The organism is Gilliamella sp. Choc5-1 (assembly GCF_001690595.1).
Classification (GTDB): domain Bacteria; phylum Pseudomonadota; class Gammaproteobacteria; order Enterobacterales; family Orbaceae; genus Gilliamella; species Gilliamella apicola_M.
In genome coordinates, this window is record NZ_LZHH01000118.1 from 1 (window position 1) to 57,671 (window position 57,671).

Below are 57,671 nucleotides of genomic sequence, written 5' to 3' on the forward strand. Positions count from 1 at the left end.
ATTTAATTAGAACAAAAGGGAATACCTTTGGTTTGTTGTTATGATTTAAATGGTTAATATTATTGCTTTTAGTTATTAAATATAGCTATCGAATGTAGTTATCTAATATAGTTATCTAATATCGCTTAGCTACCAAATATCGTTATTTGATTGATAATCTAAATAAGTTAAACAGCACCAATCATAGCGCATTTTAGGGCAAAATTTAACTCATTTTTAACGATAGTGTTGTTTAATATTAATAATTCAAGTTAGTTTAGTCGCGTTGTTTTGGCGGTGAAATGGTGGTTAGAAAAGCAATAATAATAACGTTACCTTTGTTTATTTATGCATGATTTTTTAGGATTTTTTACATAAACGTAGTGCACTCCTGAAAGTTTTTGACAAAAATGGCACTGTCTTTATTTTTTTAGTTAAAATATTTGTTTAGATAAGCTGTGTAATAACCGGCATATCAAGAAATATTTACCAAACCACCTGCCACAAACGAATAGGAAAGCCAAAATAGTGATGCGTACATTAATAGAAAGTTGCATAATCAGCAAATAGTTAGTGACGCAAAAAATGACAACTAAAGCCTAAGCAGTTTATTAGCTTTTATAATACCGTTAAACCGCATAAAGCGATTTCAGGGAAAACGCCTTATGGTTTAGCTCAAAAATAGGTAAATACACCGATTTGTTTACAAGATCTTAAATTGATATAGTCGAATAGCAAATAGTATTGGCAGTAATCGCAACATTAATTTTTTACTGCTGCCACAATTTTAATTTCGATTAAATATTCCTTTTTCATTAATCCCGCTTGCACAGTGCAGCGTACAGGAGCGCTTCCTTTAACTACCCATTCGTCCCATGCTTTATTCATTGCGGCAAAGTCATTTTTATTAACTAAAAATAGTGTTACATCCAATATATGTGCTTTATCGCTGTTAGCTCTAGCTAATATTTTATCAATTTCGGCTAAAGCGCTTTTAGTTTGAATATAAGCATCATTTTCAAGATTAGCAGGAACACTTGTGTAATAAATAACGTTATTATAAATTACGGCTTCAGACCAGCGTTCTTCTGGATCAATTCGTGTTATTGTCATCATATTTTCCTTGTTAGATGGTTAATTAAGACACTTTAATAAAATCAGCACGCAATTTTTTTATTTCATCGCGTAGTATACCAGCTTTTTCAAATTCAAGATTCTGAGCTGCTGCATACATCATTGCTTCAAGTTCTTTTACTTTTGCCTGAACCTCTTTAACCGAAACATACTGATAAGGTTTGCCTGGTTCAAATGCTTGTACTTTGGCTGTTGATTTTTTGGTACTTAAACCTGCCTCTAATACGTCTTTAATTTCTTTACGTACTGATTTTGGTGTAATACCATGTGCAGTATTAAAATCTTCCTGTTTTTGACGACGGCGAGCTGTTTCATCAATCGTTTTTTGCATAGCCGGCGTAATTTTGTCGGCATATAATATCGCTTTACCATGCACATTTCGAGCTGCACGGCCGACGGTTTGAATAAGTGCACTTTCTGAACGCAAAAAACCTTCACGATCAGCATCTAATATAGCAACTAACGACACTTCAGGTATATCAAGGCCTTCTCGCAATAAGTTAATCCCTACTAGTACATCAACTTTACCTAAACGTAAATCTCGAATAATTTCCATTCGTTCAACCGTATTAATATCTGAATGCAAATATTTGATATTGACATTATGTTCAGACAAATAATCTGTTAAGTTTTCTGCCATACGTTTAGTTAATGTAGTTACTAAAACACGCTCATCATTATTAATGCGAATTTTGATTTCAGATAACAAATCATCAACCTGAGTTGCAACGGGTCGTACTTCAATAATGGGATCTAATAGCCCTGTTGGCCTAACCACTTGATCTATAATTTCACCACCTGATTTTTCAATTTCGTATTTGGCTGGTGTTGCTGACACATAAATAGTTTGTGGCATAATGTTTTCAAATTCAGCAAATTTTAACGGTCGATTGTCTAGTGCTGATGGTAAACGAAAGCCATATTCAACAAGATTAAGTTTGCGTGAACGATCACCGTTATACATTGCGCCAAGTTGCGGGATTGCCACATGCGACTCGTCAATAAATAATAATCCATCAGCCGGTAAATAATCAAATAAGGTCGCTGGCGGATCGCCTGGATTTCGCTGCGCTAAAAAGCGTGAATAGTTTTCAATTCCTGAGCAGTAACCTAGCTCTGTCATCATTTCGATATCAAATAGTGTTCGTTGAGTTAAGCGCTGTTCTTCTAACAAACGATTGTTGTCTAACAATACTTTTTGACGCTCTTTAAGTTCCTGCTTTATTTGGGCAATAGCGTTTTCCATTATATTTCTTGGAGTGACGTAGTGTGTTTTTGGATAAATAGTTATCCGTGATACTTCATTTATGCTATTACCGGTGAGCGGATCAAACATAACGATTCGGTCCACTTCATCATCAAATAACTCTACACGCACTGCAATCTCATCTGAATCAGCTGGGAAGATATCAATCACATCACCTCTAACGCGAAATGTGCCACGACTAAAACCTATTTCATTACGAGTGTATTGCAATTCAGCTAATCGAGTTAAGATTGAACGCTGATCGGTTATGGTGCCTTTCGTTAAGTGTAATATCATCGACATATAGGTTTCTGGCGCACCTAAACCATAAATTGCCGATACCGAAGCTACGATCACAACATCACGTCGTTCTAATAGCGATTTAGTGGCAGAAAGGCGCATCTGCTCTATATGTTCATTGATTGATGCATCTTTTTCAATAAATGTATCGGTTGAAGGGACATAAGATTCGGGTTGATAGTAATCGTAATAAGATACGAAGTATTCAACCGCATTTTCAGGGAAAAAGGCTTTCATTTCACCATATAACTGAGCGGCCAATGTTTTGTTGGGCGCTAAAATAATTGTTGGGCGATTATGCGTAGCAATAACATTGGCCATGGTAAAGGTTTTACCAGATCCTGTTACACCCAATAATGTTTGGTGTGCAATCCCGTCTTGAAGATTTTGATTAATTTTTCTTATTGCTTCAGGCTGATCACCTGCAGGTTTGAATTCGGAACACAATTTAAATTTTTTCATTACATCGCAACCTAATATTTTACCTATTAATAAAAATTATCCCCAAAAGGACTTGACCTTTTAAAATTTACTATTTTTTGTTCAAATTGTTTTTTTATTTATAAAAAAAACAATTTATCTATGGCTTGATTTACAATAACATATTGATAATAAACAAAAATTCATTTAACGGCTAACTTGCAATCAAATCAAGAAAAAGCCTGATAGTTACTGAGGTTAGCGTTTTTTTCAATAAACTATTAACAGAGTTATCCACAGGCAACGGGGATAACTTCATAAGTATAGCCTTTATAGGCTTTTTTCTATTATCAAGACAATTTTTGCCCAAAAAAAACTTTTATTTTGGATGGTTTTTCCTATTTTTAAACTTCTTTTAATAGGTTTAATTAATTTATTTGTTTAGCTGTTCAAATTGGTATTGATAGCTTTCATCAAAGCCACGAACGAAAGTTAATCGATGAGTGATGCATTTTGGTGCATCTTCTGCATGATGAGACACAAAGAGTAACTGAGTATGTCCTTCACTAATTAAACGATCTATCCAGCGTTTGACTAATTCTCGATTAAGATGATCGAGCCCTTGCAATGGTTCATCTAAAATAAGCAATGTTGGATGTTTAACCAAAGCCCTAGCTATCAATACTAAACGTTGTTGTCCCCAAGAAAGTGATTGAAAAGTTTTATCTGCTTGTGCTTGTAAACCTAACAACTTTAACCATTCATCAGCCAATTTAGTTTGTTTATCGCTGGTGGCTTGATATACACCAATCGAATCAAAATAACCAGACAATAACACGGTTTTAACGCTCGCATTAACGCGATAATCTAAATGTAAACTACTACTAACATAACCAATATGGCGTTTAATATCCCAAATTGTTTCACCTGATCCTCGTTTACGACCGAATAAAATAAGATCATTGCAATACCCTTGCGGATGATCACCTGTTATTAAACTTAATAACGTCGATTTACCTGCACCATTAGGCCCAACAATTTGCCAATTTTGCTTGGCTTTGACTTGCCAAGTTAATCTATTAATAATGGGTTTATCATCGTAATGAACATAACCATTATTTAATATGATACGATCTAATTCATCAGTTAATTGAATTGGTGGTTCGTCGGCTTCAGGTAATGGTGTATTGGGTATATTTTCCAAATTGACCAATTGCTTGACTGTTACATCATTCAATATTGTGTCTTTTGTATCAATTTTCAATAGTTGGCAATCCGCTAATATACCAATATTTTTGATAAAGCAAGGAATTTCATTAAAACGATTTAAAACAAGAATAACTGTGATATCTTGCTTAGCAAGATCAGCAAGAACTTCGGCTAAATTTTCACGCGATGCAACATCTAAGCCATCAAAGGGTTCATCTAATATTAGCAAATCGGGTTGTTGCATCAAAACTCGGCAGATTAATGTTTTGCGTGTTTCGCCTGTTGAAAGGTATTTAAATCGCCTAGTTAATAAATGGCCGATACCAAATTGGTTTGCTAATTGTTGACAAAATGCTTGGTTAAAATTATTTTCTTGAATGATTTGCTCAGTGGTTAATCCTATATCATTTTCGCTTTCACTTAGCATATCAGTATTATTCCGCTTCCACTCATCATCAATCAGTTTCTGTAACTGCTCAAATGAAATATAAGCGGTTGATTTAAATTGATTGTCTACCCTACCTGACAATAGTGTGAGCTCGCCAGATAATGCTTTAACTAACATAGATTTACCACTACCATTGCGACCAATGCACGCTAAATTGCCACCTCGATAGACTTCTAGTTTTTCAATACTAAAAACCTTATAATCACTGATTTTATAAACCGCATTTTCTATTTGTAACATGAATACCTCGTCTTAATAAAATACTAAACTAAAGTAGCGATAATAATATTTTGCGGATCAATGGAAAGTGTAATTTGCTTACCTTCGGTTAATGTGTATTGTTCAATTTCACGCGTTTCTCTGCTGGCATAAATCATAATTCCAGAAGGTAATGAAAAGGTAATGTCACTCCAATCACCATCAGTTGTTATATTTTCAACTTTCATCAATAAACGATTTTCATAGGTATCATTTAATTCAATCAATGGCGCTTTAATTAATAAAATAACCGTTTTATCTGGGCTTAATTTTAATCGTTGCACACTTGGTTGAGTAATATAGACCTTTAATTGCGTTTGATTATCATCTAGTTGAACCGTTACAAAGCCTGCAACACCATTGGTTTCTATTTGTTTTACACTACCATATAATTGATTACGAGCACTAGTTTGCAATGATAATTTAGCTGTTGCTTTTAATATATCGTCTAATGGTACTTTATCATCCCTAAGAATATTAAAAGCATGTTGCTGTAACTGAGTTAATAACTCATAAAGTTGTATAAATCTAATGGCGTAATGACTTAACTTAGTCCCTCCTCCTTTTTTACCGCCAATTTCAGTAATTAAAAAAGGTTTCGGTGCTAGTTGGTTAATTTCATTAGTAGCATCCCATGCCGTTTTATAGCTAATACCCACTTGCTTAGCAGCCTGAGTTAATGAGCCTGTTTGCTCAATTGCTTTTAACAATGCAATGCGCCTTGGATCAGTAAATAACTGCTGATGTATATTTAACGTTAATAAAATTTCAGGAGAAAACATAATTTAACACCACAAATAACTGCTAGCCAATTAGAACAAACACAATTAATCATTGTAGACGCTTTTTAGTATTCTTCAAAACTTGTTAAAAATCTTATTGATCATTTTATCTCATCTGTTTAATTGTACTTTGTGAATAAATTTTGCTAACATCGATATGTATTATATTATATAACGGTAATTAAGCGATCGGCTGAAAAATAAAAATATACGTTTAAAAACAAATAAATATCATTGACGACTTAAATTAATAACGACTTTTGTTTGTGAGGGAAAAAATGAAAAAAATTATTGGAATTATCATCTCTATCGTCATAATGGCGATGACATATTCAACATCAGCAGTTGAAAAAGTGGCAGTTGAAAAAATCACAGTATTTGCCGCCGCATCATTAACAAATGCGATGCAAGATATCGCAACAAGTTATAAAACGGAACATAAAAATGCCGATATTGTGTTTTCATTTGCGTCCTCATCAGTATTAGCTAAACAAATTGAACAAGGTGCTCCCGCAGATATTTTTATGTCAGCCGATCAAAAATGGATGACTTACTTAATTGAACATAATTTTGTTAAAAACAAACAAGATTTATTGAAAAATGCATTGGTTCTTATTGCGCCAAAAAAGTCACAAGTAGATAGCGTCTTAATTAATCGCAATACCAATTGGCAAGCAATTTTACCTAAAGGTGAAAAAATTGCTATTGGCGATCCTGATCATGTTCCTGTTGGACTTTATGCAAAAGAATCACTCACCAACTTGGGCGTATTTGCCAAATTATCACCTCAATTTGCCGCTGCTAGTAATGTGCGTGATGCCTTGATGTTAGTAGAACGTAACGAAGCAGCACTTGGTATTGTCTACAGTACCGATGCCAAAGTAAGTGATAAAGTCAAAATTGTTGGAACGTTTCCTGCAAATACATTCAAATCGATTGAATACCCAATCACGTTATTAAACGTAAAAGCGAACGGTTTTTATCAATATTTAAATTCACCACAAGCAAAAGCTATTTTTGAAAAATATGGTTTTATAATTAAGTAGTTTACGCGGGTGAAATAATACAATACAACTATGTTATTAAAACGGCTATGTTATTAAAACAATTATGTTATTAAACGAATTTGAATGGCAAACCTTGCTACTTAGTTTAAAAATCGCCTTTGCTGCAATTGGTTTTAGTTTACCCATTGGTATTTTAACGGCTTGGGTATTAGCACGCTGTCAATTTTGGGGAAAATCACTATTTGATAGTATTGTGCATCTTCCTCTTGTTTTACCGCCAGTAGTTTTGGGCTATTTATTATTAATCACCATGGGAAAACATGGTGTAATTGGTGGGTGGTTAAATAACCACTTTAATATTAGTTTCAGTTTTAATTGGCAAGGTGCTGCTTTAGCTTCGGCTGTGGTTGCCTTTCCACTTATGGTACGCTCAATTCGTTTAGCTATTGAGTCAATTGATATACGCCTTGAAAATGTGGCTAAAACCCTTGGTGCTTGTCGATGGCGAGTATTTATGACAATCACGTTACCCTTAGCCTTTCCGGGTATTTTAATGGGAATGGTGCTAGGTTTTGCTCGTTGTTTAGGGGAATTTGGCGCCACAATTACGTTTGTATCAAATATTCAAGGCGAAACCCGTACTTTGCCGCTTGCCATGTACACAATGTTACAAATTCCCGATGGCGAACAAGGTGCATTACGGCTTTGTATTATTTCGATTATGCTGTCGCTAATTGCACTATTTTTATCTGAATTATTAAATCGTTGGCATAAAAATAAACTGGTTGGACAATAAATTATGTTAAAGATAGAGGTCAGCAAACAGCTTGCTTCGTTTTTGTTCCAATTCAATCATAATATTGATTGCCAAGGTATTACCGCTATTTTAGGTGTTTCGGGATCGGGTAAATCAACACTAATCAACCTTATTAATGGATTAATTAAACCAGACCAAGGTTATATTGAACTAAATAACATAACACTAGTTGATTGTGATAAGCGCCTTTTTGTTGCGCCTGAAAACCGCAAAATTGGTACCGTTTTTCAAGATGCATTACTCTTTCCCCATTATACAGTGATTAAAAATTTGACTTACGGTGCTAAAAAGGTTGAAACCTCAAGATTTGACGAAATCGTAAATGTGCTTAATATTCGCCCATTATTAAATCGTTATCCAGCTATGCTATCAGGTGGTGAAAAACATCGCGTAGCAATTGGTCGAGCACTATTAACAGATCCTTTACTACTATTGATGGACGAACCGCTTTCTGCGCTTGATATGCCAAGAAAGAAAGAACTATTAACCTATATTAATAAATTAGCTAACGAATTAAATATACCTATTATTTATGTTACGCATAATATTAATGAAGTTAAACAAATCGCCAATAATGTTGTCATTTTAGAGCAAGGAAAGCTTATTGAATTTGGTAAAACCGACCAAGTTTTGCAAAGTGATTATTTAAAAGAGTGGTTGTAAAGCTCAAAAATAGCGCTGTTTTGTGCTTGTTTAACATATGTCACCCCATCATGCCATGCGCCAAGAACTAAGCGAGTTACTGGGCGGCCATTTATTTGGAAGTGGTAAGTTGCTGGTTTGTGTGTATGGCCATGAATCATAATATCGGCATTATGCGCCATCAACATATCAACTACCGCTTGTTGATTTACATCCATAATAGATTCAGATTTAATTTGATTATGCTGACTACTTTTTTTCCTTAACTTAGTGGCAATTTTAAGACGAATAAACAACGGTAAAAATAAAAATAGTTTTTGTAACCATTTATTATGCATCACTTTTCGGAATTTTTGATATTGAAGATCATCAGTGCACAGTAAATCGCCATGTAAAAAAACAATATTTGTTTCTTGATTAGGTAAACAATTAACCTCTGGCAATAAGGTCATATCACACTGTTGAGCATACTTTTTACTTAATAAAAAATCACGGTTACCATGAACAAAATATTTTTTAATATTACGTTTTGATAAAGATTGTAGCGCTTGTGCAACTTGGTAATGTAAGCCTGTTTTTATATCATCACCAACCCAATAATCAAATAGATCGCCTAAAATATAAAGCTCACAATTATCAGGTAATGTATTTAGAAAAGACAAAAAGCCTGTGGTTATATCGCTATAACCAGAAGCAGGCTCATTATCCGCTAGATGAATATCTGCGATAAAATAACGAACAGGATTATTCAACCGTGACACTCGTAATAATAACATCTTCAACAGGAACATCAGAATGCATACCACTGCGCCCTGTTTTAACAGCTTTTATCTTATCAACCACATCAAGCCCATCAATAACTTGTGCAAAAACACAATAGCCATAACCATTAATGTCCGCAGAGCGAAAGTTGAGATAATCATTATCAACCACGTTGATAAAAAATTGCGCAGTTGCCGAATGAGGATCTGATGTACGTGCCATGGCTAAAGTACCGCGATCATTCTTTAAACCGTTATCAGCTTCATTTTTAATAGGCGATTTGGTTTTTTTCTGCTTCATACCGGGTTCAAAACCACCGCCTTGAATCATAAAATTATTAATAACACGATGAAAGATCGTATTGTTATAAAAACCGTCTTTGCAATATTCAATAAAATTTTTAACTGTTTCTGGCGCTTTGTCATCAAAAGTTTCGATTTTAATATCACCTAAATTAGTGTGAAATATAATCATAAAAAGTTCCTTACTCTCTTCTTTAATTTACAACGTAAATGGATGAATTCCAAACGATAAGACTATATTTATTTTAACTACATTAATTTTAGTTACTTGCTAAACTTTTCACAGGCTTCAAGCGTGTTACTCATCAACATAGCAACTGTCATAGGACCAACGCCACCAGGAACTGGAGTTATCCAACCCGCTCGATTAACTGCAACATCAAACTCGACATCACCAACAAGTTTACCGTCAGGTAAGCGGTTAATACCAACATCAATAACAATTGCTCCGGGTTTAATCCATTCCCCTTTAACATAGTTAGCAATACCGACTCCTGCAACAACAATATCAGCATTACTCACATGTTTGGCCAAATCAATGGTGCGACTATGAGTAATAGTGGTTGTGCAACCTAATAATAATAGCTCTAACGCCATAGGGCGACCAACAATACTAGATGCTCCAACCACTGTAGCATTTAAACCTGATAGATTAACACCTGTTGACTCAAGCATTTTAACTACACCATATGGTGTACATGGTCGCAATATAGGGTCACGTTGTAATAAGTGCCCAATATTGTAAGGATGAAAACCATCAACATCTTTACTTGGATCAATACGTTCAAGAACCTTGGTTTTGTCAATATTATCAGGCAAAGGAAGTTGCACTAAAATACCATGCACATCAGGACGTTGATTGAGTTCATCAATTAATGCTAACAACTCATCGGTAGTAGCCGTTGGGAAATCATAAGCAAAAGAAACAAAACCAACATCGTCGCACGCTTTTTGCTTATTTTTGACATAGATTTTTGATGCAGGGTCTGAACCTACTTGTATAACAGCAAGTCCTGGAACAGATAAGCCACTTTCAATACGCTTGTTGACTTTGCTGGCAATTTCATTACGAATTTGTTGCGATAATGCCTTACCATCAATTATTTGTGCACTCATAAGCATAAGCTTCCGTTTAGCTATCATAGTAAAGGCATCATTTTCGCAAAAGTTTTTATTAATGTCTATTTAGTTATTAATTGATTGATTAAGTTGAGTCAATATTTGTTTATATTGAACATCAATATCTGTAATAACTGAACAGACATGAGCTTCAAAAGCTTTTAATTTAGATTTTTGAGCCTTCCATTCATTTTTAGCAATTTGTTTGACTGCTCCTAAATTTTTAAAAAATTCAAAATGCAAAATACTTCCGCCCACAACATTATAAAGAATGTGTTGACCAATATCTTCTCCCTCTTTTTTAATATTATTAAAATGCTGGTAAGAGAATTGCGTATTACCATTTTCAGTAATAATCGATGCATGTAACAACTTGACTAAACGTTTATATAATTTATTTAATTCACTTTTTAGTTCACTATCATTGCTAATATGATTTTTTATTGCCTGCTCAAAAGTCATTTTAACTTCTAACAATAAATTTAACGACTGTTGCTCTAACAGTGGTAATTGTTGGCGTAAATCTTGCTGAAAATAAACCAGTTTTTTTTGTAATGACGGATTGGGTAAGATAGATCTGTTATTTAAAACCACATTACCATTTGGCATGATAGTTAAATCATCTTTTTTATTAAAAATATGCACGCTTTCTTTATTGATAGTAATATCATAGCTAGGTTTAACCCCACACTCTTTTTTTGCAGCAAATGCAGTGATAGGTAGTAATAAAGTAATCAATAATAATCTTTTTAACACATTCATATCCAACTATTTATTTAATTAATGATATGTAGGAAAACACCGAGTTGTTTACACTTCATGGTTAAAATAATACTCTAAAAACTCATAAGGCGTTTTTCCAAAAATCGCTTTATGTGGTTTAACGGTATTATAAAAATTAATAAAGCGTTTAAGTTTTTGTTTTCTATCTTTTGAATCGCTAAATATATGCTGATTATGCCACATCTCCATTAAAGTTCGTATCACTCTTTCGGCTTTCCCATTCATTTGTGGGCAGGTAATTTTTACTTGATATACCGGTTATCACACAGTTTATTTAAATAAATCAATACAGTAGTGTTTTTGTTAAAAAGTTTCAGGAGTGTACTACGTTTATGTATAAAAACAATAAAAATCAAATATATATAAGCAGGTAAATATTCTTTGGTTTGTTGCTTGGTTTGATTTTTAAGTAACGGCAAACTTTAGGTATCCGCCTGTCGCATTTCGCTTAGATAAGTTTTGTTATCGCCTTTAGCTTGTCGCCTTAATTTATTTTCAATGGACTTTTCAAGTTTAAACAGATATTAATACTCAGCTAATCGTTTTATAACGTTTATTCTTACTGCTTAAAGGGAAAAACTCCAATCGGGTTTTGTTTAGAATGTTTTAAATAGTCGGACAACCATAAAGCGTTTAGCCAAATTGGTGACAGTTATTTTTCTTTTTGATATCAGAGCTCTATCACTTGTCTGTGATAAGGCGTTAGTTTTGTTTTTTATGAAAATATCAATAAAATCAATATTTTTATGAAATTTTTATACCAATAAATTCTCTTTTATTGTGGTAAAAAAGGATCGATAAGTTGCCTTTTATGGTGTGTGATGTTTTGAATGGTCAATCTAAATTGTGAAAAAATAAGCAACCAATTGCAAGTTTTTATATATAAAGACTGATTAGCTTTTAAAGTGTATCATCAATAGATATAATCTATTTAATTAACTATATTTAACAACTTTTTTTTAATTAAAAGTAACGTATAGTAATGACATATTAAAAACAACTTATTCGAGGTGACAAATGTATACTGTAATTTTTGGACGTCAAGGTTGTCCTTATTGTGTTCGTGCTAAAGAGTTAGCCGAAAAACTATCTCAAGAGCGTGATGATTTTTCTTATCGTTATGTGGATATAAATGCTGAAGGTATTACTAAAGAAGATCTTTCTAAAAGCGTTGGCAAACCTGTTGAAACAGTGCCTCAAATCTTTATTGATGAAAAACCAATCGGCGGTTGTACAGATTTTGAAGCTTATGCAAAAGAACATTTAGGTTTATTTAAAGAATAATGTAAACGAGTGTATTAAGTTCAAGCCACTATTTGGTGGCTTTTTAATGTTTACTTATTATTAACGACCTGGTAACTTTTTCCAAGTCACTTCGTTACGTAAATAAGTTGGCTCAACATATTCAACATTCACAATTTCATTCTTTTGCCATTTATTTTTAGCAAGAACAATAAGATCTTGGGCATGGGGTAATAAGATGTCGCTTTGCTTTACTCCATTAATCATATCAGGATAAGTTTGCCAACCCGTACCAGCACAATAATCATTTTGACTAATATGCTTTACCGTTTCTATTACTTTTTCAGGCCCAATAACACACTCAGCAATAACCGTTTGCCATTGTTCGTTAACATAATGGTATTGACCTAAATAGACTTCATTCATTCTAGCATCAATTGCGGCAATAACATTTGTTGCTTGTGTTGTTCGGTAAACACCTTGTGCCAAAGTCATTAATGTTGATACACCTATCATGGGTTTATCAATACCTAATGCTAAACCTTGAGCCACGCCAATACCAATTCTAACCCCAGTAAAACTACCTGGACCTTGTCCAAAAGCAATTGCATCCACTTGCGTAAGTGAACAGTCTGATTGTTTAAGAAGTCTGTCTACCATCGGTAATATTTGTTTCGTATGATCACGAGTCGATACAATAAAATCGTGAGTGATTTCGTTACAGTAGAGTAAAGCTGCCGAACAAGCTTCTGTCGAGGTATCAATGGCTAAAATAGTACTCATGTTTTTTCCAAAATATTTTATCTATTGTCATTTAGCTTTTCGTTGTTAAAAAGTTTATAACTTTTTTTATATCCCGTGTTCTTGGTGAAGGCGGTAAGCTATTAATAAATGTTGCACCATAAGGTCGCATTACTAAACGATTATCGCAAATAATAACTGCACCACGATCATTGTGATGACGAATTAATCGCCCTACACCTTGTTTTAAGGTGATAACAGCTTCCGGCAATTGTATATCATTAAATGCATCCCCGCCCTGCATTTGACAATCTTCCATACGAGCTTTAATTAACGGATCATCAGGCGAGGTAAACGGCAATTTATCTATAATAACACATGAGAGTGTATCTCCTCTAACATCAATCCCTTCCCAAAAGCTGCTGGTAGCAATAAGTAACGCATTGCCAGTATGAATAAACTGTTCAAGCAATTTAACTTTACTGGTTTCGCCTTGTACGAGTACCGGTAATTGGGTTAATTCTCGAAACTGTTTAGCCAGTGCATTCATCATTGCGTATGAGGTACACAAAAAGAAACAACGTCCATTATTAGCTTCAATAACGGGCAATAAAATATTGGCTAATTTTTCAGCGTTACCTTGTTCGTTTGGTGATGGAATATAACGTGGAACACACAAAATCGTCTGATTAATATAATCAAATGGGCTTTCTAATATTAGCGAATCTGCATTAGTTAGCCCTAAACGTTTAGTAAAATAATCTAATTGATTATCAACCGATAACGTTGCAGACGTAAAAATCCAACTGCCTTTACGTTCAGTAAGTAATTCTGTAAATTTATCAGCCACAGACAGCGGTGTCAAAGCAAAGATAAAGGAGTTGTAGCTACTTTCATACCAGTAACTAAAACCTGTTATATTGGTTTGCTGTAATCGCTTTAAAAGCATAGTATATTGCTTAATGCGTTCAAGACAGTTATCTAACGTTGTCGAACGTCCAACGGCTAATAACAAAACTTCTTGACAAAAATCTAATGCATCGACAAGATAAGAAATCTCTTTTTTAACCGCTTCTTGGTTAAATAAAAACCGCAAGTTACCTTTTGGTGGCTGTTGACTAATAACAATTCGCAAGTCTTGCGTGCATTTTTGTAGTTTGTCCACACATTGCTGTAGCTGAGGCATATCTTTGACTTCGGTACGATAAGCTAAATTAATTTCTTTTGCTAGATCAAAAAGTTGACGGCTAGTTAGCTGTTCTCCAAAATAGTGGCAAGCAAGATCGGGTAATTGATGAGCCTCATCAAAGATCATAACATCTGCTTTAGGAATAAGTTCACCAAAACCGGTATCTTTTACTACAACATCAGCTAAAAACAAATGATGGTTAACCACAACAATATCTGCATTTAAAGCTCGTTTGCGCGCTTTGACAACATAACAATCACTATAGTGTTCACAATCACTTCCTAAACAATTATCATTTGTGCTTGTTAATATTGGCCAAATAGAATTATCTTCTGTGACAGTTGTGCATTTGCTAATATCCCCGTCTTTGGTTCTAATTGACCAATTTTTAACACGCGCTAAATCAGCGCGTAACTCCTTATCAAGGTCACCTGCTGCTGCATATTGATGATACATTCTTTCTAAACAAAGATAATTAGCTCGACCTTTAAGTAGGGCTATTTTGCCTGTATAATTTAATGCTTTTTTTATTATTGGTAAGTCTTTGCTGAATAACTGTTCCTGTAAATTTTTAGAGCCAGTTGAAAGTATTACTTTTTTATCACTACGCAGTGCGGGTACTAAATAAGCAAAAGTTTTGCCAGTCCCTGTTCCTGCTTCAACCACAAGAGCATGCTGTTTTTTTATTGATTCAGAGACTTTACTTGCCATATTGCGTTGTGGCTCTCTTGCCACAAATCCATCTATAACCTTAGCAAGTAAACCATCCTCTGCAAAATCATCAATCACTTAAATATACCCAATAAAAAGCTAAGTTCAACACACCAATAAAATTAAAAAAATATATTCTAAGAAAAATAAAACGTTATGAAAATATAATGACTCATTTCAAAAATGAGATGAATTTATTATTGCTGAATTGAATAATTAAAAAAACTTAATATACTATATCAATTAATATTTTCAAAATATAGGTATCTACAAAGCATAGTATATTAACTACTTGAAACTGCCAGATATAGCATAAAAATTAAAATTTTAGTTTTTATTTATTACCAATTTTATTAACAGTTAATTAAAAATAAATTATTGCATCATCCTCTTTTACAATTATGATCATCACAATATTACTATTTTGTATATTAATTAAGTGAATTTATCCTAAATAAGGTGATATACATCTGCTAAATTCATCATTGTCTACTTTTGCTAAAAAAGTTTTATAAAATACAATTTGTTTCGCATTCGGATTATTAGGAGACCAAATTTGATCATAACAATATGGTATTTCTACTAATAGATTATTTTTTTTCAAATAGGAACTATCTACCAAATTATTACACGTTTGTCGGTAATAGTCTTTCCATTTTTTACGCATTATTAAATTAAAATCGTCTGTTTTTTCAAATAGATTTGATTCTGAATAAATGGTTAAACATGGTTTATTGAATGCTGCTGTAATATGCACTATAGAAGTATCAACAGTAATAACATATTCAGCTTTTTTGATTAAAGCAATGACATCTAAAATGGTGTTTGATTTAAATATTAATCCTAAGTCAAGTTTAACATTTTTAAGTTTATTGGGTTCACCAATAAAAATAATTTTATGATCTGGTTTGTTTTTTTTCATCAGTGAAACAATATGCTCCATTTGCCATTGAGACAATTCACGCTTTCTTGCTCCGCCAAAAGGGTTAATAATAACAAATTTATCTATATTATTTTCTAATATAAAATCATCAACATTTTTTTTATTATTATCTAAAGTATAAAGATCATAGCTTCCATCATAATTTTTAATGTTCATATACTCATATATTTTATTTAACTGATTAGTAATATGAGCATTATTATTATAATAAGGAATTGAAATATTATATGATTTTACATTACTTTTATTAAATCCCATCAAATGAGTTGAGTTAGTAAATGCACAAAATATAATTTTACGCATTTCAAATGAATAAAATGGTCTTGTATCAATTACTAAATCAAAATGATGCTTTCTAATTTTTTGTATAGTTTTAAATAAATCCTTTAATGAATAATCGTTATAACTAAATGTAGCTCTAACATTAGGATTATTTTTAAGAATATCTAAACTTGATTGTTGCGAAGAAACATAAACATCATAACCAGCTTGAGCAAGATTTTTTATTAAAGCGGTAGTTACAACCATATCGCCAATTTTATCATTACGAGCTATTAAAATAGTTTTTATTTTTGACGGTTCAAATATTGTTTTTCTTTTAGGAAAGAAACACATTAGAATTTTATTTAAAAAGTTAAAAAAATATAGTTTTATTTTTTTTCGAATAAACTTTAATTGCCAAGAAAAATGACTCATAACTAGATTTCCTATGATATTTTATTTCTTTTTTCTGTATTTTAATAATAAGTATTGAATGAAAAATTTTATTCCTTTATAAAAGTCACCTTTTCTAAAGAATGATTTCGCATATATACGATAGTCATTAACTCTCATTCTAGGTAGATAACTTTCTAAAGGTTTATTAGCCCATGGTGTAAAATGCTTGTAAAATACATATAAATTTTGTGCCATTCCTTTATGTTCTTGATACCAAGGTTTTCTAGCACCAGTAAAGTGGATAAAAAATGGTAGAATATCTTCATTATCAAAGATTTTATTCTTTTCTGTTTCAGTCATCCATGTAAATAAATAATTCCATCTACAATCAACATACTTAACTTTATTTTGAAGAATAAGATTTAAAGCATCTTGATCAGGATAAACAAGTCTATATTGTTGCGGATTTAACAAAACTGAATTAACTTTATTTTCTATGTCAGAATCACACCAATTTTTTGTATTAATATAGAGAAAACCCGAATTAAAATAATTATCTGAACTTAACTCCAAACGAGTAATATTTTTTTCAATATTTTTTGAAATTAGAGAGTCAGAAACAACAGCACAAACCACTGAATCAATATCAATCTGATTAATTGAAGATATATCACGAAAACATAATATATCAGCATCCAAATATATAAATTTATCAACTTCATTCTTTAGTAATCGAGGCACAAGAAGTCGAATATACATTGATCGATTGATATGCTGTAATTGGTGTTCAGTCTGGTATTTATCTAATTCATTGTTTTCAATAAAATAACTTTTAATAGAAACATTCAATTGTTGTAATGTGTGAACAGCCTCTTTTGGAACATCATAAAGAAATACATGAAATTGAAGATGGTTACCTAAATTATTTAATTGAATTGATTTTATTGCTATAGCTACATATTCGAGATAATTACCATCAGTACAAAAGGCTACATTTATCACTTCATTTTTCATATAAATTGTCCTTGTTATAGCATTAACAATAAATTACTGTTTATATCTTGAGTTATTTTCCAGTTTCACGCCTAATATATCGATAGTACAAACTACCCCAAAACCAAATGGCTAGACAATTACTTTTTATTATATTCATTTTTTTGATATCACTTTTTGGTAAGTACTTTTTATTTACCAATTTCATATCACTAGTAAATTTTAGATCTTTATTTAAATAATAATAAATTTTTTTATAGTTAAATTGTTTTAAATATTCAATAAGAAGCCTTACTTTTAATTTAACTACTATAGATTGAACTCGCTGGTGAATCTCTTCTTTGTCGTTTTTATTGTAATTATGCTTCAAATAATACTCAATCCGTTCCCAAGTTACTATATTCTGTAAATATAATTCAATAGTAGCAATTGAATTTGTTACCGATTTTTCTCTATATAAATAGTTGAATAAATGATCTTTAACTACAGCAACTTCGCATTGGCTTATAGCTTTAATAGTAAAAAAGATATCCTCACAAATTTTAAGGTCAGTATCAAAAGTAATATTTTTATCGAGTAAAAAAGAACGTTTAATTAGCATGCCTGAAATATGAAAACTTTTTCTGATAAAACTATTAAGTATATTTCCTTCTTCAAAAGGTAGATATTCTTTAATACTTTTATTCTTTTTTACTCGATAAAAACCACAATAAACAATGTTAAAATTGGTTTGTTGTTGGCGAATTAACATTTTCTCAAAAAAAGAAGATTCATAAGTATCATCACTATCTAAAAAACAGATAAACTCACCTGATGCATATTTAAGAGCATTATTTCTGGCAACAGACACACCACTGTTATTTTGATGATAAACAATAGTTTTAGCATTTTTTTGTTGGTATTCATCTATAAATATACCTGTGCCATCAGTTGACCCATCATCTATAATGATTATTTGATAATTTTGATAGGTTTGAGCTTCTATTGATTTTAATGTTTTTTCAATAACATCTCTTGTATTGTATGCTGGTATAATTACGGATATAAGAGGAGTATTATTCATATATGCCTTTAGTAACTTTTTAATTATAAATATATTGATTATCTAAAACTACTTATTAGGATAAATATAAAAAATGATCATTGTTTGATTATTTTTTAAATAATTTATGTTTTAAATATAACAAGTAGTAAAGAAAAGCACAGATATATTTTCTTTGAGTGATTAAAAATTTAGCATAACGTCTGGTTGTAGATGGGGAAAGATTATTTGCTAAGGCTAGCTTGGCTTGATACCAAGGTGAGCCATCAATGAATTTTTGATAAGTTGATGTCAAATAGAGTTTAAACCAAGGTTTACTGCCTGAAGTATAATGTATAAAAACTGCACCGGTTTCAGCTTTTTGTTGATCTTCATAGCCACCAACACTTAATAAAGTAAGACAATTATATTTTGTGGGTAAGTAATAAATATTATTACTTAATAAAATATTTAGCACATCCTGATCGGGAAATTTATAAGCAATCCCTTCATTTAATAACTTAAGTGCTTTTTCTGTGATATTAGCCTCATTCCACTTTTTCAAGTTGTATAACAAAACTCCAGAATTAAAATAACTACCATACTCAATTTGAAATTTCTTACATTGGGAATTTTGTGTATTTTCAACATCAGGTACTGCAGCAATAATTTTATCGCCTATATTTACACTAAATAGTTCATCCAATGATGCCAAACATAAAGTATCACTATCAACATAAAGTAATTTAGTTACTTCTTTAGGAATAACTAATGGAGCAATAATTCGCAAACAAGCAGAAATAGGAAAATATTTTGTATTGTTAGCGTGAATCTTAAATTTATCATTCAGATAGTATTGCGTTATTGAAACATGATTTGATGAAAGCTGTTCTATTTTACATTTATTATCATTTGATACGTTTTGCATAAATAAATGAAAATGTAATTTTTTATTTGGATTATTGCTAATAATAGAATACATATTAACGCCAGCTGGTAAAGCATAATTATCATCAAAGCATAGTAAAATATGCCATTGTGTATCAGTATCATTACTTTCATTACCAATAATAGTTTTTTTATCTTCTATGAACTTAGTTACATCTATCATTTATAATAACCACTTTTTAAGTATTTAAAAATAATCTTTTATATATGTTTTGTACATATAGTCTTCATTATTACTAAATTTTTGAACAGTCATGAAATTTTTCATAATTGCGTTTTTTCTGGATATATAATCAGCTTCTGAACATTGTTTAATAATATTTTCGATGTTATCAATTTCGCTTTCTTTAACTCTAATGATACCATCTTCATCGAAAAATTGATTTATTTTACTAGCACCTATATAAATAGGCACAGTTTGTGTGGCAAAACAATTTGTCAACTTTTCAGTAAAACAATACCCTGATATTTCATTTTCAAACACAATAGAATAACGGTAATCTTTCAATGTTTCATAAGGATTAACAAACTCTCCGCCATCAAAAGTTCCAAAAGTATCTACCTTAGGATGCTTTTTTAATTTAATTGCTGTCAAAATTCTTTTTAGATGCAATTCACATAATTTTTTATCTGACGATAACATTGAGATATCTTTATTTTTTTTATAAAACAAATTTTGTTGAAATATCTCATCTAAGTTTGGTAGCATTACAAAATCGCCAGAAAAAAGCTTTATATCGGCACAAAAAGGAACAAATCTTGCATTAGGTATTTCATTTAGAAGTTGTTCATCATAAGTAAAAATCAAATCAAAATCTTTTTCTAATCCATTATATTTTTGAAATATCTCATAACTATCAGGCTTTATACCTTTAGTTTCAACCAAAGCACCGAAACGACCTGTTGGAGATCCCATTGTCTCCAACATACGTCCATGAGTATAAAGATGCAATGGAAGTTCAAAATTATATTTATCCCAATATATCAGATTACTTGTTTGTGAAGATGCATTCGGTTTGTAATTATCCCTTAAAAAAATAACTCTTAATCTTTCTCCTTTTTTATTATAAATTTCAGGCTCAACAGGGCATAATCGAACATTATGCTTATAAATAGGAATATAAATATCTTGATATACTTTAGCTTTCTTTTTAGACAAAATATACGGTGGAGTACTACCATACTTTTTGGTTAGAAAATATTTCTTTTTTTTATCTTTCACAAATAAACAAGCACAATCTGTAACAATTCTTTTAATACTCATTTAATATCCTATACTCCTAAATTACCTATATCCTATTGAGTTTAATAATGATCAATAAATTATTTCTTATAACATTACAGCTTATAAATGATTTGCTTGATATAATTTATTATAAAAACCATCTCTTAGAATTAATTCACGATGTGTTCCCTGTTCTATAATCTCTCCGGCATCAATAACTAGTATTTCATCAGCATTCTCAATGGTTGATAATCGATGTGCAATAACAATTGAAGTACGCCCTTTTTGTAGTTCAGAAAGCGCTTGTTGTATTGCATATTCCGACTCAGTATCTAAGGCTGATGTAGCTTCATCTAAAATCAATATAGGATTATCACGTAATAGTGCTCGAGCAATTGCTATTCTTTGCCTTTGCCCACCTGATAATAGTATCCCACTTTCTCCCACTTTAGTATTAAATCCATGTTCACTTTGCATTATAAAATCATATGCGTAGGCTTTTTTTGCAGCTTCTTCTATTTGTTGTTGCGTATATTCACCAATTCTTCCATAGGCGATATTATTAGCTATTGTATCGTTAAAAAGATGAATGTTTTGTGATACTAAACCTATTTGATCACGTAAACAATGTAATGTGAAATCATGAATGTTATGCCCATCAATTAAAATTTGTCCTTTAGATATATCATAGAAGCGAGTAAGTAAACTTGCTATTGTCGTTTTTCCTGAACCTGAGCGACCAACTAAAGCAATTGTTTTTCCTGCTGGAACAGAAAAACTAATGTCTTTAAGAGCTGGTTCTTTTCTAGTTTCATAACTAAAGGTAACGTGATCAAATACAATATTTCCTTTTACACGATCAACACTAATAGTTCCATTATCTTTTTCTAAAGGTTGTTCAAAGATTGCAAATAAAGTTTGACAAGCAGCCATTCCTTTTTGAAAATTTGCATTAACACTTGTTAAATTTTTAATAGGTTGCATTAATGCTACTAACGATGAAAAAACGACAGTAAATTCTCCAGCTGTAATATTTAAATCAGGATCACTTGCGGTTAATAACACAAAAGCAATAGCAAATGAGATCACCAATTGTATTATTGGCGTTGATAGTGCAGAGATAGAAACTAAACGCATTCCATCACGGCGAAATTTATTGCTAACTTTTTCAAAATTTTTTGATTCTTCATTCTGTGCACCAAAAACAATAATTTCTCTATATCCCTTTAGCATTTGCTCAACTGCCATGGTGACATTTCCCATAGAATTTTGCATGTTTTTTGCCAATTTTCTAAATTTTACTGAAATAAAAGAAATTAACCCAATTACAATAGGAGTGACAACAAGTAAAGATAGTGATAATTGCCAACTATTATAAAACATCGTATAAAATAGCCCACATATAAAAGCTGATTCACGAATTATTGTAATTAAAGCATCCGATGAAGACGCTGCGACCTGATCTGTATCATATGTTATTCGCGACAATAACCTTCCTGTTGAGGATTGATCGTAAAAACTTACAGGTGCATCAACAAAATGTGCGAAAAGCCTTTGTCGAATTCGCATGACAATTTTACCAGAGATCAATGCTAATAATACAGAATAACCATAATTAGCAATACCACGAATAAACACTAAACCAAAAATATAGATAGGTGCCATATATAAAAACTCTCGGTCATTCATTGAAAAACCAAGATCGAGTAAAGGGCGCAAAAGGCCTATTAATGAAGTATCGGCAAATGCACTAATTATTAACAAAATTATTGATATAAATAATACTAATTTATGTTGAGCAATATAGGGCCATAACTTAGTAAAAGTACGCCAAGTTGAAGAGTCCTTATCAATATTGATATTTTCTTTATGATTATTTTGATTCATATTCATTATTTAATATATTATGATTTGAATTGCATTTTATGCATTAAGGCATAAATACCATTTTGTTCAATAAGGCTATGATGATTACCATCTTCTACAATTTCACCATTATCAATGACTAAAATTCGATCCGCTTTTTCAATGGTTGATAATCTATGAGCAATAACAATTGAAGTTCTATTTTTTTGTAAAACTTCAATGGCTTCTTGTACTAACCTTTCAGATTCATTATCTAGTGCTGAGGTAGCTTCATCCAAAATTAAAATTGGATTATTACGTAACAAAACTCTCGCAATAGCAATGCGTTGCCGCTGTCCTCCTGATAATAAAACACCATTATCTCCTATTTCTGTATCAATTCCATTTTCTAGCTTATTTATAAACTCCATAGCATTAGCTAGTTCAGCAACCTTAATTATTTCTTCTTGGCTATGTAATCCTTTTTCACCATAAACAATGTTATCTGCAATGGTACCATTAAATAAGTGTACCCTTTGAGAAACATACCCAATCTGGTTTCTTAATGATTTTAAAGTATAATCTTTAATATTAATACCATCTAAAAGTATTTCTCCTTTTTCTAAATCATAAAATCTTGGAATTAAACTTGCAATGGTTGACTTACCTGCACCTGATCGCCCAACTAAAGCAATCATTTGGCCTGCCTCAATTTTAAAATTAATATTATTAAGAACAGAAGTACTGGTTGTAGGGTATTGATAGATCACATCTCTAAATTCAATATTTCCTGTTATATGATTTGCATCAATTGTGCCTTTATCTTCTTCAAGTGGAGCTTCTAACAGCCCAAATAATGATTCACACGCTACAGCACCTTTTTGTAATTCAACATGTAGGCTTGTTAACTCTCGTAAAGGACGCATTATAGCTATCATTGCTGAAAAAACGACAGTAAAAGATCCTGGAGTAATATCTAAACTTTGGCTTGCAACAAGATATAATATTAAAGCTAAACCTAAAGTTGCAATCATTTGAATGATCGGTGTTGATAATCTTGAAACCATTTCAATCTTCAACATATCTCGCCGAAAAATATTAGTAATTTTATTAAAATTATTTTTTTCATATTCTTTAGCATTAAAAATTAAAACATCTTTATGGCCTTTTAACATTTCATCAGCCGAAGTTGTTATTTCACCCATACCTTTTTGCATTGACATTAATGTTTTTCTAAATTTTTTTGCAATAAATTGAGCAACACTAATTATTAATGGTATAAGAAAAATTAGCACTAATGCCAATTTCCAACTACCATAAAACATAACAAAACATAAACCAATCGCATAGGTTATTTCACGAACAAGAATAATTAAAGCATCAGATGAGGCTTTAGAAAGCATTTGAGTATTATAAGTAATAATGGAAACAAGATCACCCACAGAATGTTTATCATGAAAACTTACAGGACTTTTTAGCAAATGATTAAATATCATTTGTCTAAATTTAGTTATAACTTTACCAGATAACCATGAAAGACTGTATGTAGAAGCATAATTTGACAATCCACGTAATGCAATCAAACCAATAATTGCTATAGCAATGTAAACTAACAAAATGTAGTTTTTATTCATTAAACCATTATCTAGCAACGGTTTGGTTAGAGATATTAAGGTCGAATCTGTAGCTGCATTTAACAAAAGCCCTAGTATAGCAACAAATAAAGCTTTTTTATATTGTTTGACAAATGGCCATAGTTGTATAAGCGCAGTCAAAGAATTATATTTTTTGGGCATAATAATTTTTACAAAATAACAAATTTTATAGATTATACTATAAAAAAAGCCGTATTGATTAAATTATTGAACTATTATCTTTTTTTTACATAATGAAATTGCAAATTTCCCATTATTAGAGCACAACTCATGGCAATAAAAAAATGACTAGTTCGTAAGGTCTCTGCTCTCATTTTATGCACTTTGATGGCACTACAGATGTTTATGATTTCTCCTTGATACTGCGATTTTAAACTCAATTCAGTAAATAACTACTTAAGCATAAGACTTACCTACTATAGTGCTTATTTTTATCATAGATAAATTTTCTACTTTTGTAGTTGACTATTTTGAGGATAGTTACATATTAACTTTTCCACAAATAAACTATATTTTATAAATAATTTTTAATAGCAACAATTATTAAATATGGCTTATAATATTGAAAGTTAATATTCTATTGATAAACATCTTTAAAAACTCCTTTCAATCCTACTGGATTTATAGAAACTATTTCCACATCAGGATAAAACTGATCTTTGAATTTTTTAAATGCGTGCCACCCATTTAAAAGAAAGTCAATATTAGAAGAGAATGCTGCTTGGTCATCATTATCAAAATAACCATTTTGGCATGCATCACATCCAACCAAATAAATTCGTTTGGGATGGGTATAAAGTGCAAATGTTAGTGCTGAAAATACAACGGAACCATATTCAGGAAACACTGAAGATGTAATATCAGGATAAAAGTCAGTAAAAAAGTTACCAACATAATATCGTTTAGCATTAGCTTTAATTAAGTCTTTTTCGGGTATGGAAGCACCAAAAGTTATGCTACTTCCATAAAATTTTTGACATGTTTCAGGATTATAATTATTTATAGCATCAATATCATTTTTAAGACCTGTGATATCTTGAATAAAAATAAAATCAAGACTAATGTCATAACGCCTGAAAGCCCTATTTACTCCGATATTGATAGTTTTTTCAATTGGTCGGTATTTGGCAAGCGTTGGACCCGTACATAAAATTACTATATCTTGCCCTAAAAATTTCTCTTTAAAACCAGAAAAACTTTCCATATGGGTTTTTGAATAAGTATTGATATTATTAATATTCAAACGCAAAACATTACATTGGTTATCAATATTTTTAGATAAATTATTTATAGTTTTTTCCAATTGTTCATATCTAGTCGCATTCTCAGTTCGAATAATACTAATTTCATTTACCAATTTTTCAGTAAGCGATTTAAGATATTTTAATTTCATTCTTTTCAAAATTCTAAAACCAAAAATATAAATACACATTAGTTTTTTCGAATTTACAACTTTAACACAATTTAATCCGAAAATTTGATAATAACGAATATCACCCTTTTCTACTTTCTTATAAATCACAAAACTCTTATTTTCCTAAAATTATATATAAATCATTAAATTTTTATTGACAATAATTTTACTTATAACCACAATGCAATAAAAACTCTGTAGCTATTTATTGCTTATATCTTAATATTTAGACTATTGACCAGTCAAACTATTTATTAAAAAAGAATTACTTTCTTTTATAAATTTTATAAATATAATAAGGGAAAAGAAAATAAGAAAAACTAAAAGTTAATACTTTTTTGATAAATTTTTTAACTGGCTTATTTCTTTTCTTTTTATTGTCCTCTTGATAAAAAGGTTGATAATATTTATTTTTTATATTTAACAAATGGGATTTATTTTCAATATCAGGAAAATAATCAAGATCTAAATCAAATAATATAGTCTCATTACAGTAATCTAAAAAGAAATTAATTTCTTCTTTACTGCTTAATATACTCACGATCCATTTTATTAATCCCGATAATATTACAATAAAATAAGCTTTATTATCATTTAATAAGTTGTTATCTGAAAGCTTTATAAGAAAATATTTCATTACATCTATTGTATCAAACATTTTTTTCCGGTCTTTAGGTGAAAAATATGTTTGATGCATGATAGAGTTACTTCGAAGTAAATAATTATAAAGATGAATATCAATAGCATAAATTGTTTTTGAACAACAAAGATATTGTAATACAAATACCATATCATCATGGTAATAACCTGAAGGAAAGTCTATATTGTATTGTTCAATAATACTCTTTTTGAAAATTTTATTCCAAAGAACACTATTAACTCGAGTTTTAAATGGATACGTTAGGGAATGAAGACCATAATAAGTCAACTTATGATAATCAATATCACTATCACGCAAATTATAAGTTTGTTCATCTTTGACAACATTACAACTGCATATTACTAAATCAACACTTTTAGATCGAATAGTTTCCAACATTTTTTCACACATTGCCGGTTCATACCAATCATCACTATCGCAAAACATAATGTATTCGCCACGAGATTTTTTTAATCCCTTGTTTCTTGCTTCAGCTGGTCCATTGTTTTCTTGATCAATGACAATTATGCGTTTGTCTTTTTTTGAAAAATTATTCAAAATATCTAAAGAATTATCTATAGAACCATCATTAATACATATAATTTCAATATTTTCAAAAGTTTGATTAATTAAGCTAGTAATACTTTTTTCAAGAAAGTTATCACAATTATACACTGGTACAATGATTGATATCACCGGTGACATTAATACCTCACAACAATAAAACGATAAAAATTTGACATTTATTATCGTTATAAACATTAATCAATGTCAAATTTTAAAAATATCTAAAATACTTCTCCTATATAATATAAATGAATAATTATCACACTAATATATATTTGCTAATAAAAACTAAATAATAACCAATTTTTTTAACGTATTGATTTTATTAAATTACGTATTCGGTGAGTTTCTGCTCTAAATTTTTTCCTTTTTTCTTTATATCGCTTACGTTTTTTGCCCCAACATATTTTTGATAAAAATTTATAATACATATATTTAAATTTAGTTCTTCTGTAATAAAACACTTCTTTTAACATAACTATTAAATTATGGTTATTTATGTCGAACTCTTGGACTTTTACTGTTTCAGTAGGGGCTTCTGTCTTAGAAAAAATTTTCAAATTATGGAAAATAATACTCTCATAAAATGGTGTCAATTTTGCATACTGCCAAAAATACTGAGAAAGAGGTAAACAAGGATCTTTCCAAGGTTTATAAGATGAACAGTAATGTATTATTTTAGGTTCATTGTAAGCTGCTTGATATTCATCCAAAATATCATTTGGTAAAATGGTAACAATATTTTTATGAAATAAAGGTAAGTGCCATTCAAGGTTCCATGATATATCGAAATACTTAATTTTTCCTTCTAATAAGGAATTTAAAATATCCTGATCTACATATTCTGGTGTTTTTATTTTTATTAATTGATCAATACAAATTTTTTCAAAATTCATATCAATCATTTGATTAATATTCAGTAACAATACACCAGCCTGAAAATAATTATAAGGATCTTTCATACCTAAAGTATTTTTATAATAACAAAGTCTTTGAGGACAGTATCGTTCATCATTATAAATTGCTCGAGTAACCTCAACATCCAAAGCAGCAGCTAAAACATAATCCTCTATGTCAATTTTAAATAATTTTGCTATATCATCAAGGATCACTAAATCACAATCAAGATAGATTACTTTTTGGAAATTTTTGAAAATTCTAGCAATAAAAAAACGGTAATAAGTGGAGATGCTAAAATGACCGTGACAGTAAAATATTTCACGAGGAACATCTTTAATATATGGAGAAACTTTAATAAATCTTAAAGAAATATTATTATACTGAACAATCATCGCTTCAATTAAAGTTTTATTATAAGTTGAAATATCTTCATCCAACACAAAAATATCATAATTATATTCAGTTGAAGTATTTTCTGCTAATGACTTTATAGCTACTGCTAAATAGGATGAGTAATTATTATCACTTGAAAAGACAATAGGTATACATTTATTTGAATAGCTAGGTTTAATTTCGGTACAAATATTAGTATATTCCTCAAAAATAGACCATTTTTCAGAAATTTTTAAGTTATTTTTCATTTTTAAATAAGTAATATAGATACCAACTAATCTCTCAGATAAGTAAGCGTATACTCTTTTTTTGACAATAGTTCGTGACGAAATATCTATAACCTTTTCAAAATCCTCAAATATAGAAAACATCCATTGGCAAAATTCATTGAATAATTCCTTTTTCATTATAAACATATTCCAAAAATAATGTTTATCTGAATTAAGATATGTATCAACACTTTCTGAAAAGGCTGGAAATTTATTTTTAATGATTAAACAAATTTTATCTAAATCACTAATTTCATGAAATCGACTTTCTAATTTATACTGCTCATAAACAGTAATATTTTTATATTCGGCAGGTCTTGTGACAATCAAATCATAACCATTAACAGCATTTTGAATTTGTTTCTCAGAAAAAAGCTCTACTATATCAGAATCAGATAAACAAGAAATTCTGTATTGACTTTCTGGAGCAAAAAAACTCGAATTAGAATATTTTGAACACTTTTCATCATCAAATAAGAATTGACGTCTATAATGCATAAACCCAATATAATCGGGATAATCTAATTGTTGCTGGTTTTTCCATGCCCAATAAACCGAAGTTATTTCATTATAAAATCGATTTTTATCTGAAATATTATCTCCAGTATTATCGCCAATCATATTATCATTTAGCCACGCTAAACTTTCTTTATCTAAATTACCATCTTTTGACCGGCTTGCAGCAACTGAACGACCAGCGTGAATAGGAGTTAATATATCATTTTTTAGTAGTAATGCTGGTGTATGATAAGAAACTAGAATTTTAATTTTATTCTGACGCAAACTATTTTTATCCTTTTTATCTGTTAATAATATGTTAGATGAATTTTTATTTATTTCTTGATTATAATTTATCAAATTAGAACTGCGATTATTTTCTACATCATCTTTTAAACGAAATTCATTAAATATTCTTTTACTACTAACTATATCTATAAAATTTTCTGATGTAGCTTTATCATATGGAGCAAAATAATTCACAAACCTAATATAAATATTTCCATTTTGTACTGAATTTATTTCATCAATATCAAATTCTTTTCTTAAAATACACAGTAAGTCAAAATTATTGGTAATCTTACTTAGTACATTATATAAATTTGAAATAAAAGAAGTTATCCCAGTAACTGAAAATTTAAAAAAATCATCACGAATCTCAATAGTAAAAAGTTTTTTTTCTATTGATTGCAAAGCATTCTGAAACTTATCGGTTAAATATTTGACCCTTGAAATAACTTCATTTTTCTCGATATCACGTTTATATCTTGATATAAATACATCTGGATCTGATAGTTCTTGGACTGAACTTTTCCCATGAAAAATTAAATTCGTTATAGAACAACGCCACATATTAGTTTCTTTAATTTCTTCAATTTTTTCAGAGAAAACCAAGGTTGGGTTTTCTAAAACTTTAAGCATATCATGAGGATTGGCTACAGCCCAATTAAACAAATAACTTTCAATAGAACCAAAACATTGTTGAATTTTGAAGGCTAATTCACAATTTGGTCCTAGAGTAAAAATTTCATCATACTTTTTTATATTACACATACTCATACTAAGGCTCCAGACAGGCTAGTTTCCATGTTTTGAATATTGTATTTTTTAAATACACTTACTTATTAATATCTTTTGTTTTTAATCCAATCCCATGCAGTTTGTATTATGTCTTCTATACGTGTATATTTAGGTACCCATCCTAGAATCTCTAATGCTTTATTGTTTGTTGCATAAAGTTTAGCAGGATCACCTTTTCTTCTTTCGGTAAATGTAACAGGACAATGTTGACCACTTACTAGTTCAGCTGTAGCAATAATTTCTTTTACTGAAGTCCCTATACCAGTTCCAAGATTAATGCATCCTGAATATTGATTAAGCTTTTCCAAAGCCAATTGATGGGCTACAGCTAGGTCTTCAACATGTATATAATCCCGTATACAAGTACCATCGGGCGTATCATAATTTGTTCCAAACACTTTTATTGGTTTATCTTGATTAATGATTGCTTGTAAAACCAATGGAATCAGATGAGTCTCAGGTGAGTGACTTTCCCCTATATCTTTATCTTTTGAACAACCTGCAGCATTAAAGTAACGTAACGAAATATATTTTAAACCATATGCTTGATGATAGTCTTTTAAAACCTCTTCTACCATCAATTTAGAACGACCATATGGATTTATTGGTTCTTGAGGATGCGATTCATCAATAGGAATATATTGAGGCTCACCATATGTCGCGCAGGTGCTTGAAAAAACGATCCTTTCCACATTATTTTTAAGCATAACATCTAATAAATTTAATGTGCCAACCACATTATTTTCGTAATATTTTCTCGGGTGTTGCACACTTTCACCTACATAGGCAAAAGCGGCAAAATGAATTACAGAATCAATTTGGTACTTTTTAAAGACTCTATCTAAAGAGTCTTTATCCAACAAATCTGCTAGTTCAAAATATGGCGTAAGTACAGCTTCTTTATGGCCATAAATAAGATTGTCTATAACAATACAATTATAACCACTATTAGATAGCTGTTTGACAGTATGAGAACCAATATAACCAGCTCCACCAACAATTAAAATATTTTTCATTTAGTTACCTATCCTGCAATATGAAAAACCAAGTTTATTAGCAACATCGCAATTTAAAAGGTTACGAGTATCGAAAATATTTTTAGTTCTCATTGTTGATGCAATACGGCTTAAATCGTAATTTTTAAAATCATCCCATTCAGTTAAAATTACTAAAATATCTGCCCCATGAGCTACTGAATACATGTCATCAGCATAGCAGATTTTATCGTCAAGTAACTCTTTAGCATTTGCCATTCCTTTAGGATCATAGGCAATAATTTTCATCTCAGATTTTAATAACTCTGTAATAATTTCCATTGCGGGACTTTCTCGGCAATCATCCGTACCACCTTTAAAAGCAAGTCCTAATACAGCAATTTTAGCATTTTTGACATTACTCACTTTCTCAATAATTTTTTCGGCAATTTTTTGTTTACGTTTTTCATTGCCTTTTATTGCCGCATCGATCAGTGTAAGCTCCACACCATTTTGCTTAGCCATAAAATACATAGCATGTGTATCTTTAGGGAAACAACTACCTCCATAACCGGGACCAGGATTTAGAAATTTATTACCAATACGAGAATCTAATCCCATCCCTTTCGCTACTTCATCTATATCTGCATGCGCCTTTTCACAAAAGTCAGCCATCTCATTGATATAATGGATTTTCATTGCTAAAAATGCGTTAGAAGCATATTTGATCGTTTCGCTTGATCTTCTTTTTACAAATAAAATTATTGATTTTTCAGCGAATGGTTTATATAACTCAGTTAATACTTCTTTAGCTTTTTCTGAATCGGTTCCTATTACAATGCGATCAGGATTGAAAAAGTCATAGACAGCAAAACCTTCTCTCAAAAATTCAGGCAAAGATACCACATCAAATTTTGCTTCTGGATTTCTTTTAGAAATTAATGTTTCAATATCATCACCAGTACCAACAGGGACGGTTGATTTAGTTGCAATAACAGTATAACCATCTAGATACTGAGCAAGTTCAGTAGCTGCCGCATGAACATATTTCATATCGGCTTCTTTAGTCACTGGATGTGGTGGTGTGCCCACTGCAATAAGGACAATATCCGCTCCTACAACTCCTTCTTGCATAGAGGTTGTAAATGAAATATTTCCATTTTGTAAGTTTTTCTTTAATAGCTCTTCTAAACCATCTTCAAAAAGAGTAACTTCACCTCTTTGTAATTTTTCTATTTTTGATTGTTCTCTGTCAATACAGATAACTTTATGACCTAATTCAGCTAGTCCAACACCTGTAGGCAATCCTACATATCCCGTACCAATAATACCTATTTGCATTATTTATCACCTCTATTATTCATTTATTATTTCAGATTTAAAATATTCAATCGTTTTGTCTAAACCATGATCTAAATCAATATTTGGTTTCCATAATAATTTTTCATTTGCTAGAGAGATATCTGGTTTACGCTGAGTAGGGTCATCTTTAGGTAAGTCACAATAAACAATTCTAGAAGTTCCACCAACTTTAGCTATAACTTTCTCAGCTAATTCTTTTATCGTAAACTCACCTGGATTACCTGTATTTACTGGCCCGACAAAATCATCTGAAGTTTTCATCATTTTGATAATTGCATCAATTAAATCATCTACATAACAAAATGATCGAGTTTGTGTGCCTTGTCCATAAATGGTGATATCCTCTCCACGTAGTGCTTGGCAAATAAAATTACTTACTACTCTTCCGTCTTTAGGATCCATTCTAGGACCATAAGTATTAAAAATACGAATAACTTTTATTCTTACATTTTCTTCACGATAATAATCAAAAAACAAACTTTCTGCACAACGTTTTCCTTCATCATAGCAAGCTCTGATACCATTAGGATTTACATTACCACGATAACTTTCAACTTGGGGATGAACTAACGGATCACCATAAACTTCTGAAGTGGAGGATAACAATATTTTGGCATTTTTCTTTTTTGCTAATTCAAGTAGATTAATTGCTCCATAAACACACGTTTTTGTTGTCATTATGGCAGCTTTCCCCTGATAAGCAGGAGGCGAGGCAGGACAGGCTAAATGATAAATTTCATCTAAATATTCATCAATTTCAATAGGGTTAATAACATCATGGTTGATAAATGAAAAATTAGGGTGATCGATGATACTTGCCAAGTTTTTCATTCGACCTGTATAGTTATTATCAACACAAATAACTTTATTTCCTTCATTGATCAACCTTATACATAGGTTTGATCCAAGAAAACCGCTCCCACCTGTTACCAAAATGCTTGCCATTTATAATCTCCAATTGAATAAAGACGTTATGATTTAATTACTATCTTTAATTTAAATTGATTTATCTTTCTGATTAAGTAAGAATTAAAAAAAATTACATTTTTTATTTTAAGTTAACAGCTTCTGAAATGAATAAAAAATCTATTCTATAGTCTTTCATAAATGAAACCGTATTCCACTTAATAAGTATTTGGGGGGGAGTATAACTATATTATCGTATTATTGACAATATTTTTTGTAATTATTTTGTAATTACCTATAGTAATAATAATCTAGTGTTATAGAAATCCATGAATAGTTTCTATAAATAACAAATTAATTCTTTAAATTTAAATAAAAATTCTATCAACATTTTTTTAAGTAGGAAATAGCTTATTAAAATAGTATAATTTTATCAATTTGTATAGTAATCTTTCCTAAAAATAGAAAGTTAGAATATAATAGAGTTATAATAAATACTCATAACTACATAAATGAAAATTACGGCTATAATCATTTTATACAATGAAAATATTAAAAATTCTAAAACTTTCGAATCATTATTAAATTCAAATAGAAGTGATATTACTTTAAATGTAATTATATGGAATAATGGCCCAAAAGCACTTAACTTACAAGAATGTAGACAATATAAATCCATTTGTGACAGTAAGAACATTAACCTTTCTATCTATGAGAATCTTTACAATATTGCTTTAAGTAAAATCTATAATTTTTTTATCAACCAAGAAAGTTTTGATTTTTTCACTATTTTGGATCAAGACTCAATATTGAATAGTGATTTTTTCCAAAATATTAAGATAAATAATGATTTTGATGTAATTGTTTCTCAAGTTTATTCTGCAGGATGGGTTTCAAAAGAAAACTCATTATGTTTCCCAATATATCATGAAAATCGGAAACTTTTTGATAAAAAAGTTTTTGCAATGGGAGAAATTGAGTCTATCTCATCTGGATTAACTCTATCTAATCAATTAATAAAGTACATAAGTAAAAGTAAACAAGAGGTTTTTAACGAACGTTACGCGCTTTATGCTATAGATACCAGTTTTTTCCTTGATTTGATAAAATTAAAACAAACCGAATTTAAAGGAATATGTGTAGGGAAAATTAGCCATTCTTTAGATTTTAATTTACAAGATCGAAAAAAAATAAGCCCCACAAGAAGACTAGAAATGGAATATTCAAAAGTATTGAACAAAATTTTTTATGATAAAAAAAGTCGTTTAAATGTCTTTTTGTACCTACTTAGAAAATTTACAAGAAGAGAGTATTCATGCTCAGAATTTCTCAAATTAGCTAAATGTCTTTTTAGGAAAAAACACCCTCGTTCTTGTATACCTCTAACAATGAATCAATTACTCTAAATAGATGCAAGGAATCACATCCATTAATGCTTTGTTCCAATCAGATGCTTTTATATCTAACTGTTTTATTTTATCCATATTTAAAACAGAGTATAATGGCCTTTTAGCCTTAGTTGGATATGCTGAGGTTAAAATTGGCTTTATTGTTACGTTGCTATTAGTCATAAGATTTAATTCATGAGCTGTTGCAAATATCTTAGAGGCAAACTGGAACCAACTTACGTACTTATCGCCACAATAATGATATATACCACCTTGAATATCATTCATTAGCATTTCTAAAATCGTTTTAGCAATATCACCAGCATAAGTTGGACATCCTAACTGATCATCAATAATGGTTAATTCAGGTCTAGTTTGACTAAGCTTTAACATCGTTTTGACAAAATTATTGCCATACTCACTAAAAACCCAAGAGGTTCTAATTACAATTGCAGAGGAATAATTGTCTAAGGCAGACAACTCACCAACTCGTTTAGTCTCACCATAGACATTAACTGGATTGGTTAAATCATCCTCTAAATAAGGAGAACGTTTAGTCCCATCGAAAACATAATCGGTCGAAACATGAACTAGTTTTGCATGATATTTTTTAGCAACTGTTGCTAAATTCTTAGGACCGACAGCATTAACTTTATAAGCTAATTCATATTCATCTTCCGCTTTATCCACTGCTGTATATGCTGCGGCATTTACAATGGCATCAGGTCTATGCAAGGCAACAAAATCATCAACAACTAAACCATCAGTTATATCTAATTGCTGGCTGTCAGTAGCAAGTAATTGCCAATCTGAAGGAAAGATATTTTTAAAACAATGGCCTAACTGACCATTAGCACCAGTTAACAAAACTTTCATCAATTAACTATAACTCCTGTAGTTTTTTGCCTAACTTATCTTTTGCCGATAGTAATGGATTTGAAATCGGCCAACTGATATTTACTGTAGGATCGTTCCACAATAAACACCCTTCTGACTTAGGATCATAATAGTTAGTACATTTATATTCAAAGTCAGCAATATCTGACAGTACAGCAAAACCATGAGCAAGTCCAGGTGGAATCCACAACTGTGTTTTATTTTCTTCTGTTAAGTTAACGCCAACCCACTTTCCATAAGTAGGGGAATCTTTACGAATATCGACAGCTACATCAAAAACTTCACCTCTAACAACTCGAACTAGTTTACCTTGAGGGTTTTCCTTTTGAAAATGTAATCCTCTTAACACATCTTTTTGTGAACGCGAATGATTATCTTGAACAAAATTAAGTTCTATACCTAACATTTCTTGATACCGTTTTTGTTCGAAAGTTTCAAGAAAAAAGCCTCGTTCATCACCAAACACTTTCGGTTTTATAATTTTTACATCCGCAATATTAGTTGAAATAACTTCCATTTGTCCACCTATTCTATTGTTCTATCAATCTTGCTAAATATTGTCCATATAATGTTTTACCTGAACTAATGGCTTCTTCTTTGACCTGTTCAGCGCTGAGCCAGCCATTACGATAAGCAATCTCTTCAAGGCAAGCAACTTTGAGTCCTTGTCTTTTTTCTATTACTTGAACAAACGATGACGCTTCAAGCAAACTGTCATGTGTACCTGTATCAAGCCAAGCAAAACCGCGTCCTAGGATCTCAACATTTAACAGTCCTGCATCCAAATACATTTGATTAAGAGTTGTAATTTCTAGCTCACCACGATGAGATGGTTTGACTTGTTTTGCCATTTCAACCACATTTTCATCATAAAAATAAAGCCCCGTTACAGCCCAATTAGATTTTGGTTTAATTGGTTTTTCTTCAATTGATAATGCTTTAAAGTTTTCATCAAAATCAACAACCCCAAATCGTTCAGGATCCACTACCTGATAACCAAAAATTGTTGCACCTTCTTTTTGAGCTGCAACTCTTACCAATTTTTTGCCAAAGCTTTCGCCAAAAAATAAATTATCACCTAACACTAAAGAACAGCGTTGTTTTTGAATAAACTCCTCACCGATTAAAAAAGCTTGTGCCAAACCTTCTGGCTTAGGTTGCTGTGCATAACTTAGTTTGACACCAAAACGGGAACCGTCACCTAGCAATCGTTGAAACATAGGTAAATCATCGGGTGTTGTGATTATTAAAATATCACGAATACCGGCAAGCATGAGTACAGATAAAGGATAATAAATCATCGGTTTATCATAAACAGGTAACAACTGTTTTGAAATACCTCGAGTTATGGGATAAAGACGGGTTCCTGACCCACCAGCTAATACAATACCTTTCATAAAGTTACCTATATTAAATAATTCCTTGTCGTGATCTTGCATATGAGCCATCTTTAATATGATCACACCATTGTTTGTTTTGTAGATACCACTCTACTGTTTTACGCATTCCTGTTTGGAATGTCTCTTGTGGTTTCCAACCCAAATCTTGATAGATCTTTGATGCATCAATAGCATAACGTTGATCATGACCGGGCCTATCGGTAACATAAGTAATCAGATCTTTATAACACTTAACACCATTTGGCTTATTTGGAACGAGTTCTTCAAGTAATTCACAAATGATATTTACAACATCAATATTCTTTTGTTCATTGTGCCCACCAATATTATAAGTCTCACCTACTTTTGCTTTAGTTGCAACAAGATAAAGTGCTCTTGCATGATCTTCAACATATAACCAGTCTCTAATTTGTTGACCATTACCATATATGGGCAACGGCTTACCTTCGAGAGCATTAAGTATCATTAATGGGATTAGTTTTTCTGGAAAATGGTATGGGCCATAGTTATTTGAGCAATTAGTAATAACTGTAGGTAAACCAAAGGTTCTATGCCATGCACGGACTAAATGATCACTTGAAGCTTTCGATGCCGAATATGGGCTACTTGGCGAATAAGGTGTTTTTTCAGTAAATAAATCATTCGTTCCATGCAGATCACCATATACTTCATCAGTTGAAATATGATGAAAACGAAATATAGATTGTTTGGTTGCCTCTAGCGTTTTCCAATAAGCTAAAGATGCTTCTAATAGAGTATAAGTACCTATTATATTGGTGTCTATAAATGCAGAAGGATTATCAATAGAACGGTCAACATGACTTTCGGCAGCTAAGTGCATAATAACATCGGGGCAAAAGCTAGCCATGACAACATTAAGTTCCTTTCTATCACAAATATCGATTTGTTTGAAATGATATCGTTTATTCTCAGATACGCTATCTAATGATTCTAAATTCCCAGCATAAGTTAATTTATCAATAACTAATACTTCATCATTAGTTTGTTCAATAATATGTCTCACAACAGCAGAACCAATAAAACCAGCTCCTCCTGTAACAATCACTTTCATTAATTAATCCTCTAAAATCTTATGCACGGAATAATAATAACAAAGCCAATAAATAGCAATATTTAGAATTAGGTATTAATCGTTACATTTTCAAAAAAGAGCTGAATTTCTCATCATTTTGCAAACATTGTATTCGTAATTCTTTATATGTTATATTGTTACAATATTTTTACCGCTTAGTTTGTTCAAAATCAACATGAGAATAAATGTATTAACTGTGCTTTATAATTGCACTTTATCTGATTCTGCAACGTTAAACTCAATTTTACAAGCAAATTTGGAATGCACTAAATTAAATATGATTATTTGGAATAATGGACCAACTTTACTTGAAAAACAAGATATTAATAATTATCTAAAATCAACTCAAAAAAAAGGAATAACAACATCAATTTATCAAGATGTTCGAAACCTATCATTAAGTAAAATTTATAATCATTTTATTAATAAAATAGATTACGATTTTTTTGTTATTTTTGATCAAGATTCTAATGTTGATTTTTCTTTCTTCCAAAATATCTATCATAATAGCCAATATGCAATTATTTGCCCAGCAATTTTCCCTAAGCAAAAAATTGGCAAGCAATGTTTTCCTTCTGATTTTGAACAAAGAGAACAAGTTGTACCTTTAGGGGAATTCAGCCTAAGCAATACCAGAACGATCAATTCTGGTACCGCATTATCAAAAGATTTAATTGATAAATTACTAGTTAATCATCATTATGTTTTTGATGAAAAATTTGCTTTCTATCATACAGATCATCGATTATTTGATTTAATTCATGCAACACCACAAACTGCGATGTTAAAAGGTTTATGTATAGGAAAAATGTATCATGATATGACTTGTGAAATCTCCTATGATGAACTTAGCGAACGAGCAAGGCTTGAAATTGCTTATGCAAAAATGTTAATGCGAATGTATCGAGCTCGCAATCCTAAAATTGAAGTACACCGAAATTTATTTTATGCTTATAAAATGAAGAAAAAAGACAATTTAAGTTTTAAAAGCTTTTTAAAATTATTGAAATGTGTAATAACAAAAAAACATCCTCGTTCATACGCATCCATAGGCAAAGATGTCAAACCAACTAACAGCAATATTTTTTCTTAAAAGATATTTTACTATGGAAAATGAAAAATTAATACTTAACCTGTCTATCATTATTCCTTGCTATAATGTTGAAAATTACATTGAACAGTGTCTCAATTCTATTGTTCAACAAACTGTTCAACCTAAGGAAATTATATGTATAGACGATGGTGCGACTGACAACACTGCTAATGTTATTCAAGACTTTGCTCAAAAATTTTCTTGTGTAAAATATATATATCAAACTAATCAAGGGGTTAGCCAAGCTCGAAATATCGGAATTAATCAAGCAACAGGGCAATACATTCAATTCGTCGATCCTGATGATATTTTACATCCTAATTTATTTGCAACATTTTTAAAAGTCTTAAAAATTAGTAATGTTATTGAGTTATTCTATTTTGAAAACCAAAACTTTGAAAAATTAGAGAATATAGAATTTAATAATAATGACAATAGTTTAATCAGATTTGACACTGGTAATGAGCTATTTACGCATATAATTGAAAATAAAAAATACCCTGGCGCATGTTGGAAATATATTTTAAAAAAGGAAGCGCTCAATTTACGATTTGAAGGAAGAAATCACGAAGATCACTTAATAACATTGGATGTACTATTATCTGCAAATTTAACTTATTACTCAAAAAGTCCTTTATATTATTATAGAAAAAGAGCTAACTCATTAACTAGCAATAAAAAAATAAGCACACAATATATTGAATTATTTTCTCAGATTATTGACAAGTGTACAAAATACGTACAAAAAAGTAATCTATTACCAAACACAAAAATACAGTACATAAATTTTTTACGTTCTGATTACCTTTTTAATATCAATATCTATTATTTGTATAAAGAAAAACCACCAATAATAGAAGTTTACATGCATATATATACACGATTATTTATAAAAAATAACGCAAAAAAACTGAGCAATATATTGTATATAATACGTTATGGAATGAAAAACAAAATACCTTTAAAACATATTATTATATTTATAAGAGCTTCATTGAATAAAGATATTAATTTTATAACTAACAAAATAAATGCCTTACTAAATTAACATTCATCGAGTATAAAACAAGCAAATATTCTTCGCTTGTTTTATAAAATCACCGCCCTATCCCATAATCCCTTAACTTATTCGCTATCGCCGTATGCGACACACCTAATCTTTTGGCGAGTTTTCTTGAGCTTGGATATTTGTCGTAGAGTTTTAATAAAACCTCTTTCTCGAATTGTTTAGTCATTTGATCTAATGTCTTGTTTTCAATATTGTTAGTCCAAGACAATTGCGATGGTGTCGAAATTGGTAATACGATATCTTTAGCGGTTAGTTTAGGTGTTTTCAATTGTGCCAATGCCGAATAAAGAATATTTTTAAGTTGCCTTACATTACCTGGCCATGAATAACTCTTCAAATAATCAATAGCATTATCGTCAACTGCTGGAGGTGTGATGCCTTGTTTATTAGCAAATTCGCTCACAAAAATACCAGTAAGTTGAGTCATATCATCTTTGCGTTCTTGTAAAGAAGGTAGATTAAGCGATAATACATTTAGCCTATAATAAAGATCTTTTCTAAATTTTCCTTGCTCAACCAAATCAGCCAAATCAACCTTTGTTGCACAAATGATTCTAACATCGACATAAACCTCGTTATCGTCCCCCACACGACGAAAATAGCCATCATTGATAAAACGTAATAATTTAGTTTGCATTTGAAACGACATTTCATCAATGCCATCAAGCAATACTGAGCCACCGTTGGCTTGTTCAAAAAAGCCTTTTTTACCTTCAATAGCGCCAGGATAGGCACCAGCTGCATGCCCGTATAATTCACTTTCAACAACCTCATCAGGCATAGCTGCACAATTTAATGCTAGAAAAGCCTGATCGCCACGTGAACTGTATTGATGACAAGCATTAGCCAATAAATCCTTACCAGTACCTGTTTCGCCAGATATTAATAACGGTTCACGTTGCATAGAAAACACTTTCGCTTGTGCAATCAGTTTTTGCATAACCACGCTTTGGGTAGCAAAGATCTCAAAAGCATGGCAAGCCACTACGGTTATTTTTGATAAGCGTTTTTTTAGATAATCAATAGGTTGTAAAATAAATATTGTTTTAGATGATTCCATCACCTTTTGCAATAAAAAGTGCTGAGAATTTAAAACAATAATCGTATCATCTTGCTCATCAATATTAACGGTATTATCAAAACTGAAAATCGATTGATAATCAAAAAGTTGTTTTAATACCAAAGCCTTAGGCCCCAACAATACCCTAGCTGTATCATTATACGCAATCAGATGTTGATTATGATCAATTTCAATGATGGCTACTTGCATAATTTGCCCACTTCTCATTAAGTTTGATTAAATTATCTCGGCGATTTTGCCACTTAGGATTTTTTATTAATTCATCATAAGTGATTTTAGTATGAGCTAATAAGCATTTTGCTTTATCTGATGTTAGTGGACTAACCTTATCTAACGCCATTAACTGCTCTAAAATAGCCATCGTTCCTTGCCGATTATTACAAGCCAAAAGCAGATCACAACCAGCTGCTAATGCAGCTTGGGCACGCTCAGCGTGATTCCCCATTACTGAAGCTCCTTCCATTGATAAATCATCAGAAAAGATTACACCATCAAAATGTAATTGCTCACGAAGCACTGTTTTAAGCCAATATGGCGAACCGCTAGCCGGTTTATCATTAAAGGCAGGATAAATCACATGGGCAGGCATAATCGCATCGAGCTTATTATTAGCAATAAGCTTAGTAAAAATCTGCATATCGTACTCAATTAACGACTTTTCACGATGATCAATAGGCGTTTCTTTATGCGAATCGGCAATCACATGACCATGCCCAGGAAAATGTTTGCCCGTAGTTTTCATACCTGCAGCATGCATACCATCAATCATAGCGGAAGCAACGTGATAAGCAACATTGACATCTTGATGAAAAGAACGTGTACCGATAGCAAGACAATCGTGACCTAAATCTAAAACGGGTGCATAGCTAAGATCGATATCAAAAGCAATAAGTTCCATAGCCAGAACCCAACCGGCATCAAAAGCTAATGATTTAGCTTGTTCAAGATCATTAAGAACCGCAAAAGATTGCGCTGGAGGTATAGAAGTAAAACCGTCTCTAAAACGCTGAACACGCCCTCCTTCATGATCGACCGAAATTAATAAACGCTGTGAAGAGGCAGCTCGAATCTGTTTTATCAATGTCATCAATTGAGTTTGATCTTGATAATTACGACTAAATAAAATCACCCCTGCAATCAACGGATTTTGCAACAGTTTTTTATCTTCTTCAGTTAATGCTAAACCTTCAACATCAATCAACAATGGTCCCATTATTTGTTGTCCTCAATAACTTTATTTGTTTCCTTATTGATATCAGACTGCTTAGGAAAATCTTTAGATGCAAATCTGGTTAGGATTTCTCCACTTTGTGTTGAAATTAATTCCATTGCCAGATCGACATCATTGCTTGCACTTGGTACTTTATATATTGTGGTGAAAAGAACATAGCTAGCATTTATCGATTTAGCCAGTCCAATCATCTTACCTCGTGATACCAACTTATCATCAGCTGAAATCCCCAATGATTGTTTAGCTTGGCTTATTGTCTGTCTATCTACTACTGTAAACGTATTTTGCTTATGCATTAACTGATGTAATGCTTCATCTATTTGATTATTTGCAAGATAATCACCACTCCGGTTTTGAATATCACTAATAAAAATAAGTTTATTGTCTGAATTTGAAAGTGGCACATTAACTAATTTCTTGATAAATGGTGATAATACCGAATTCCAATCAGTCTGTTTAGCAATTTCAGGAGGCATTTCAATCACACCAGTATCATCAGGCTGAGTAACATCTACAGGTGGTTTCACCTCAACTTTTTGGGTATTACTAATAAGGTGGCACCCCGTTAAAGCAAAAACCAGTGAACTTGTAACAAATATACGCTTGATCTGTTTCATATATGATTAACCTATTAATCTACCAAGATTTTTACCACCTAATAAATGCATATGAAGATGAAAAACTTCTTGCCCTGCATCTTTATTACAATTCATGATTAAACGATATCCACTTTCATCAATACCTTCTTGTTTTGCAATTTTGGCAGCAACAACCATCATATGCCCAATGATGGTTTCATCTTCTTCCTTAATATCATTAACGGTTGGGATAAGTTTGTTAGGAATAATTAGAATATGTGTCGGCGCTTGAGGAGAGATATCTCGAAATGCTGTCACCTTATCGTCCTGAAAAACAATATCAGCTGGGATTTCTTTTCGAATGATTTTGCTAAAAATAGTTTCCTGAACCATCAAACACTCCTTTTATACATACGTCTATAAGTAAAAATGATAGGTACTCATAAGCATAGCATATTTTGATAACAAAAATGTATAGAAATCGTTACATTTTAAAATGCATTTTTATATTTATAAAAGCAGACTAGAAAACTAATTAATTTTTTTAAACTTTTTATTTAATTAATTTAGATGCTTTGTAAAACAATCAAGATAGGGCGTAAAAAATGATCATATATAGTATTGATTTTATTATATTTTTTATTTTTAATGTGATATACTACAAATATCCTCTATTAAAAGCTGACATAAAAATAAAAATTTTTCTATAAAAAGAGTGATACAAACCCGCAATTAAACTTGGTATATTCATTTGTCAAAAATGATAAGTTGATATATAATGCCCCGTCGATTTCAACCGCCTATTTTCATGTTCCTTGCTTTCAATGGGTTGCGGTTGCCCCGACAGAAAGCTGATTAATCCGTAGGGAGCGATAATGCGTCATTACGAAATAGTATTTATGGTTCACCCAGATCAGAGTGAACAAGTACCTAGTATGATTGAACGTTATACTGGTACGTTAACCACTGATGGTGGTAAAATCCATCGTTTAGAAGATTGGGGTCGTCGTCAATTAGCCTATCCTATCGAAAAACTGCACAAAGCACATTACGTGTTAATGAATGTTGAAGCAACTCAAGAAGCTGTTAACGAACTTGAAGATAACTTCCGTTTCAATGATGCAGTAATTCGCAGTTTAATTATGCGCACAAAACACGCTGTAACTGAAGCTTCACCAATGTTAAAAGCCAAAGATGAACGTCGTAGTTCTGAAGAAGATTTTAACGAAGTAACCATGGACGATGATTCCGACGAATAATCGTTTAATGTTATCGGGTATTGTAAAAAAAACTCCGATACGAAAAATCAGTCCAAGTGGGATCTCGCATTGTCAATTTTATTTAGAACACGTTTCTAAACAAATCGAAGCAGAACTTACAAGACAAGCATGGTGCATAATGCCTGTGATTGTTAGTGGACAACAAGAGCTAAGTTACATAAAAAAAGGCAGCAAAGTTTTAGTTAGTGGGTTTATAAGCACACATACTAAGCGCAACCAAACAAGCCAACTTGTTTTACATGCTGACCAAGTTAAACTATTAGGAGAATAGCCAAATGGCACGTTATTTCCGTCGTCGCAAATTCTGCCGTTTTACTGCAGAAGGCGTTAAAGAAATTGATTATAAAGATGTTTCTTTATTAAAAAGCTATATCACAGAAAGTGGTAAAATCGTACCAAGCCGTATCACTGGTACTAGCGCAAAATATCAACGTCAATTAGCTCGCGCAATCAAACGCGCTCGTTACTTGGCATTATTACCATATACTGATAATCATCAGTAATTAGCAACAGAGGGAACATATAATGCAAATTATTCTACTCGATAAAGTTGCTAATTTAGGCAGCTTAGGTGATCAAGTTAATGTTAAAGCAGGTTACGCACGTAACTTTTTAATTCCACAAGGTAAAGCTGTATCAGCAACTAAAAAGAATATCGAATTCTTTGAAGCTCGTCGTGCTGAATTAGAAGCTAAGCTTGCAGAAACATTGAAAGCAGCTGAAGAGCGTGTTGCTCAAATCAATGCACTTGGTAAAGTAACTATTACTTCTAAAGCCGGTGATGAAGGCAAATTATTTGGTTCAATCGGTACTCGTGATATCGCTGATGCTGTTAAAGCTCGTGGTATTAAAGTATCAAAAAGCGAAGTTCGCTTACCAAATGGCGTACTGCGTACTACTGGTGAACATGAAGTGTTCTTCCAAGTACACAGCGAAGCATTTGCTAAACTTATTGTTGATATCATTCCTGAATAATCATCCAACAATAAATACAAAAAGACCCGTCATTATGGCGGGTCTTTTATTATCTATTTCACAATAATTGATTTACCTCGACCTCGAATATCTGATACGGCTTCGGGTTTATTGTCGGTAATTTTTATGGCTTGAATATCACCGCTAAAATCCTGCTGTTTAAAATGATAACCCATCTGTTTAAGTTTATCTTTTAACTTTTCTGGCACTTTATTTTGAAAACGCTCAATAAAGATAAGATTCGCTGGTAATAGTTGATGATGATAACGCGGAGCATCCATTGCCGCTTTTAATGACATATGATTATCAAAAACATTTGTCACAACTTGAAAGATTGAAGTGAAAATCCTTGAACCACCTGGTGTACCAATGACCATTGCAACTTCGTTATCTTTAATAAAAATACTTGGTGTCATAGAAGATAAAGGACGTTTATTTGGTTCTATTGCATTAGCATCTTTGCTCACAACACCAAATTGATTAGCAACACCTGGTTTACTACTAAAATCATCCATTTCATTATTTAGAATGATACCAGTGCCTTCTATTACAACAGCAGAGCCAAACCAACCATTAAGTGTATAAGTATTCGATGCGGCATTGCCCCATTTATCTACAATCGAAAAATGTGTAGTCTGTAACTTTTCACGATTATTATCTAAACCTGGTTTAACTTTTTCAGTAATCGAAATCGCTTTTGGATTAACTTGTTTCGCTCTCTGCGCTAAATAATTAGTATCAATTAATTCAGTGACAGGTACAGAGATAAAATCAGGATCTCCCATATATTCGGCTCGATCAGCAAAAACACGTTTTTCTATTTCTGCTAACAAGTGAATATATTGTGCTGAATTTACTTTTACACCTTTGAAATCATTCTCCAAATATTGTTTCATTAATAATAATTGAATTAAACCAACACCTCCTGAGCTTGGCGGTGGAGCAGTAACAATCTGCATATCATGCCAGTTAGCAATTAAAGGATCTCGCCATTTAACCTTATAATTTGCTAAATCATTTTCAGTAATTAAACCTTCATTTTTCTTCATCTGTTGTGCAATTAATTTAGCCGTTTCACCTTTATAAAATCCATCGCTACCTTGCTGGGCAATACGATCTAAAACTTTACCAAGCTCAGGTTGTTTAAATATTTTCCCTTCTTGCATTGAACCAAAGTATTGCTTAAAGTGACCATTAGCAGGCGCAAGTTCTTGTGCCTCTTGATAACGTTTAACTAGTTGTTTGTCTACAACAAATCCTTCATTGGCAAATCGAATAGCTGGTGCTATAACCTCTTTCCAAGGTAATTTACCAAAACGCTGATGAACCGCCCACATACCAGCAACAGTTCCAGGCACTCCTGATGCTTTGTAAGAATATAAACTTAAATTAGGAATCACATTTTTATGATCATCAAGATACATATCTTTATCAGCTTTACTTGGTGCAACTTCACGATAATCAATGAAATAAGGCTTACCGTCCATCCAAAGGGTCATAAACCCCCCCCACCAATGTTACCTGCTTCAGGATAAGTAACAGCAAGAGCAAATGCGGTAGCCACCGCAGCATCGGCTGCATTTCCACCTTTTTCGAGCACTTCTTCGGCTGCCTTTGCTCCATAATAATCGGGCGAAGCAACTGCGGCAGCTGTTAATTTTTGTGTTACATTTTCGACAGCTAGTACTTGTTGGCTTATCAGTAAAAATACCATAAAGTAGCAATACTTTATTAATTTACGTTTAAGAGAAAACATTTTGTACCTCCAAATTAAAGTATTATTTATCGTACCCACATAATCCCCAAATACATAAAGCGCATTAATAGATCATGCAACAATAAGTTAAGGGTAACCATCAATATAGCATAGAAAACAAAAATACTGATCGAATATTGATCAGTTATATAGTGCATATTTACTCTAATTTACCATTTTAATGGAGTAGCAATGTCATTAGAACTAAAAAATAATTAGAGCAATTATAATTTGCTCCATAAAAACTAATGATTTAATGCGAGATGCAATCGATGATAATTAAAATTTTTTATAAAATTTCATCTAAAATTTTTAAACAATACTTTTTTCGTTTAGTGTGAAAATTTTTTACAGAATTAACTGCAAGTATCAACAATGATGTCTTTTCTTAGCACAGTAGCGATAAAATTATTCTTTGTATAAATAAAACTGATTTTTGTTAAAAACTTTCAGGAAACACTACGTTTAAGTATAAAACAGTAGTGAATTTAGTAGGAATGATTTCTTAAATCTCAGAGAAAATAAGCATAATTGATATTTATGATTTTAGCTAAAAAAGAGCGTAATCTTTAATGAAATGTATACGCCCTTATATAAAAAATTAAGCTGTTTGAATTTGGTTTTCTGACTTACCTTGCTCATCTTTATACAATTTATTGTCATATAATTTGACAAAAGGAATATAGATTAGCAAAGCTAAAATAGCCGAGAATATGGCAACAATAGCCGCTTTATAATCACCGCCAGTACTAATAAATGCTCCTAATCCCATTGGGGATGGCCATGGAATTAATGCGATGATTGGATGAATAAAACCAGTATTAATAGCCAAATAACCTAATGTTCCGCAAGCCATAGGTGCTAAGAAAAAAGGGAGAGCTAAATAAGGATTGTATACAATCGGCATACCAAAAATAACTGGTTCGTTGATATTAAATATTGCAGGTACTGCAGAAGCTCGCCCTAAGATTTTTAGTTGGCTGGACTTAGCAAAAAACGCAATAAAAAATGTCATTAATAAAGTAGAACCTGATCCCCCTAAAATCACAAGTGAATTATTAAATTCACCAGCAAAAGGGATATGTGCTCCCGCTGTATTTTCAGTCATATTAGTTAACATAATAGGGGTAATAAATGCTCCAATAATACTGGCACCATGGATCCCAACCACCCATAGCGCATGGATTAAAAATAGGATAACCATAATACCCAACCAGCTTTTGGTAAGATTGGTTACAAAGGCAAACGGTACAGCTATAATATTGAAAATATCAGTACCAAAATAGATGAAAATACCATTAACAATGATCACAAAAAAGGCAATTACAAAAGTTGGGATCAGTGCGGTAAAGGATCGCGAAACGCCTAATGGCACTGTTTCAGGCATTTTTACAACCCAATTTCGTCTAACACATAAAAAATAGAGGTTAGTTGCCACAATGGCCATAACTATTGCAATAAATATACCTGATGTACCCAACCGAAAGATAAAGGGTTGTAAACGTAGCCCATTAAAGACTAAATTATTTTGATCATTAACTAAGGTAATAACTCCATTTTGCATGATCAGTTCAGGCAAAGTCATGAAAAAGGCAAAAACAGATAACATCGCACCATTAAGAGCATTAACTTTAAGGCCTGTTTCTTCTGCTTCGATTTTAGTTAGTTCATAACCAACAACAAAGTTAAAATAAAGGGCTAAAATACCGATTGTCGCGGTGTTAGCAATCATATAAAGATCACTCACTCTAAAAAAAGTATTTTCAAAAAAAACTTCTAATCCCGTAAATGTCATTGGCAATGTGTTAAATACTAAAAACATTGAACCTACAATAGAAAAAGGTACAGACGCCATCCCCGCAGCCATTACTGCTCGAACAATTTTAAATTGCGATATTTTAGCCATGGGCGTCATCAGATATTTCTGCAAAATAACAAATCCCGTATTCATTTTATTGTCCTCTTTTAATTAATAAATTTTTCGTAAGCTTGGATTCTTTTAAAATGCTGATCCCGATTATGTTGAATATTATTTATTTTTTTAAGCATTAAAAACGTAATAATTAAACTCACTACCTGTAATATCACCAATACATGTAATGTATCTTGCGTCTGTTTTAAAAATGGATAGAAAATTTGATACAAAGGGGTATAGAGAGTAAGAATGAGTGCCGTAAAGACTATTGCTAAAGTACGATAAAATAATCTTGCATAAGGCAATTTGTTGCAATGATTACGATAAAGCTTAATTTGTTCCCATGTGGTAAGTATGCCCAAAACAAAAAGAGTAAGCGGTAAAATAGCGACTATTGACAATGAACCTATTAGAAAGGTTGCCCAATAAAGATTCAAAAATAAAAAAAATGCAGTGATATAGCGAATCACTAAAAATCGATTAAAATAGAGATTAGTTAGGCTGATTTTTTTATGCATTGTTAGATTTTCTGTCATTATGCTACTCCCTATTTAGCTCTTTAGTTTTATTTCTAACTCATGATGTTTTTCATATAGATGTAACATTTCAATCGCCATTTCTCGAAAGCTCATGGTTGTCATTAAGTGATCTTGTGCATGTACCATAATAATTTCCATTGTGATTTTGGTACCATTAGCATAATTTTGCAGCAGCTCTGTTTGGGAATGGTGTGCTTGTAAGATTTCTTTATTCGCTTCTTCAAGAAGCTGATTTGCGCCAATAAAATTAGCTTGTCTCATCGCCTTAAAAGCCTCGTGGATTTTAGTTTTAGCATTACCACTATACAAAATAATATTAAAAGCAATAAGTTGAATATCCTCTGAGCTCATTTCTTTATTCATTGCTATACCTCTTTTTCAATAAGTTGGATAAAAAGTCGTTTAAATTGATCAAAGTTTTGTGTTTTCAACAGTTTTGTTTGCATTTCTAAATCGTCAATCAATTTGACAATAGCTTTTGTCATCATCGATAAAGTCGGGTTTTGATAAATAGATGGTGAAATCATAAAGATAAAGTGAATTTTTGGATAATTGTGATCCCAAAATAATCCATCAGGAATAATTGCAATACCAATTTTAGACAATTTTCCCACAGGCATTGCTGGATGTGGTACTACGATAGTTGGGCTAAAGAAAATATCACCTAATAGCATACGATTTTCCATTTGTGCTATCATCTTTTGCTTATAATCTTTATCTTCATTTAGCACTAAAAGATCAAGCAAACCATCTAAAACTTGTTCTTTACTTTGGGTACCTCTGCATTGGTAGAAATAATCAGCGGATAGTTCATCTACCATCTGTCCAACATTACTAAGATGATCTAAAGTATTTGATGATGCGAACGTTGGTATTGGCTCTGTATGTGCCGAAATAAGCATAATTGGTGACGATAAATGACGACGAATTTTTTGTATATCATCTTCGGTAAAAAATACAGAAACGTGAAAAACAGGAACTTTAAATACTTTTGATGATAGATCAATTGACGAGATAATAAAATCAATCTTATCCAATACATTGGGGTCAATTTCATAATATCCTTGCGTTGCAACGATTTTTATTCTTTCATTAAACTCGCATTCAACGCGATTTTTTAGTAGTTGAGCACTACCCTGCCCAGTTGCACAAATAATTAACACTTTAGCCTTTTGTTCATTTTTTAGTTTTTCAATCGAAGCTAAAAAGTGCAAAGTTAAATAACCCCATTCATCATCAGGAATCGTAAATTTTTTAAGTTCAGGAAGCTGGTTAAGGTAGCTTTTAACTAATTTAAATAATTCTGGAGAGTTTGTCTTAATTTCATCAAGCAACGGGTTTTTCAATTTTATATGCTGTTCTAAGCGGACAATCATCGGTTTTAGGTGCTGAATAATTCCATTTTTCAATTGCTCATCGTTTAAAAATAAATATCCGGTTTCTTGCTGTATTCTAAATAATAAATTAGTCAAAGATAAATGCAGCTCGGAGTTAAAATCATTCTGAATAAAATTTGATTTACTAATCAAATGCAAAGTCAAATACATTTGTTCTTCTTTGGGAAAACAAAAACCAATCACTTTTTCTACTCTATTGATGATTTTTTTAGCGACTTGATATTCCAATTTCTTTTTAGTCGATTGTGGCATATCAAGATTTTGAATAGAAAGACCTGATTGTAACCGTTTGATACTTAATGATAAATGTAAGACGATATTTTGTATCATTACATCAGATAATTTTATTTTTGCCTCACGACACTCATCTAAAATAATAATGGTTAACGTATCTAAGCCAATTACATCATTGAACTTGTTCAAATATGTTAGATGCTGCAGAAAATTAATCGATTCTTCATGAAAAAAATAGCTCAAAATAAAATGTCGTTTTGCTTTTTCCTCACCTTCAACATAAAACAGAGATTGACTTTTTTTAATAGTAAGCCCATAAGGTTGGAGTTGGTGTTTGATTTCTAAAATATCTTTATTTAGTTGAGAAGAACTAATAAATAATTGTTCAGCTAATGCCTCTATATCGATTTTTTGGCTTTCTAATAATAATAAATTAAGAATATGGTGTTTTCTCTGGCATGCTTCTCGACAATTTGCTTGTTCTATATTGCGATCTAATAAATGATGCTCAATTAAAAATAAATTGAAAGCTGTTCTATCTTTAATTTGTAATTTGTAACCATAACCTTGTTTACTAATAATAGATCCACCGTGACTTTCAATTAACGATTTCAAATCATTAAGATAAGTGCGAACAGTACGATCTGATAATGCTAACTCATTTGCTAGTAATGCACTGCTTTTGAATATATCTTTAGAACGAACTAATAAACTAATAAGGTCACGCTGTTTATTTTTAATCACTATCATCCATACCTGTGTCAACTAAAACCATATTATTAATAATATAGTGAATACTTTTAACTATTACATAAGTACACCACACACCAACGTAAGATAGTAAGGCGCTGCTATTTAAATAATCTATTCACAACGCCAAATCATATCGCTAAAGCCGATATATATTGATTTAAATTAGTTTATATTCTCCTCTACTAACTTAGCCAATTGTTCAATGCCTGATTGAACGGGTATATAAGCCTGAAAAGGAATACTCACAACAGGCTTACCGACTTCTTCCCCCAATTTTTTAAATTTATCAAGCATCATCATAGTTTGCGGGCTAATTAAAAAGAGTGAAAAATCACTACTTTGAATCATATTTCCGCCTTCGGTTGCCGAGACAGCATCAACCAAAATTGTTTTACCTTTGCTAGCAAAATATTCTGTTACTTTTTTAGCCATTAATGATGATGACATACCTGCCGCACAAATGATTAATGCTTTTTTCATAAATTCCCTTAAAAATAGTTATGCTTTATAAGACTTCGCCATTAGACTCAATCACTCTTTTAAACCATGCGAATGAGGCTTTGCGGCTACGTTTTAGTGAACCATTACCTTTGTTATCTTTATCAACATAGATAAATCCATAACGTTTTTCCATTTCACCTGTCCCAGCTGAAACAAGATCAATACATCCCCAAGGAGTGTATCCCATCAAATCAACACCATCTTCTTCAACAGCAAGTTTCATTTGTTTAATATGTTCACGCAGATAATCAATACGGTAAGCATCGTGCACGCTACCATCAGCTTCGACTTTATCGTAGGCGCCAAAACCATTTTCAACTATGAAAAGCGGTAAACGATACATATCAGTTAACCAATTAAGTGTATAGCGAAGTCCCTCAGGATCGATTTGCCAACCCCAATCTGATTTTTTAACATATTGATTGCCGATCAGATCGGTTTTTTCGTTATATTCATAGCTTTCATTATCTTCTTTTTTCCTAATTGCATTAGACATGTAATAGCTAAAGCCAATGTAATCAACTGTTCCATTTTTCAAGATCTCAAGATCTTGATTGGTGATATCAAGTTTAAAATCTTTACGTTGCCAATAATTTTTAATATGGTTTGGATACTCTCCATGAACATGAACATCACCAAAAAAATATTTACGCTCCATCGCCTTTTGTGCCATTAGAATATCACCTGGTTTACAAGTCTCTGGATAGATAGGGATCATCGCCAACATACAGCCTATTTCAAAATCAGGATTAATAGCATGACCAATTTGTACCGCTTTAGCACTAGCAACTAATTCATAATGTGCAGCTTGATACATAATCTGCTCGCGATCGTCGCTTTGTTTATAGAAAATACCTGAGTTAGTAAACGGTGCAAAATCTTCATTAAAGTTAGCTTGATTATTGATTTCGTTGAAAGTCATCCAATATTTGACTTTATTCTTATAACGATCAAAACATACCTCTGCAAAACGGACAAAAAAATCAATTAATTTACGATTACGGAATCCACCATACTCAGTAACAAGGTAATAAGGTAATTCAAAATGAGAAAGTGTAACAACTGGCTCAATATTGTATTTTAAGCATTCATCAAAAAGATCATCATAAAATTTTAACCCATCTTCATTTGGTGCAAGTTCATCACCTTTTGGAAAGATACGAGTCCAAGCAATAGAAGTTCGAAAACATTTAAAACCCATTTCAGCAAATAGCTTAATATCATCTTTATAGTGATGATAAAAATCGATAGCATCGTGATTAGGGTAATATTCACCGTCAATAACACCTTCAGTAATTTTACGATAACTTTTTGGTGAACCAACAGTCATCACATCAGCGACACTTATTCCTTTACCACCAACTTGCCAAGCACCTTCTAATTGATGAGCAGCAACAGCACCACCCCACAAAAAATCCTTTGGTAATCCTCTATTTTTCATAATTAAGTACCTGTGTTTATTGATAATTCAAATTTAGTATAAAAGGAAAAAAATAGAATTACTAACCAACTTTTTCCGTATTGATCAGGAAAAATATAAGTATATTTGGGTAGGAAAGGTTATTAGTGAAATGTGCAGCTTTTTGTGATATTTACCGAAATGCGATAAATATCACAAAAATGAATGATAAACTTTAAATATTTGAAGTTAACTTTTAAATAAATTCTTCAAACTCATCGGCATATTTCAATGGCACAAACTCGATAATGTCATACTCGCCAATTTGCTGAATATAGAATGGATCTTTTTGCAATATTGCTAGAGCCTACTCTTTATTCTCAACACGACAAATAATCACACCACCTGTACTAGGGACTTTTGGACCTGATGCAATAAAATGTCCTGACTTATAATATTTTTAAAAATAATCAATATGTTGTGGTGAATATTTTTCTACTTCATTAATGGGTTTTACATAAGTAAGTGTATAAATAAACATAATATAGATCCTTAATAAATATACAAAAAATAAATTTTTCAAAATGTTAAGCTGTGTTGCTCAACTTAAACCATTTAAGTATCTATTTAGCTACCCATTTACCATCTTCACCTTTGTGATAAACCTTTTCGACAGCAGCCCAAGCTACTTTAAAAGCAATGGTTTCCGGTGCACTATTATCACGCCGTTTATGCGGATCTTGATATTCCTTAATTGCACTATTAAATGCTTCTTTAAAAATATCTTGCGCATGTTCAGGCAAGACATGGCGTACTGAATCAGGTAAATCTTCACGAGTTTTATATGGCATCTCACATTCCCTCATAAATTAATCTTAGATGACTGAAAATTTAAAATGGTAATGGTAAAAATAGCACTCCAACGAATTTATTCCCATTTATAAAATAATACAAGCGCTAATTTCATTTAAGAACTTGCTGATGTGATCTAACGAGTCGGAATACCTCACATTGTTGATAGTAATTTCAGCAATGACAGTAATGCATATATCTAACGCCGTATCCCAGATAAGCGATATGGCGTCTATATCATAAAAAAATCACCGTTATTAATTAGCTAAATATTTATGCTCAGTCATCCAACCATTTATAGTGTGTTAAAAAAAGCCCGATTGAAGATAAATTAAGACAGCAAGCTAAATTTTTGTAAAAAATATTCAGGACTCTATACCGTTTCGTGATTGATTAACAGCAATTATCAAAATACACTGTTTAATCAAACCTAGATTCATTTGTTTACATCAACAACAAATCGCCCTTTTATTTTTCCTGCGATCATTTTATTTGCCACTTCGACACACTCGTTTAATGTGATTATTCTGCCGATATAAGATAGGATATCTTCATCCAGATGCTGTGCTAATAAATTCCATGCTGTTACACGTTTATCATAACTTGCCATGACGCTATCCACGCCAGCCAAAGTTACACCCCGTAAAATAAATGGCGCGACGGTTGCGGAAAAGTTTATGCCTTGAGCAAGCCCACAACAAGCAACAATACCGCCATATTGAGTTTGGGCACAAGCATTGGCTAAAGTGTGCGAACCAACCGCATCAACAACCGCTGACCACTGTTCTTTTTGTAAGGGTTTACCAGCTTCTTTTAAAATTTGACTATCAATAACATTAACTGCACCGAGTTTTTGTAGATAATGTGCTTCATCGATTTTACTGGTCGATGCAGTGACTTGATAACCAAGTTTAGTAAGTAATGCAACGGCAATTGAGCCAACTCCCCCACTAGCCCCTGTCACAAGCACCATACCATGGTGTGGTTTTATGCCAAAATCGATAATTCGCTCAACACATAATGCAGCTGTATAACCTGCTGTGCCAATGACCATGGCTTGATAAGGCGTTAAATTGTTAGGTAGTGGAATCAGCCAATCCGATTGCAAATAGGCATATTGTGCCAAGCATCCCCAATGCGTTTCGCCACATCCCCAACCGTTTAAAATTACTTGTTCGCCTTTTTGATAACGACCGCTTGCGCATTCAACCACACTGCCAACACCATCAATCCCCGGCACCATTGGCCATTGCCTAACTACTGGGCTTTTGTTGGTTAAAGCTAGCGCATCTTTATAATTGATGCTTGAATAAGCGACTTGAATTAACGTGTCGCCCTGTTGAGCTAAAAGTTGTTGTTTGCTGACGGTCTTTAGTGAACAAGCAAAGGCTGTTGTAGCTTCTTTTTCAAGGACAATGGCATTAAATGGCATGGCTATTCCTTATTAGATTGAATTTTGCAATAGTGATAAAGGTTATTACAATTGGTAATACTCTAACTTGTAAATCAATATTTCAAATCCATTTACCTATTTTGATGTTATAAATTTGACAATATTGTATTGAATAATTGCTATTTTAGTTAACTTTTTATCTGTTTAAATACTGATAAAGATAAATAACAAAAAGCGGTGTAACCTGACACCGCTGTTTTTAATTTGCATTACATCACATTAGTAAAATAAGCTGCTATATTTTAGTGTGTAGCTAAATACCAATATGAATAAATAGTTATTTTTTATTTTTCGCTGCCGATGAAACCGCACCAATAAACACCACATCGCTTGACGAGTTTAATGCGGTTTCAACCGAATCTTGAATTACACCAATGGCAATACCAATTCCGATGACTTTAGCCGAGATTTCGTTCGGTATACCAAACATACTGCAAGCAACTGGAATAAGCAGTAACGATCCCCCAGCAATGCCCGATGCACCACAAGCACACACTGACGTTACAATACAAAGTAATACCGCAGAATAGATATCAACATGTATACCGGCACTAACTGGCATTGAGTTCACTGTTGCTAGTGTTAACACCGTAATGGTAACAGCTGCACCCGACATATTAATTGCCGCACCAAGTGGCACTGCAACGGTATAGGTATCTTCATCCATATTATATTTTTTACAGATTTCCATATTGACAGGAATATTGGCAGCTGAGCTACGTGTAAAAAAAGCAGGGATCGCGCTTTCTTTTAAAGCGGTAAATACGAGTGGATATGGGTTTTTTCGCATAACTAGATAAGCAAGTAATGGGTTGATAACCAATGCAACAATCACCATGCAAGAAACTAATACAATTAATAAATGCGCATATTTTTTGATCTCATCAAAACCTGTTTCGGCTAATGTTGAAGCAACAAGCCCAAAGACGCCTAAAGGCGCAAATCGGATAATAATTCTGACAATAAACGAAATAGCATAAGACAAATCATTCATCATCGTTTTAGTGGTTTGACTGCTATGTCTTAATGCCAAGCCAATACCAACTCCCCACACAATAAGGCCAATATAATTTGCATTCATCAGCGCATTAATTGGATTGTCGATCATTTTGCCTAGTAACGTTTTTAACACCTCGGTAATACCATTAGGCGGAGAAAGCTCAAGGTTATTTAGTGTGTCACCAAATGAAATTTGCGATGGGAATAAAAAACTGGCAACGGTGGCTAATAATGCAGCTAACATCATCCCAACAAGATAAAGAGTAATTAACGATCTCATATTCGCTTGTTTACCGTGTTGGTGATTTGATATTGAAGAAATTACTAAAATAAGTACAAGAAGAGGGGCAACTGATTTTAGGGCGTTAATAAAGAGATCGCCTAATAATGACATATTTAGTGCTGTA

52 protein-coding genes and 1 pseudogene (1 of these 53 running past the window's edge) are annotated in these 57,671 nt (G+C 31.8%); 11 read left to right on the plus strand and 42 right to left on the minus strand.

The window, feature by feature from the left end:
* Positions 1-741: 741 nt before the first annotated feature.
* The 4 genes from A9G35_RS10800 to A9G35_RS10815 all read right to left on the minus strand — a co-directional run bounded on the left by A9G35_RS10800 (position 742) and on the right by A9G35_RS10815 (position 5,776).
* The gene (locus tag A9G35_RS10800) at positions 742-1,092 is read right to left on the minus strand and encodes a RidA family protein (RefSeq protein WP_065636868.1); all 351 of its coding nucleotides are present in this window, start codon (positions 1,090-1,092) and stop codon (positions 742-744) included.
* A 25-nt stretch (positions 1,093-1,117) separates the two neighbouring features.
* Positions 1,118-3,121: an excinuclease ABC subunit UvrB gene (uvrB, locus tag A9G35_RS10805; protein WP_065636869.1), complete on the minus strand. Its 2,004-nt coding sequence runs from the start codon at positions 3,119-3,121 to the stop codon at positions 1,118-1,120.
* A gap of 391 nt (positions 3,122-3,512) precedes the next feature.
* Positions 3,513-4,976 carry a molybdate ABC transporter ATP-binding protein ModF gene (gene modF, locus A9G35_RS10810; protein WP_065636870.1) on the minus strand — a complete coding sequence of 488 codons (1,464 nt, stop codon included), beginning with the start codon at positions 4,974-4,976 and terminating at the stop codon, positions 3,513-3,515.
* 23 nt (positions 4,977-4,999) lie between these two features.
* The gene (locus A9G35_RS10815; RefSeq protein WP_065636871.1) at positions 5,000-5,776 is read right to left on the minus strand and encodes a TOBE domain-containing protein; all 777 of its coding nucleotides are present in this window, start codon (positions 5,774-5,776) and stop codon (positions 5,000-5,002) included.
* 278 nt (positions 5,777-6,054) lie between these two features.
* Here A9G35_RS10815 and modA point away from each other — a divergent pair, with 278 nt between their 5' ends.
* The 3 genes from modA to modC all read left to right on the plus strand — a co-directional run bounded on the left by modA (position 6,055) and on the right by modC (position 8,263).
* Positions 6,055-6,822: a molybdate ABC transporter substrate-binding protein gene (gene modA / locus A9G35_RS10820; protein ID WP_065636872.1), complete on the plus strand. Its 768-nt coding sequence runs from the start codon at positions 6,055-6,057 to the stop codon at positions 6,820-6,822.
* Between the two features lie 64 nt (positions 6,823-6,886).
* Positions 6,887-7,579: a molybdate ABC transporter permease subunit gene (gene modB, locus A9G35_RS10825; protein WP_065636873.1), complete on the plus strand. Its 693-nt coding sequence runs from the start codon at positions 6,887-6,889 to the stop codon at positions 7,577-7,579.
* Positions 7,580-7,582: 3 nt separating this feature from the next.
* Positions 7,583-8,263, plus strand: a complete 681-nt coding sequence (gene modC / locus A9G35_RS10830) for a molybdenum ABC transporter ATP-binding protein (RefSeq protein ID WP_065636874.1) — start codon at positions 7,583-7,585, stop codon at positions 8,261-8,263.
* Here modC and A9G35_RS10835 read toward each other — a convergent pair.
* The 5 genes from A9G35_RS10835 to A9G35_RS14210 form a co-directional block, all read right to left on the minus strand.
* On the minus strand, positions 8,242-8,994 hold the full coding sequence (locus tag A9G35_RS10835) for a UDP-2,3-diacylglucosamine diphosphatase (protein WP_218057267.1): 753 nt from the start codon (positions 8,992-8,994) through the stop codon (positions 8,242-8,244). The genes modC and A9G35_RS10835 overlap by 22 nt on opposite strands.
* Positions 8,987-9,478, minus strand: a complete 492-nt coding sequence (gene ppiB, locus A9G35_RS10840) for a peptidylprolyl isomerase B (protein WP_065636876.1) — start codon at positions 9,476-9,478, stop codon at positions 8,987-8,989. The genes A9G35_RS10835 and ppiB overlap by 8 nt, the downstream gene beginning before the upstream one ends.
* Positions 9,479-9,570: 92 nt before the next feature.
* Positions 9,571-10,422 carry a bifunctional methylenetetrahydrofolate dehydrogenase/methenyltetrahydrofolate cyclohydrolase FolD gene (gene folD / locus A9G35_RS10845; protein ID WP_065636952.1) on the minus strand — a complete coding sequence of 284 codons (852 nt, stop codon included), beginning with the start codon at positions 10,420-10,422 and terminating at the stop codon, positions 9,571-9,573.
* Between the two features lie 69 nt (positions 10,423-10,491).
* Complete coding sequence (locus tag A9G35_RS10850; protein WP_081300204.1) at positions 10,492-11,187, minus strand: DUF2884 family protein; 696 nt, start codon at positions 11,185-11,187, stop codon at positions 10,492-10,494.
* Between the two features lie 48 nt (positions 11,188-11,235).
* Positions 11,236-11,433 carry an integrase core domain-containing protein gene (locus tag A9G35_RS14210; protein WP_141673862.1) on the minus strand — a complete coding sequence of 66 codons (198 nt, stop codon included), beginning with the start codon at positions 11,431-11,433 and terminating at the stop codon, positions 11,236-11,238.
* Between the two features lie 792 nt (positions 11,434-12,225).
* Between A9G35_RS14210 and A9G35_RS10860 the strand changes: the two genes are divergently transcribed.
* A complete protein-coding gene (locus A9G35_RS10860) occupies positions 12,226-12,492 on the plus strand; it encodes a GrxA family glutaredoxin (protein ID WP_034912061.1) in 267 nt (88 codons plus the stop codon).
* A 60-nt stretch (positions 12,493-12,552) separates the two neighbouring features.
* Here the strand turns inward: A9G35_RS10860 and tsaB are convergent, their stop codons facing one another.
* From tsaB to A9G35_RS10935, 15 genes are all read right to left on the minus strand, one after another.
* A complete protein-coding gene (tsaB, locus tag A9G35_RS10865) occupies positions 12,553-13,233 on the minus strand; it encodes a tRNA (adenosine(37)-N6)-threonylcarbamoyltransferase complex dimerization subunit type 1 TsaB (protein WP_065636879.1) in 681 nt (226 codons plus the stop codon).
* 31 nt (positions 13,234-13,264) lie between these two features.
* Positions 13,265-15,169: an ATP-dependent DNA helicase gene (locus tag A9G35_RS10870; RefSeq protein WP_065636880.1), complete on the minus strand. Its 1,905-nt coding sequence runs from the start codon at positions 15,167-15,169 to the stop codon at positions 13,265-13,267.
* 367 nt (positions 15,170-15,536) lie between these two features.
* Positions 15,537-16,730, minus strand: a complete 1,194-nt coding sequence (locus A9G35_RS10875; protein ID WP_065636881.1) for a glycosyltransferase family 9 protein — start codon at positions 16,728-16,730, stop codon at positions 15,537-15,539.
* 21 nt (positions 16,731-16,751) lie between these two features.
* Positions 16,752-17,705 carry a glycosyltransferase family 8 protein gene (locus tag A9G35_RS10880; RefSeq protein WP_065636882.1) on the minus strand — a complete coding sequence of 318 codons (954 nt, stop codon included), beginning with the start codon at positions 17,703-17,705 and terminating at the stop codon, positions 16,752-16,754.
* Positions 17,706-17,757: 52 nt separating this feature from the next.
* Positions 17,758-18,747, minus strand: a complete 990-nt coding sequence (locus A9G35_RS10885) for a glycosyltransferase family 2 protein (RefSeq protein WP_065636883.1) — start codon at positions 18,745-18,747, stop codon at positions 17,758-17,760.
* 88 nt (positions 18,748-18,835) lie between these two features.
* The gene (locus A9G35_RS10890; protein WP_065636884.1) at positions 18,836-19,816 is read right to left on the minus strand and encodes a glycosyltransferase family 8 protein; all 981 of its coding nucleotides are present in this window, start codon (positions 19,814-19,816) and stop codon (positions 18,836-18,838) included.
* Between the two features lie 24 nt (positions 19,817-19,840).
* Positions 19,841-20,917 carry a glycosyltransferase family 10 domain-containing protein gene (locus tag A9G35_RS10895; protein ID WP_065636885.1) on the minus strand — a complete coding sequence of 359 codons (1,077 nt, stop codon included), beginning with the start codon at positions 20,915-20,917 and terminating at the stop codon, positions 19,841-19,843.
* Between the two features lie 81 nt (positions 20,918-20,998).
* Complete coding sequence (gene msbA / locus A9G35_RS10900; RefSeq protein ID WP_065636953.1) at positions 20,999-22,738, minus strand: lipid A ABC transporter ATP-binding protein/permease MsbA; 1,740 nt, start codon at positions 22,736-22,738, stop codon at positions 20,999-21,001.
* A gap of 44 nt (positions 22,739-22,782) precedes the next feature.
* Positions 22,783-24,519 (minus strand): lipid A export permease/ATP-binding protein MsbA, encoded by a 1,737-nt coding sequence (gene msbA / locus A9G35_RS10905; protein ID WP_065636886.1) that lies wholly within the window; start codon positions 24,517-24,519, stop codon positions 22,783-22,785.
* Between the two features lie 436 nt (positions 24,520-24,955).
* A complete protein-coding gene (locus A9G35_RS10910) occupies positions 24,956-25,900 on the minus strand; it encodes a hypothetical protein (RefSeq protein WP_065636887.1) in 945 nt (314 codons plus the stop codon).
* Positions 25,901-26,057: 157 nt separating this feature from the next.
* Complete coding sequence (locus A9G35_RS10915) at positions 26,058-27,128, minus strand: glycosyltransferase family 2 protein (protein ID WP_176701425.1); 1,071 nt, start codon at positions 27,126-27,128, stop codon at positions 26,058-26,060.
* A 179-nt stretch (positions 27,129-27,307) separates the two neighbouring features.
* Entirely contained in the window at positions 27,308-30,118 is a 2,811-nt protein-coding gene (locus tag A9G35_RS10920; RefSeq protein ID WP_065636889.1) for a DUF4422 domain-containing protein, read from the minus strand.
* Positions 30,119-30,183: 65 nt separating this feature from the next.
* Positions 30,184-31,155: a UDP-glucose 4-epimerase GalE gene (gene galE, locus A9G35_RS10925; RefSeq protein WP_065636890.1), complete on the minus strand. Its 972-nt coding sequence runs from the start codon at positions 31,153-31,155 to the stop codon at positions 30,184-30,186.
* Positions 31,156-32,454, minus strand: coding sequence for a UDP-glucose dehydrogenase family protein (locus tag A9G35_RS10930; protein WP_065636891.1), 1,299 nt, complete (start codon positions 32,452-32,454; stop codon positions 31,156-31,158). It lies immediately after the preceding gene.
* A gap of 15 nt (positions 32,455-32,469) precedes the next feature.
* Positions 32,470-33,420, minus strand: coding sequence for a UDP-glucuronic acid decarboxylase family protein (locus tag A9G35_RS10935; protein WP_065636892.1), 951 nt, complete (start codon positions 33,418-33,420; stop codon positions 32,470-32,472).
* A 473-nt stretch (positions 33,421-33,893) separates the two neighbouring features.
* On the opposite strand from A9G35_RS10935, the gene A9G35_RS10940 reads away from it, so the two are divergent.
* Complete coding sequence (locus A9G35_RS10940) at positions 33,894-34,787, plus strand: glycosyltransferase family 2 protein (RefSeq protein WP_065636893.1); 894 nt, start codon at positions 33,894-33,896, stop codon at positions 34,785-34,787.
* Here A9G35_RS10940 and rfbD read toward each other — a convergent pair.
* Genes rfbD through rfbB form a run of 4 tightly spaced genes read right to left on the minus strand, consistent with a single transcriptional unit; the run spans position 34,779 to position 38,138 of the window.
* A complete protein-coding gene (rfbD, locus tag A9G35_RS10945) occupies positions 34,779-35,645 on the minus strand; it encodes a dTDP-4-dehydrorhamnose reductase (RefSeq protein WP_065636894.1) in 867 nt (288 codons plus the stop codon). The genes A9G35_RS10940 and rfbD overlap by 9 nt on opposite strands.
* 7 nt (positions 35,646-35,652) lie before the next feature.
* Positions 35,653-36,183, minus strand: coding sequence for a dTDP-4-dehydrorhamnose 3,5-epimerase (rfbC, locus tag A9G35_RS10950; RefSeq protein ID WP_065636895.1), 531 nt, complete (start codon positions 36,181-36,183; stop codon positions 35,653-35,655).
* Positions 36,184-36,196: 13 nt separating this feature from the next.
* Positions 36,197-37,063 carry a glucose-1-phosphate thymidylyltransferase RfbA gene (gene rfbA / locus A9G35_RS10955; RefSeq protein WP_065626154.1) on the minus strand — a complete coding sequence of 289 codons (867 nt, stop codon included), beginning with the start codon at positions 37,061-37,063 and terminating at the stop codon, positions 36,197-36,199.
* Between the two features lie 13 nt (positions 37,064-37,076).
* Entirely contained in the window at positions 37,077-38,138 is a 1,062-nt protein-coding gene (gene rfbB, locus A9G35_RS10960) for a dTDP-glucose 4,6-dehydratase (protein WP_065636896.1), read from the minus strand.
* Positions 38,139-38,334: 196 nt separating this feature from the next.
* Between rfbB and A9G35_RS10965 the strand changes: the two genes are divergently transcribed.
* Entirely contained in the window at positions 38,335-39,252 is a 918-nt protein-coding gene (locus A9G35_RS10965) for a hypothetical protein (RefSeq protein WP_141673863.1), read from the plus strand.
* A gap of 13 nt (positions 39,253-39,265) precedes the next feature.
* Positions 39,266-40,300, plus strand: a complete 1,035-nt coding sequence (locus tag A9G35_RS10970) for a glycosyltransferase family 2 protein (protein ID WP_176701426.1) — start codon at positions 39,266-39,268, stop codon at positions 40,298-40,300.
* Positions 40,301-40,349: 49 nt separating this feature from the next.
* Here the strand turns inward: A9G35_RS10970 and A9G35_RS10975 are convergent, their stop codons facing one another.
* From A9G35_RS10975 to A9G35_RS10990, 4 genes are read right to left on the minus strand one after another with little or no spacing between them, the layout of a single operon-like run.
* Entirely contained in the window at positions 40,350-41,609 is a 1,260-nt protein-coding gene (locus A9G35_RS10975) for a sigma 54-interacting transcriptional regulator (RefSeq protein ID WP_081300206.1), read from the minus strand.
* Positions 41,572-42,615, minus strand: coding sequence for a beta-N-acetylhexosaminidase (nagZ, locus tag A9G35_RS10980; RefSeq protein ID WP_065636900.1), 1,044 nt, complete (start codon positions 42,613-42,615; stop codon positions 41,572-41,574). The genes A9G35_RS10975 and nagZ overlap by 38 nt, the downstream gene beginning before the upstream one ends.
* Positions 42,615-43,250: a hypothetical protein gene (locus A9G35_RS10985; protein ID WP_065607584.1), complete on the minus strand. Its 636-nt coding sequence runs from the start codon at positions 43,248-43,250 to the stop codon at positions 42,615-42,617. Before A9G35_RS10985 ends, nagZ begins: the two co-directional genes overlap by 1 nt.
* 6 nt (positions 43,251-43,256) lie before the next feature.
* The gene (locus A9G35_RS10990) at positions 43,257-43,604 is read right to left on the minus strand and encodes an HIT domain-containing protein (RefSeq protein ID WP_065560728.1); all 348 of its coding nucleotides are present in this window, start codon (positions 43,602-43,604) and stop codon (positions 43,257-43,259) included.
* 482 nt (positions 43,605-44,086) lie between these two features.
* Here A9G35_RS10990 and rpsF point away from each other — a divergent pair, with 482 nt between their 5' ends.
* Genes rpsF through rplI form a run of 4 tightly spaced genes read left to right on the plus strand, consistent with a single transcriptional unit; the run spans position 44,087 to position 45,466 of the window.
* Positions 44,087-44,470 carry a 30S ribosomal protein S6 gene (gene rpsF, locus A9G35_RS10995; protein ID WP_065611098.1) on the plus strand — a complete coding sequence of 128 codons (384 nt, stop codon included), beginning with the start codon at positions 44,087-44,089 and terminating at the stop codon, positions 44,468-44,470.
* Positions 44,454-44,762, plus strand: a complete 309-nt coding sequence (gene priB / locus A9G35_RS11000) for a primosomal replication protein N (protein WP_065560729.1) — start codon at positions 44,454-44,456, stop codon at positions 44,760-44,762. Before rpsF ends, priB begins: the two co-directional genes overlap by 17 nt.
* A gap of 4 nt (positions 44,763-44,766) precedes the next feature.
* Positions 44,767-44,994, plus strand: coding sequence for a 30S ribosomal protein S18 (rpsR, locus tag A9G35_RS11005; protein ID WP_025314965.1), 228 nt, complete (start codon positions 44,767-44,769; stop codon positions 44,992-44,994).
* A 22-nt stretch (positions 44,995-45,016) separates the two neighbouring features.
* Positions 45,017-45,466 (plus strand): 50S ribosomal protein L9, encoded by a 450-nt coding sequence (gene rplI / locus A9G35_RS11010; protein WP_034914705.1) that lies wholly within the window; start codon positions 45,017-45,019, stop codon positions 45,464-45,466.
* A gap of 53 nt (positions 45,467-45,519) precedes the next feature.
* Here rplI and ggt read toward each other — a convergent pair.
* From ggt to sstT, 10 genes and pseudogenes are all read right to left on the minus strand, one after another.
* Positions 45,520-47,180, minus strand: a pseudogene (ggt, locus tag A9G35_RS11015) (gamma-glutamyltransferase).
* A gap of 643 nt (positions 47,181-47,823) precedes the next feature.
* On the minus strand, positions 47,824-49,173 hold the full coding sequence (celB, locus tag A9G35_RS11025) for a PTS cellobiose transporter subunit IIC (protein WP_065636903.1): 1,350 nt from the start codon (positions 49,171-49,173) through the stop codon (positions 47,824-47,826).
* A 14-nt stretch (positions 49,174-49,187) separates the two neighbouring features.
* Positions 49,188-49,673 carry a hypothetical protein gene (locus tag A9G35_RS11030; RefSeq protein WP_065636904.1) on the minus strand — a complete coding sequence of 162 codons (486 nt, stop codon included), beginning with the start codon at positions 49,671-49,673 and terminating at the stop codon, positions 49,188-49,190.
* Between the two features lie 15 nt (positions 49,674-49,688).
* Positions 49,689-50,027, minus strand: coding sequence for a PTS cellobiose transporter subunit IIA (locus A9G35_RS11035; RefSeq protein WP_065611164.1), 339 nt, complete (start codon positions 50,025-50,027; stop codon positions 49,689-49,691).
* A 14-nt stretch (positions 50,028-50,041) separates the two neighbouring features.
* Positions 50,042-52,057 (minus strand): BglG family transcription antiterminator, encoded by a 2,016-nt coding sequence (locus tag A9G35_RS11040; RefSeq protein ID WP_218057270.1) that lies wholly within the window; start codon positions 52,055-52,057, stop codon positions 50,042-50,044.
* 165 nt (positions 52,058-52,222) lie between these two features.
* A complete protein-coding gene (locus A9G35_RS11045; RefSeq protein ID WP_065636905.1) occupies positions 52,223-52,540 on the minus strand; it encodes a PTS cellobiose transporter subunit IIB in 318 nt (105 codons plus the stop codon).
* A 25-nt stretch (positions 52,541-52,565) separates the two neighbouring features.
* Positions 52,566-54,002, minus strand: coding sequence for a 6-phospho-beta-glucosidase (locus A9G35_RS11050; RefSeq protein WP_065636906.1), 1,437 nt, complete (start codon positions 54,000-54,002; stop codon positions 52,566-52,568).
* Between the two features lie 581 nt (positions 54,003-54,583).
* Positions 54,584-54,811: a ChaB family protein gene (locus A9G35_RS11060; RefSeq protein ID WP_065590864.1), complete on the minus strand. Its 228-nt coding sequence runs from the start codon at positions 54,809-54,811 to the stop codon at positions 54,584-54,586.
* A gap of 437 nt (positions 54,812-55,248) precedes the next feature.
* A complete protein-coding gene (acuI, locus tag A9G35_RS11065) occupies positions 55,249-56,244 on the minus strand; it encodes an acrylyl-CoA reductase (NADPH) (protein WP_065636907.1) in 996 nt (331 codons plus the stop codon).
* 298 nt (positions 56,245-56,542) lie between these two features.
* A protein-coding gene (sstT, locus tag A9G35_RS11070) for a serine/threonine transporter SstT (protein WP_065636908.1) crosses the window boundary here: on the minus strand, positions 56,543-57,671 show its 3' portion. It continues 110 nt past the right edge of the window; the window shows 1,129 of its 1,239 coding nt (coding positions 111-1,239); its start codon lies beyond the right edge, outside the window — the gene reads right to left on this strand; the stop codon is at positions 56,543-56,545.

Bases quoted from the DNA above. Each gene is read 5' to 3' on its own strand.
- A9G35_RS10800 (WP_065636868.1), bottom strand. From the start codon at position 1,092: ATGACAATAACACGAATTGATCCAGAAGAACGCTGGTCTGAAGCCGTA.
- uvrB (WP_065636869.1), bottom strand. From the start codon at position 3,121: ATGAAAAAATTTAAATTGTGTTCCGAATTCAAACCTGCAGGTGATCAG.
- modF (WP_065636870.1), bottom strand. From the start codon at position 4,976: ATGTTACAAATAGAAAATGCGGTTTATAAAATCAGTGATTATAAGGTT.
- A9G35_RS10815 (WP_065636871.1), bottom strand. From the start codon at position 5,776: ATGTTTTCTCCTGAAATTTTATTAACGTTAAATATACATCAGCAGTTA.
- modA (WP_065636872.1), top strand. From the start codon at position 6,055: ATGAAAAAAATTATTGGAATTATCATCTCTATCGTCATAATGGCGATG.
- modB (WP_065636873.1), top strand. From the start codon at position 6,887: ATGTTATTAAACGAATTTGAATGGCAAACCTTGCTACTTAGTTTAAAA.
- modC (WP_065636874.1), top strand. From the start codon at position 7,583: ATGTTAAAGATAGAGGTCAGCAAACAGCTTGCTTCGTTTTTGTTCCAA.
- ppiB (WP_065636876.1), bottom strand. From the start codon at position 9,478: ATGATTATATTTCACACTAATTTAGGTGATATTAAAATCGAAACTTTT.
- folD (WP_065636952.1), bottom strand. From the start codon at position 10,422: ATGAGTGCACAAATAATTGATGGTAAGGCATTATCGCAACAAATTCGT.
- A9G35_RS10850 (WP_081300204.1), bottom strand. From the start codon at position 11,187: ATGAATGTGTTAAAAAGATTATTATTGATTACTTTATTACTACCTATC.
- A9G35_RS14210 (WP_141673862.1), bottom strand. From the start codon at position 11,433: ATGAATGGGAAAGCCGAAAGAGTGATACGAACTTTAATGGAGATGTGG.
- A9G35_RS10860 (WP_034912061.1), top strand. From the start codon at position 12,226: ATGTATACTGTAATTTTTGGACGTCAAGGTTGTCCTTATTGTGTTCGT.
- tsaB (WP_065636879.1), bottom strand. From the start codon at position 13,233: ATGAGTACTATTTTAGCCATTGATACCTCGACAGAAGCTTGTTCGGCA.
- A9G35_RS10875 (WP_065636881.1), bottom strand. From the start codon at position 16,730: ATGAGTCATTTTTCTTGGCAATTAAAGTTTATTCGAAAAAAAATAAAA.
- A9G35_RS10880 (WP_065636882.1), bottom strand. From the start codon at position 17,705: ATGAAAAATGAAGTGATAAATGTAGCCTTTTGTACTGATGGTAATTAT.
- A9G35_RS10885 (WP_065636883.1), bottom strand. From the start codon at position 18,747: ATGAATAATACTCCTCTTATATCCGTAATTATACCAGCATACAATACA.
- A9G35_RS10890 (WP_065636884.1), bottom strand. From the start codon at position 19,816: ATGATAGATGTAACTAAGTTCATAGAAGATAAAAAAACTATTATTGGT.
- A9G35_RS10895 (WP_065636885.1), bottom strand. From the start codon at position 20,917: ATGAGTATTAAAAGAATTGTTACAGATTGTGCTTGTTTATTTGTGAAA.
- msbA (WP_065636886.1), bottom strand. From the start codon at position 24,519: ATGCCCAAAAAATATAATTCTTTGACTGCGCTTATACAACTATGGCCA.
- A9G35_RS10920 (WP_065636889.1), bottom strand. From the start codon at position 30,118: ATGAGTATGTGTAATATAAAAAAGTATGATGAAATTTTTACTCTAGGA.
- galE (WP_065636890.1), bottom strand. From the start codon at position 31,155: ATGAAAAATATTTTAATTGTTGGTGGAGCTGGTTATATTGGTTCTCAT.
- A9G35_RS10930 (WP_065636891.1), bottom strand. From the start codon at position 32,454: ATGCAAATAGGTATTATTGGTACGGGATATGTAGGATTGCCTACAGGT.
- A9G35_RS10935 (WP_065636892.1), bottom strand. From the start codon at position 33,420: ATGGCAAGCATTTTGGTAACAGGTGGGAGCGGTTTTCTTGGATCAAAC.
- A9G35_RS10940 (WP_065636893.1), top strand. From the start codon at position 33,894: ATGAAAATTACGGCTATAATCATTTTATACAATGAAAATATTAAAAAT.
- rfbD (WP_065636894.1), bottom strand. From the start codon at position 35,645: ATGAAAGTTTTGTTAACTGGTGCTAATGGTCAGTTAGGCCATTGTTTT.
- rfbC (WP_065636895.1), bottom strand. From the start codon at position 36,183: ATGGAAGTTATTTCAACTAATATTGCGGATGTAAAAATTATAAAACCG.
- rfbA (WP_065626154.1), bottom strand. From the start codon at position 37,063: ATGAAAGGTATTGTATTAGCTGGTGGGTCAGGAACCCGTCTTTATCCC.
- rfbB (WP_065636896.1), bottom strand. From the start codon at position 38,138: ATGAAAGTGATTGTTACAGGAGGAGCTGGTTTTATTGGTTCTGCTGTT.
- A9G35_RS10965 (WP_141673863.1), top strand. From the start codon at position 38,335: ATGAGAATAAATGTATTAACTGTGCTTTATAATTGCACTTTATCTGAT.
- A9G35_RS10970 (WP_176701426.1), top strand. From the start codon at position 39,266: ATGGAAAATGAAAAATTAATACTTAACCTGTCTATCATTATTCCTTGC.
- A9G35_RS10975 (WP_081300206.1), bottom strand. From the start codon at position 41,609: ATGAGAAGTGGGCAAATTATGCAAGTAGCCATCATTGAAATTGATCAT.
- nagZ (WP_065636900.1), bottom strand. From the start codon at position 42,615: ATGGGACCATTGTTGATTGATGTTGAAGGTTTAGCATTAACTGAAGAA.
- A9G35_RS10985 (WP_065607584.1), bottom strand. From the start codon at position 43,250: ATGAAACAGATCAAGCGTATATTTGTTACAAGTTCACTGGTTTTTGCT.
- A9G35_RS10990 (WP_065560728.1), bottom strand. From the start codon at position 43,604: ATGGTTCAGGAAACTATTTTTAGCAAAATCATTCGAAAAGAAATCCCA.
- rpsF (WP_065611098.1), top strand. From the start codon at position 44,087: ATGCGTCATTACGAAATAGTATTTATGGTTCACCCAGATCAGAGTGAA.
- priB (WP_065560729.1), top strand. From the start codon at position 44,454: ATGATTCCGACGAATAATCGTTTAATGTTATCGGGTATTGTAAAAAAA.
- rpsR (WP_025314965.1), top strand. From the start codon at position 44,767: ATGGCACGTTATTTCCGTCGTCGCAAATTCTGCCGTTTTACTGCAGAA.
- rplI (WP_034914705.1), top strand. From the start codon at position 45,017: ATGCAAATTATTCTACTCGATAAAGTTGCTAATTTAGGCAGCTTAGGT.
- celB (WP_065636903.1), bottom strand. From the start codon at position 49,173: ATGAATACGGGATTTGTTATTTTGCAGAAATATCTGATGACGCCCATG.
- A9G35_RS11030 (WP_065636904.1), bottom strand. From the start codon at position 49,673: ATGACAGAAAATCTAACAATGCATAAAAAAATCAGCCTAACTAATCTC.
- A9G35_RS11035 (WP_065611164.1), bottom strand. From the start codon at position 50,027: ATGAGCTCAGAGGATATTCAACTTATTGCTTTTAATATTATTTTGTAT.
- A9G35_RS11040 (WP_218057270.1), bottom strand. From the start codon at position 52,057: ATGATAGTGATTAAAAATAAACAGCGTGACCTTATTAGTTTATTAGTT.
- A9G35_RS11045 (WP_065636905.1), bottom strand. From the start codon at position 52,540: ATGAAAAAAGCATTAATCATTTGTGCGGCAGGTATGTCATCATCATTA.
- A9G35_RS11050 (WP_065636906.1), bottom strand. From the start codon at position 54,002: ATGAAAAATAGAGGATTACCAAAGGATTTTTTGTGGGGTGGTGCTGTT.
- A9G35_RS11060 (WP_065590864.1), bottom strand. From the start codon at position 54,811: ATGCCATATAAAACTCGTGAAGATTTACCTGATTCAGTACGCCATGTC.
- acuI (WP_065636907.1), bottom strand. From the start codon at position 56,244: ATGCCATTTAATGCCATTGTCCTTGAAAAAGAAGCTACAACAGCCTTT.